Raw genomic sequence first — 50,440 nt, 5'->3', positions numbered from 1 at the left:
ACTCCACTCACTACTACACCAAACAATTTTTTCCTCACTCATAATGTTGATATATTTTTTGATAATTTCATCATTCAACAACCACGTATCAGCCTCTAAGATAATCAAGAAATCTGTCTCATCAGGTATTTTTTCTAACCCTTTTAAAATCAATTGTGCATTACCCCGTATATGTCCGAGATTCTCATCCAGCTCAACAACAACATCAGAAAGTCTATAAACTTCCTCTGGCAAATGAAAACCATCCCTTGAACCATTTGATGATACCAGAACGTATGCCCTATCACCAATTGACCATCTTTTTCGTATTATAGTCAAATTTGCTAAAAGATCATCAATTCTACTATACACCCTTAGCAAAACAGCAATTTTTTTTATATCAGTCACTGAATCCTCTTCAATCCTTTCATACCAATATCCTTTCGATAATGACAGTCCTTGAAACTTATCTTATCTACCTCTTTATATACCTTTTCGATGGCACCTTTAAGAGAATCAGACTTAGCAGTGATGCACAATACCCTCCCACCATCAGTAAAATACTTCCCATCACAAAACTTTGTTCCAGCGTGGAATACTTTTACATCATTTACAACATCCTCAAGACCTTTTATCTCATACCCTTTTTTATATTCCTTCGGGTATCCTCCAGAAACCATTACAACACCAACTGAAAATTCATCATACCATTGCAAATCATACCCTTTCAAATCTCCTGCTATAGCTACATCTATCAACTCAAAAAAGTCACTCTTCATCCTATATAACAACGGCTGAGTCTCAGGATCACCCAATCTACAGTTAAACTCCAACACCTTAGGCTTACCGTTATCAATCATCAAACCTGCATAAATAAACCCTTTATACAAAATCCCCCTTTTTTTTATCTCCTCTAAAAGGGGATACATAACCTCATTCATCACCTTTCTATGCACGTCAGCATCCACTATAGGAGCAGGGGAATATGCTCCCATACCACCGGTATTTGGTCCTTTATCATCATCATACACTGTTTTATGATCTTGACTTGAAGCAAAAGGCAAAATCGTCTCACCATCGGTAATAGCTATAAAAGAAGCTTCTTCACCTTTTAGATACTCCTCTATGACAACTTTATTACCTGCCTCACCAAAAATTTTATCCAAAAAGATCTCTTTTAGAGCATTTTCAGCGTCCTTCATATCAAAAGCCACAGTTACACCCTTACCTGCTGCAAGACCATCAGCTTTTATTACTATTGGTACACCTTTTTCTTTCAAATACTCCACAGCGCTACCATAATTATTACATTCCTTATAAAAAGCTGTTGGAATACCCGCAGAAACCATCACTTCCTTTGCAAAAGCTTTACTAGCCTCAAGCAAAGCACCATCCTTTTTTGGCCCAAATACTTTTAGACCTTTATCTTCAAAAAAATCTGATAACCCTTTTGCCAATGGTTCCTCAGGCCCAACTACAGTAAAATATATATCATTATCCATTACAAAAGCGGCTAACTTTTCAAAATCAGTAACTTTGATATCTACATTTTCACATTTATTTTCATTAGCAGTACCACCATTGCCAGGTGCGCAAAAAACCTTTGTTACTTTCGGACTTTCAGCTAATTTCCAAGCTATTGCATGCTCCCTACCACCAGAACCAACAACCAAAACTTTCATAACTTTTTCTCCTAATGTTTAAAATGCCTTATGCCTGTAAAAACCATAGCAATACCATGTTCATCACAAGCCTTTATCACTTCCTCATCTCTAATGGATCCACCTGGCTGAATGATAGCCTTTATACCCCTTTCGGCAGCTTCATCTATACTATCTCTAAATGGAAAGAAGGCATCTGAAGCCATAGCTAAGCCCTCTATAGATTTCCTTGCCTTTAGAGCTGCAATCTTACTTGAATCAACTCTACTCATCTGACCTGCACCTATACCCACAGTCTGTCTCTCATTTGCATAAACTATGGCATTTGACTTGACATGCTTTGCAACCTTCCACGCAAATTCAAGGGCTTTGTATTCGAAGTCTGTTGGCTTTCTCATAGTGGGGACATGAAGCTTTTTAATATCATCTATTTGATGTAGATCCCTATCCTGTAATAAGAACCCTCCAACGACTTTTTTAAGATCAAGCTCCGAATCCCTATAATCTGTAATCTCGCCAGTCTCTATCAGTCTTAGATTCTTCTTTTCAGCAAATACCTCTTTAGCTTCTTTTGAGAAAAATGGCGCAATAATAACCTCTAAAAACAGCTTTTTCATCTCCTCTGCAACTTTACCATCCACTTCCCTATTGAGGGCCACAATACCTCCAAAAGCACTCACAGGATCGCATTCATAAGCCAGCAGATAAGCCTCCAAAAGGTTTTCTCCAATAGCAACACCACAAGGGTTGTTATGTTTTACAATAACACAGGCAGGCTCTTTAAACTCCTTTAAAAGCTCAAAAGCAGCATTTATATCAACAATATTGTTAAAAGAAAGCTCTTTACCCTGTAACTGTTTTGAAGTGGATACGGATACCTCTTTAATTAAAGGTTGAGTATAGAAGGCAGATGCCTGATGAGGATTCTCACCATACCTCATAATCTCTTTTAATCTTCCAGTCACAACAGCATATTCTGGGAACTTCACCTTCATCAGTCCATTAAAATAATTAGCAATCATACTATCATAAAAAGCCGTAAGGGAATAAGCCTTTCTTGAGAGATTCATTCTCGTTTGATAAGATATCCCGCCTGATTTTTCTATCTCATCCATTATTATTCTGTAATCACCTGGATCAGTCACCACAGCAACAAACTTAAAATTCTTGGCTGCCGATCTTATCATAGATGGACCACCGATGTCGATATTTTCTATGGCCTCATCTATTGATACACCCTCCTTTGAAATAGTCTCCTCAAAGGGGTAAAGATTTACAACTACCATATCAATGTCTTTCAATCCATGTGCATTCATAATAGCTCTATGCTCATCATTATCCCTGATGTTTAGTATACCAGCATGGACTTTCGGATGAAGAGTTTTAACCCTACCATCCAACATCTCTGGGAAACCTGTAAATTCTGATATCTCTACAACAGACACACCATTTTCTTTTAGCGCTTTATATGTTCCACCTGTAGATAAAATTTCAACCCCTTTTGAAGACAAAAACTTGACAAACTCAACTATACCATCCTTTTTTGAAACGCTTATCAACGCTCTCTTAGGCATTATGTTCATCTTATCCTCCAGTAGCTTGTTTTCTCTTTTTATCTCTTATCAAATCCAAAAGCAATAAGCCAACACCACAGCTTATTGATACATCTGCCACATTAAAAGCTGGCCAATGATAAGATTTTATATAAAAATCTAAGAAGTCTACAACCTTACCTATCATTACTCTATCGATGAGATTGCCTATTGCACCAGCTAATATGAAAGAATAAGCATACCTACGAAGAATAAACCCCCTTTCTCTTATAATCAGGTACACCACCAAACATATAGCAATAAATGTAACAAACACAAAAAAGAGCACTCTAAATCTTTCATCCATCTTAGCCAAAAAACCAAAAGCAGCCCCTGGATTTAAAACATAGGTAAGGTTAAAAAAGCCATCTATTACTGTGATACTCTCATAAAGCTGAAACTTCTCTATTATGATCTTTTTAGTCCATTGATCCAGAACCACCAACATTATTATGAGAATATAATTGAACTTCATCTAGCACCTATACTATATGTTTTCTACACATCTTGAACAAAGCGCTGGGTGTTCTGCATGCTTACCAACGGTGGTTGAATGTACCCAACATCTTTCACATTTTGGTAAAATAGAAGCAGAAGCCTTTACTTTAATCTTACCATCTTCTGAAGTGTATATCTCCTCTGGTGATTCTTTCAGATCATATAAATAAAGTTCGGAAACAATAAACATCTTCTCCAAACCCTCATCAACTCTGCATATTTCCATATCACTAGATGTCAAATAAAGATCTATCCTCGCATCCAACGGATGACCTACCACTTTTTCAGCTCTTGCTAACTCCAGTGCTTTGTTAACCTCTTTTTTTATCTCAATGATCCTATCAAATTTTGCTAACAGATCCATATCGATATTATCCACTGGAGGATAAGTTTCTAAAAAAACGAACTCTTTTTTATCTTTAAATACCGGTAGATATTCCCATATCTCGTCAGCAGTAAAAGAAAGTATAGGTGACATAACAATCGCCATCTCTTTGATCAGGTGAAACATCGCAGTCTGAGCAGATCTCCTCTGGTAGGAGTTATACTTAAAGGAATAGGTCCTGTCTTTTATAATATCAAGATAAAAAGAAGATAGATCATTAATACAAAAATTTATAAAAGAGTGATAAAAGATATGAAATTGATAATTCTCGTTGGCCTTATAAATCCTTTCTTTGACCTGTTGCCACCTGGAAAGAATGTACCTATCAAGCTCCATAAGCCTTTCATAAGCAATGGCATCTTTATCAAATTCGAAGTCATAAAGATTACCTAAGAGATACCTTGCTGTATTTCTAATCTTTCTATAAGATTCTACCAATCTTTTTATGATATCTTCAGAAATCCTCACATCCTCAGTATAATCCTCAGCAGCCACCCAAAGCCTTAAAACCTCTGCACCGTACTTTTCAATTATCTCCTGTGGTTTTACCACGTTTCCGAGGGATTTGGACATTTTTCTGCCTTTACCATCCACAACAAAGCCATGAGTCAAGACTTCTTTGTAAGGTGCCACTCCTCTGGTCCCCACAGATTCCAAAAGGGAACTATGGAACCAACCTCTATGCTGATCGCTACCCTCAAGATACATATTGGCACCAGGTTTTAGGTCATCCCTTACTTCACATACAGCAGCATGGCTTACCCCTGAATCAAACCAAACATCTAAAATATCTGTTTCTTTTCTTATATTGCTACCCTTACATTTAGGACATTGAAACCCCTTTCCCAAAAAGAACTCAACATCGTTATCAAACCAGGCATCTGCACCCTGTTTCATAAACGCATCTAAAACTTTCTCTTGAATATCTTTATCGATAATAATCTCTTCGCATTCACCACAGATAAAAACAGCTATAGGTACACCCCAACTCCTCTGTCTTGAAATGCACCAATCGGGTCTGTTTTCTATCATAGCCGTGATCCTATTTTCACCCCATGTGGGGGTCCACCTAACCTTTTTTATCTCTTCAAGTGCCTTTTTCCTTAGCTCATTTGACTCCATAGATATAAACCATTGGGGTGTAGCTCTGTAAATCACAGGTTTTTTACATCTCCAGCAATGTGGATAAGAATGTTGAACATCACCAGCCAAAATTAGTGCACCATTTTTATCCATGTGCTCTACAATTAACTTGTTTGCTTTATTAATATTTAAACCAGCAAAAAACTCAACATCCTTTTTAAAATTTCCAAAATCATCAACAGGGTTGTAGATTTCAAGCCCGTACTTCAAGCCCACCTCGTAGTCTTCCTGCCCATGGCCAGGTGCTGTGTGAACAATACCTGTACCTTGTTCAAGCGTGACATGTTCACCTAAAACCATTAATGAAACCCTATCGTAAAACGGATGCCTGCACTTACCTTTATCAACCTCAACACCTTTAAAAGATTTCACCTCTATATATTCAAGGATCCCAAAAGGTTTAACAAGCCTTTCAATCAACTCAGTAGCCAACAAAAGCATATCACCTTTTTTTATATTCTTATTATCAGTATTCTCAACTCTGATTATACTGTAACTAAACTCAGGATGAAAAGCCACACCCATATTGGCAGGCAAAGTCCATGGAGTAGTGGTCCAAATAACAACATAAAGATCACCGTTAACACCAAAAGCTCTCTTCGTTTCTTCTAAAACAGGGAATTTTACATATATTGAATGGGATATATGGTCACCATATTCCACTTCAGCCTCTGCAAGAGCTGTTATACAATCTATGCACCAATAAACAGGCTTGGAACCTTTATAAACCCCACCATTATTGAAAAATTTGTATAATTCTTTCAATGTAATGGCTTCGTACTCATAATCCATTGTTATATATGGATTGTTCCAATCACCCAAAACACCGAGTCTTTTAAACTCTTCCCGCTGAACATCAATAAACTTTTCCGCATATTTCCTACACATCTTCCTCTTTTCTGACTTTGGGATCTCATGTTTTTTATCCCCCAACTCTTTATCCACCTGGTGTTCAATTGGCAACCCATGACAGTCCCAACCAGGCACATAAGGAGCATAGTACCCTTCTGCACTTTTAATCTTTACTATAAAATCCTTCAATATCTTATTTAAAGCATGTCCGATGTGGATATTACCATTAGCATAAGGTGGGCCATCATGAAGTACATATTTTTTCTCTGGATTTCTTGATGCTAATATTTTATTATAGAGTTTATTCTCTTGCCATTTTTGAATTCTTTTGGGCTCCTGTTCACTAAGATTAGCTTTCATGGGGTAATCTGTCTTAGGTAAATTTAAACTATTCTTATAATCCATACTAACTCCCGTATTTATTATTTGTACATATAAGAGTTACAAAAGATTTTTTTAACACCAAACAACCTTTTTATCAAGTTTTTTTTAAGCTACAAGACATCAAAGCTAAAGCTACACCCCCATATATCCCCGCATTATTTCTTAGCTCTGCAATGGATAGCTTCGTCTTTGTTTTAAACGCAGGAAAGATCATTTTAGAAAAATACCTTATAGTTTTTCTGTAATAAAGATTACTACTAAAAGAAAGACCTCCACCTATCTTAATAATTTCGGGAGCAAAGATATTGGCTATAGACACTAAACCAGACGCTAAATGATAAGCAAATATGTCCACACTTATCTTTGCTAAAACATCCTTATTGGAACACTTTTTAAAAATCTCATCCGCCTTAGAAACATAAAGACCTGAAACTTCTTTATATGTTTCAATCAAACCACCCATACCACAATACGCCTCAAAACAGCCCATCTTGCCACAACCACACTTTCTTCCATTAAAATTTATGGTGATATGTCCTATCTCCGATATTGTAGTCTTACCAGATAGGATTTTCCCATCGAAAATAACTCCACCTCCTACACCAGTACCCAATGTAACCAACACAAAATCCCTTATACTTGACTTTTCTACAAAAAAATATTCACCCAAAGCAGCTAGATTACCATCATTTTCTACTAAAACATCACACCTTAACATTTCATTAAAAGAGGTTTTTATTTTTATACCATCTAAAAACTGAATATTAGGAGCATAAATAATCTCATCCTTTATAAAATCATAAACCCCAGGTATTGCAACACTTACAACATCAAAAGCAGTATGCTTTGTACATTCCTCTATCCTAAGCACAAACTCATTAAAATCTTTTGGTGTTTTAAAAAAACTAAAGTTTTGTAACTCCACATTGTCTTTATCCAAGACCTTGAAGAAACCATACTTAACGTTAGTCCCGCCTATATCGATGGATAATACATTCATACTCTTTTCCAATTAAAATATGCTTCAAACTTTTCTCTATCACCGGGATCATAGCCTATAACTCTTCTCCAAATAGTTTCATCCTCCATGCAGAAATAAATAAATACATCTTTCCAGCTCGATCTGATTTTGGAATATATAAAACTTAACATTTTAAACCTTTTACCTTTAAAATACCTCATCTTACCATCAAGGGATTTCACAAAAGTATTAGCTAAGATCTTGGTGTGGGGAAACTTTATCCTGATAATATCTGCAAGCTCAGGAATAAACCTAAAACTTGAAATACTAATAAATTCCACATCTTTTTCAGCTATATTATCAAACAGATCCTCAATAAGATCAGCGTATAATCCTTCAAAGTTATCCCAATCTATCAAGGGATCGAAATGAAAGCCCACTTTGTAACCATATTCAGTTAAAGCTTTAGCTGCAAATATTCTTCTACTTACCGATACTGTAAAATGTTCTTCACTGGATACTATCTCCTGGGGATTTAAGCTAAATGAAACTAAAATATTTTTCGGATCATGATTGAATAAATTTTTAATATTATCAGATTTGGTTTTAAATTCAAACCGGATATTTTCACATTCGTTAATGAGTGGGATAAAAAAGTCTGTCAAATACAAAATATGATCAAGAGCAAGGCTATCTGATAACTCCCCTGTACCTAACCTAAAACGCCCTTTTTTATCCAGTTGTTTGACATTATATATTATTTCTTCAAGATCGTCATAGACTTTTATAAAATCATTATTCAGGTAAACCTGCAAGATACAATAAGAGCAGTCAAAAGGACAACCTTCAACTACATCCACTACCATATAGTTACAACATCTATATTCTTTTGTGCCGGGGCATTTGTGAACAAACCTGTTTTTCTGGGAAGTGATGTATATGTTTTTTTTACAATCCTCGATCTCATCTTCAGATGAAACGGGATAATAAGCTATCCCCTTCTTTTCAAATAACCTATGGAAGTAGCCTCCAAGACATTTTTTATTAAGAAATACCATAATCCTCCATCAGAGAAAAGAGCTTTTTGAAGTTATCAGTGTTATATGTTAGCTCATCCAATGCCTTATACAGGTCATCGATATTGCTTATGGAAAAGGAGATTATAAGCTCACTTTTTTCAAAGTTGTTACTATTTCTGACTTGAACATGTTTAAATCCCATAAGTATTTTATTAAAAGATTCCAGAAAAGTATAATATTCCTCATCCCTCTTCCTTTTAATCAGTTTAAGCTGTCCCAAATCCCCTCCAATCACACCTCCAAAATCAAAAAGATCATTTAAAAAACCCCTAAATTCTCCCAAAGATGGGAAGCGTTCAACAAAATTCACCAGATGGATCAAAGTATCGTGGCTTAAAGACCTAATCTGTTTTATATATTTTAGGGATACTTCCTTCTCGGACAGGTATTTTTTTAATTTATCAGGCAATTTATTAAAATAAAGCAGTAGTTCAAAATCAAAACTGCTTTTTATTCCATACTTCTTGAAAAGATCTATATCGGAAAACAACACACCTAACTTTTGAACAATACACGCCAGATTTGATAGGTGTATAAGGTTTAATTCACCTTTTTTATAAAAGTTTATAGAAAAGTACAGGGCGTCAATGGGCTTATAATCATCTTTTATGATAAAACTCTCACCAGCATAGTCAAAGTAATTAAGCTGGTAGCCATTCCAGACAACCGGAGAGTATATATCCGATCGATCATTCTCCAAATATAACCAACGAAAAAGTTCCCTATCAAACATTTACAACCTACTTATCAAAAAGAGCATCCACAAAAAGCTTGGCATCAAAAGGCTTCAAATCATCCATCTTTTCACCAAAACCTATGAATTTTACAGGTATCCCAGTTTCATCCACTATACCCACAATGACACCACCTTTTGCAGTTCCATCAAGCTTGGTAAGAACAATGCCTGTCACCCCTATCTCTTCTTTAAATCTTCTCGCTTGCTCTATGGCATTTTGACCACTGGTAGCATCTATTACCAACAATACCTCATGGGGAGCACTTGGAATAGTTTTTTTTATTACCTTTACAACTTTCTTTAACTCATTCATAAGATTGAATTTATTATGAAGCCTACCGGCAGTATCTGCAATAACAATTTCTACCCCTTTAGCTTTGGCAGACTCAACAGCATCAAAAATGACTGCAGCCGAGTCACTCCCCTCAGACTGCCTAATCACAGGAACACCCACACGATCTCCCCAGACCTGCAACTGCTCTATAGCTGCTGCCCTAAAAGTATCACCAGCAGCTAAAATTACCGAATATCCGTTATTTTTAAACATATTGGCTAATTTAGCAATAGTTGTCGTCTTACCAGTACCATTTACCCCTACAATCAACATGACAAAAGGCTTATCTTCTGTTGTATTTAATTCATTTTTGATACTTAAAATATTTATCAACTCATTTTTAATAGCATTTTTTAGCTCTGAGGGGTCTTTTAAAACATTCCGGGATACATCGCTTTTTACTTTTTCAATAATTTTCAAAGTTGTATTAACACCAACATCGGCAGTGATAAAAAGCTCCTCCAGTTCATCAAACAATTCGGCATCTATCTTCTTTTTACCAAAAATAATGTTTTCTAGCCCTCCCACCAGTTTTGTAGATGTTTTCGCCAAACCAGATTTCAGCCTTTCCAACAACCCCAACTCATCCTTCTGAGCTTTCTTTTCCTCATTTTTCTTAAAAACATCAAAAAAACCCATTAAAATCTCCTCTTAAGATTTATCCTCTTTGAATAGAACCTTATCAGTTGCTTTTTGTATCAAGTCTATCTTTTTGATTATTAACCACCTCTACACCTTTCTGTTTTTTTAACTGATTATATACCTTTAAAATATAAGTGCTATAATTAGTAGCTTTAGAACCCTTGTTATAACAATCAACAGCTCTCCAGTTAAAACCAAACCTATTTATGCACTTAGATAGTATCATGGCTCCAGTTTTGACATTTTCACAAGGATCCGCCAAACGATGCCATTTTTCCTCACCTAACTCATAATACCAAGCACTATTTATCTGCATAACACCATAGTCAAAGGTTCCGTTTTTGTTTTTATTAATTGCATTTGGCTTCATGTTACTTTCGACCATCGCTATAGCAATCAATAGATCCTTGCTTACTCCATACAGTTTTTCTGCTTCATCGAAACAGTATGGATAAACTAAATTGTGCATCATCAAGAGTAGAGTAAAAAATAAGACTCTCATAAGAGGTTTCTCCTTATAAAATCACTAAGATTATCCATAGCAAGCATAAAATTCCATTCCTGATTCCTTCTTTCCCCTGTAAAATTTGAAATAGCCCTAATATGATAAACATCCCTACCAAAACCCATTGCAACAAGCCCCACCGATGCCCCTTCCATTGTTTCCACATCTGCATTCGTTTTTGACTGTAACATATCAGACCAAAAATCTGTCCCACTACACACCGAGACTGTATTACCTGTTACTATCTTTAGGTCCTCCCATACCTTAAAAAACACCCTGTTCTTTTCACAAATAGCAAACCCCATTTCATCCAATCCCATCAACTTATCCCCTAAAAAAACTCCCTCATCAACGAAATAATCCTCCATGATCGTTACCACGTCCCCCACTTTTAATCCACTTTTTCTGTAAGCTCCCCCTATACCCAATAAGAAGTATTCATCAGCCCCATAACTTTCAAATACCTTGTAAGTGTTGATCAAAGAAGCTGATTTGCTCACCCCTATCACACAAGCTAAGACATCGCCTTGTTTCAGACACAATAGACCATTATTCTGGTCAAAACGTTTTTTAAAGACATAAGAAGCCTCTTTTAATGTAGGAAACATCAATATCCTTTTATACATATCCCAAATTCTTCAATATTTCACCTGTAGCTTCAGATCTATTAAGGGTATAGAAATGAAGTCCTCTTACTTTGTTTTTAAGAAGCTCCTCACACTGCCTGGTGGAATACTCTACCCCCACAGAAAACACATAATCATCATTCTTACCCTCTATCTTTTCCACCAAACTACGTGGGATACTCACACCACACATCTGTTTAAACTTCTCTATCTGCCCATACGAAGTAATCGGCATTATACCAGCTATTACCGGTTGATCAATACCATATATTTGAAGTATTTCAAGATATCTATAAAAGAAAGTATTATCAAAAAAGAGCTGGGTTATAATAAATTCTCCTCCAGCCTCTATCTTTTCTTTCAAATGCTCAATATCTTTTTCAAGGCTCTCAGCTTCTAAATGCCCCTCAGGATAACCTGCCACCCCGATACAAAAGCCATAGGGTTTGATCTCTCTTACAAGATCGGCAGCGTACTTAAAATCTGAACTAATTGTATAGGCTAAGCCATCTTTTGGTATATCACCTCTTAAAGCGAGGATGTTTTCGATCCCATTTTTTTTTAAAATATCCAAAAGATCATCTATCTCATTCCTATTTGAAGTAATACATGTAAGATGCATCATCGTCTCTATGGAGTAATCCCTTTTGATTCTCAGCGTCCAATCAAGGGTTTTATCCTTAGTGCTACCACCTGCTCCATAGGTAATAGAAACAAAATCTGGCTTAAATTTTTTCAAACTATCTATCGTTTCAAAAAGTATATGTTCGTTTTCTATTTTTTTAGGTGGAAAAAACTCAAATGATATCAGAGAATGTTTATTCTCCAGCATATTCGAAATCTTCATTAAACTACTCCCACAATATTATTGACTACTAAAATAATTTATGAAATATTACGTAGATGGTTGAAAAAATATACAAATACACATTATCGTTATTTCTGGCCCATCTACTTTTTATAAATTTTGTAACTTTTTTCACTACTTTTAACCCAAAATCCATTATAAACCCTTTTTTTATAAAATCAAGAACTATTAGTGTTTATATACTCCTACACTACATTATAACAGATACCGGGGTATTAATTCCTCTACCTTCAAAGGAAGAACTCTATAAAATAATAGAAAAACATTGTCAAAAATACAAAATAGATCCAGAATTAGTAAAAATTGTTATAGAAGTCGAATCAAAATACAAAAAATATGCTATCTCAAGGACAGGAGCAGTTGGTCTTATGCAAGTGATGCCATCTACTTTTTATGATATCGGTTTTCAAAAACCTTTTGATATAGAGCAAAATATAGAAGCAGGGATAAAATATTTATCTATGCAGATAAAGAGATTCAGGAGACTTGATCTTGCACTATCTGCTTACAATGCCGGACCAACCAAAGTATTAAAAAACATGTCAATACCTAAAATAGGTGAAACTGAAATATACGTAAAAAAAATTATGGAAAAGTATTCAAAAATTAGACAAGATGCTCTAGAATATAATTTTTATCTACTTCAAAAGGAGTAGATAAAGCATTAGGTTTTTTAATAGCATATTCCACCATCTTTTCCACATCAACACGTTCAAAAACATTAGCAACAATACCCCCAAATATCTCCTGCACAGACTCTTCAACAGTAATTCCCACCTCTTTTTCCAATAGTCGTAAAAGTTTTAACTTTTCTATATTAGAATCTTCACACATCTTAATATACTTTGTAAGCAATGATAGATTGGCAAGGCCATGCTGAACCCTGTGAACATTTGTCAAATAATAACCCAATGCATGAAGCACAGTGGTACCTGTATGTAAAATTACAACACCGGCAAGTGATGATGCAAAAAGAAGCTCCTTTATATCACAGTCCCTTCCCTCGCAAACAGACTTTAAATTTTTCAAGATTATATACATAGCTTCTTTTGCCACTATATCTGAAAACTTATTAGATCTCTTGGATACAAACCCCTCAAAGGCATGGGTAAAAGCATCGTATACAGTGTACAACATAATCTGTTTATCAAGGGTTTTTATAAATTCTGACCAAAGAATTGCTTCTTTTGGAAACGTGAATGGTTTATTAAAATTTACCTTATCTAACTTTTCAAGATCAGTTATAATACTGTAATGATTAACCTCAGAACCAGTACCACACGTAGTAGGAATTGCAATTAAAGGTAAAGGCATATTATATTTTTCAGCATTTAGAAGCTCATAAAAGGGGACATTATTTGTGGCAAAAATCGCAGCCGCTTTACCAGCATCAAGGGCACTACCACCACCAAAAGCGATAACTTTTTCCACTTTATTGTCCTTTAAGAACCTACCAGCCTTTAAAACCTCATTTATCGTGGGGTTTTCATTCACTTCATTAAAAAAATAAATATCATGTTCCCTGAATCTATCCACCAAAAAGTCACTAAAACCGGTAACAAAGATAGCCCTTTTACCAGATACAACACCAACCCTTTTACAATCCTTTAAAAAATTTGTTAATACTTCATAAGGATCCCTTTCCACATGTACTTTAACTGGGCAATGGAAGAAAAAGGCATTAAACATTTAAAAATACCCCATCTTTGTATATCAAAACTCCATCCCTATATACCTCACTCGAACGCTTCATGTCTTTAATCAGATCCCAATGAAGTCCCGACTGGTTTTTACCACCAGTTTCTGGATAGGATGAACCTATAGCAAGATGAAGGCTTTTACCTATTTTTTCATCAAAAAGTATATTCTTACTGGGAATAGTAATAGAATCGTTCAATCCAAAGGCAATTTCCCCTACATATCGTGCACCATCATCCGTTTCCAACATTTTCTGTAAAAAGCCATCGCCTTTTTCCGCCTTTGCATACACCACTTTACCCTTTTCAAATCTCAAAAGAACGTTCTGCACCTCCACACCCATAAAAGAGGTAGGGATATCAAAAAATATTTCCCCTTCGGCACTATCCTCAACAGGACTGGTAAACACCTCTCCATCTGGTAGATTATGCCTTCCACTACAATTTATCCATTTTCTACCTTCTACACTCAGTGTAAGGTCGGTTTTTGTACCCTGAATCCTTATCTGCTTTGCATCCGTTAAGATCTCTACTACTTTTTGTTGAAAAAGATTCACACTATTCCAAGCCAAGACAGGATCCACCTCATCAAGCTTAAGAGCCATTTTCAAAAAATCGGCATAATCATCCAAACTCATCTCAGCATCCTGAGCCATTGCAGAAGTAGGATAAGGTACGATTACCCACCTGAATTCCCCCTTTGCCTCCCTTTCAAACATAATATCTTTTAAAACCTTTGTAGTCTTCCTATGTAAAGCTATCTTTGCAGGATCCACACCGGTAAGCTGCTTAGTGTTTGACTCAGAATCTATATTTATAACTGCATTAACCGTTTTGGCAGTGGTCAACAATACCTCAGGCAAAGTTTCGATAACCTTTTCACTGGCATATTTATAAAATGTATATAACTGCTCATTAAAACTTATCCTAACAAGGGGATAAGCATTCTGAGTAAGAATATATTTATACAAAACTTTAATAAAAGGCTCAGCACAACTTTCACCTCTTATCTCTACCACCTCACCCTCTTTTATCTTCAAACTATAATCACAAACCAATCTCGCCAATTTCTCTTCAAATCCAAACATTGCTTACTCTCCAAAGGTTTTAAGGATCCTGCTTCTAGTGGGGTGTCTCAATTTTCTCAAAGCCTTAGCCTCTATCTGTCTAATCCTCTCCCGAGTAACATTAAATTTCTTACCAACCTCTTCCAATGTATGGTCTGATGCGCAATCTATCCCAAATCTTAATCTCAAGACAGAAGCCTCTCTCGGAGAAAGGGTATCCAAGATCTGTTTTGTATGTTCACTTAATTTAAGGTAAATAACCTCATCAAGGGGGTTTTTCGATTTTTTATCCTCTATAAAATCGCCTAAAGAGCTATCCTCATCCTCTCCAATAGGTGTTTCTAAAGATACAGGCTCTTTTGCAATCCTTAACACTTTTTTCACCTTTTCCACCGGAACATCCATCTTCATTGCTATCTCTTCTGGTGTAGGCTCCCTTCCCAACTCCACCTGGAGATTCCTTGACACCTTCATCATCTTATTTATTGTTTCTATCATATGGACTGGAATCCTAATTGTCCTTGCCTGATCTGCAATGGCTCTCGTTATAGCTTGTCTTATCCACCACGTAGCATACGTGGAGAATTTATACCCCCTCTGATATTCAAACTTTTCTACTGCCTTCATTAACCCTATATTCCCTTCTTGTATCAGATCCAAAAACTGAAGACCACGGTTTGTATATTTTTTTGCTATACTTACAACGAGCCTTAGATTTGACTGAATAAGTTTTGTTTTATATTCCTCCGTCTTGGTGAGATTATGAATCAGGGCGTTATGAAGACTATCAAGTTCAAACCTGTTATATCCCAAAAGCTTTAAATTTTTTTGTGCCTTTTGTTGAATCATTTTGAATTTTGCAATAAGGTTTTGTACCTCTTTTTGAGTAAGAGCCTTATTTTCATTCATCTCTAAATTTTTAACATCGAAATGGATGTAATCAATATTCTCGTCTTTATACCTGAAAATATCTATAATCTTTTTTAGATCTTTCTCCTGCTGGTATAGCTCATCATAAAAAGCTGATATTTCTTTTGCTATGTTACAGATAAGGTTATAGTTAACTTTTATCTTCAAAAGCTGATTGGCTACATCTTCTAAAAGATCATTAACTGTACATCTTATAGACTCCACTCTATCGTGCTTCTTTATGGTTTTCAACTTTCTACAGATCTTTACAGCCTCAGATATCTTTACACAGATATCATCCAGGATCGTCAGATACTCATCCCTAAGTTTTAAGTCCCTCTCATCTTTCAACCTTTTTAACTCATCTTCATCCATCTCATCTATATCAACCTCATCTTCTATACTCATATCTTCAAAGTCCACCAAATCCTTAAGCTTGAAATTACCGTTTTTGATATCTTCCACTATGGATAAAAACTTCTCAGCAGCATAAATAAACGAAAAAGTATTAACAATCACCCTTTTTTGACCATTTTCTATCTCTTTAGCCACTTCAGTTTCTTCATCCCTACTGAGTAAAGGGATATTCCCCATCTCCCTTAAATAGAGTTTGACGGGATCATCAAAAGACAAACCATCTTCCAGACTCTCATCAATAGACAAATCATCGGTCTCCAGTTCGTCCAGCTCTATCTCTTCATCCTCGATAATAGGGGATGTGATCACAGGTGCAGAACTATTCCTATTGTCTATTACATCTATCTTCAGTTGCTTTAATCTCACCAGAATCTCCTCCAAAATCTCTGGCGACAAGACATCTTCCGGTATTATCTCATTTATTTCATCAAAAGTAAGAAAACCTTTCTCCTTTCCTAATGCGATAAGCGGTTTTAAATCAGGCAACTTCACTTTCTTTGACATCAATTATGCCTCCACTTTATTATATTTAATCATTTCTTTGGTCAAATCATCTATTTTCTTTAAAATCTCCATAGACATTTTTACATCTGACACAATCTTTAACTGTTCTTGAAGTTGTAATTTCTCTTTGTTTATATGATTGTATATAAGTTTGTTTCTATTTAAAATAGCTATTTTGTAAGGCTCAACATAATTCCTTTGGGAAACCATATACGATACAAGTTCACCAACTTCCTCATCATTAAAAAGGGTATCTATATTACCAGAACTTCTCATAATGTCAACTATTTTCTCAAATATTAACCCTCTTTTATCCTGATAAAAAAACTCCTTGCTCAAGCCATCAATTAAATTGGAAATCAACTCCTCATCTTTTATTATAAACAGCGATGCTAAAAAATCATCTTCATATATATATCTCAAATCCTTAGGCTTTATCTTTGAATCTTTTTTAAAGATCCTTTTTGAAACCAAAAGTTCTGCATTAATATTAAAAATAGTTTTGAGCTTTTCTGTATAAGCACTTTTTAAGGAGGACTCGGGAAATTTTTCGATCTTTTTTACCAAAGACTCATAAATCTTGACCTTTCTGGAAAGAGAACCATCCATCTTAGCATACCTTTCAGATAACATGATCAACAGGTCCTTTTTATTTAAAAGTACCTCCTCAAACTGCTCCCCTCTATCCCTTAAAAATGTATCAGGATCCTCTCCTTCTGGTAAAAAAACCACCTCTGGAATAGTATTAACAGAAATAAAAGGCTCGAGAATCTTTAGAGCAGCATTTACACCCGCTTGATCTCCATCAAATATAACAATCGGATTTTCAGCATATCGCTTTACAAGTTGGGCATGTTCGTAGGTAAATGCTGTACCCATAGATGAAACAACATTCATATATCCATGCTTCCACATCCTAATGACATCAAAGTAACCTTCCACAATATACATCGTTTTTAACTTCAAACTATGTTCTCTTGCCTTATTGAGATTATAAAGCAGACTACCTTTTTTAAATATAGGTGTCTCTGGAGAATTAATATATTTTGGCATAGCCCCCATAATATCTCTACCTGAAAAAGCAACAATCTCTCCAAAAATATCTCTAATAGGGATGAGTAATCTCCCAGAAAATTTAAAAATATCCTGTCCATCCCTGTAATAAAACAACCCAGATTTTTTTATGATATCATAGGAGTATTTCTTTAATAAACCACTAAAATTGTATCCATCAGGTATAAACCCCAAAGAAAAATCTACAATATCCTTTTCGTCAAATCCCCTCTTTTTCAAATAATCAAGATACACCGTCCCAATATTATCCAATAACATCTCCTGAGAAACAACACTTATATCATAATGCAATCTCTTTAATTCTATTAAACCCTTGTCGATCTGCATCTTTTTTTCAAACTCTATACCTGCTTTTGCAGCAAGCATCTTAAGAGCATCTGTGAAACTCAGATTGTGGTATTTCATGGCAAAAGTAATAACATTGCCTGCACTCCCACACCCAAAACAATGAAAAAGCCTTTTTGATGGAGTCACATAAAAGGATGGTGTTTTTTCATAATGAAAAGGGCATAACCCTCTATAAGAGCTTCCATTCTTTTTCAAGTCCACGTATTGAGATATATAATCAGCAATATCAATTCGTTCTAAAATAATATCCTTTAGTTCACCCATATAAAAATATAATATAGACAAACAAAAAATTTTCAAATATTATTTTTGCATGCTACTAATTGATAATTTGAACATCAGTATAAATGATCATATTATACTACAAGATGTGGCCTTCGAAGTCAAAAAGGGTGAGATCTTGGGTATAGCTGGGGAATCTGGTTCAGGGAAGACAGTTCTTGCTAAATTTCTGCTTGATCTACTGCCAAGTTATTTTGATATCCATTTTAGCGACATAAAATTCTGCGGTATTAGCTATAAAAAAAGTGATCTTAAAGAACTTCGCGGAAAGCATATCTCCATGATATTTCAAAACCCATCATCCTCTATAAATCCTGTTCTAACTATTGGTGATCAACTCATCGAAACCATAAAATTGTATCACAAAAACATAGACTTTAAAAAGAAGGCCATAGAAATTCTAAAATCTGTAGAGATTGATAAGCCAGATCTGAGATTAAACAGTTATCCCCACAACTTAAGTGGTGGTATGAATCAGAGGGTCATGATTGGTATGGCTCTGGCTTCTAATCCGGAAATACTCATCGCAGATGAACCCACAACCGCTTTAGATGTCACCATCCAGCAGGAGATACTAAACCTATTGTTTAAAATAAACAAAGAAAAACAATTAACGATACTTTTCATATCCCATGACCTAAAATTGTTACAATCTATATCCGACAGGGTTTTAATCCTGTATGCAGGGGAGATGATGGAGATTTTAAATGGAGAAGATCTACTTAAAGATAACATAAAACACCCTTATACCTATTTACTAAAAAAATCTGTACCAAGCATAAAAAATGATGTGGAATACCTGGAAACAATACCCGGCAATATCCCCAAAAATAGCCATATATTTAGACATAAATGTATCTTTAGCACCAGATGCCCTTTTGTAAAAGAAAAATGCTTAAATGAAAAGCCATCTTTTAAAAACAATATAAAATGTCATTACCCTTTATGAAAGCTAAGCTAATTTTTATAACAGGAATAGACACAGGTGTAGGGAAAACCTATGCCACAGGACTCATTGCAAAAGGCCTAAAAGAAAGATACCACAAGGTAATAACAGCAAAACCTGTACAGACAGGTAGTAACGTAATTGAAGACATTATAAAACACAGGGAAATAATGGGGACAGAGCTTACATTAGAGGATTTAAATGGTATCACCTGCCCGTATCTATTTAACTATCCTGCCTCCCCACATCTATCGGCACAAATGGAAAACAAAACAATAGATAAAGAAAGGATAAAAAATAGCTTGAATAGCTTAACACCACACTATGATTTCGTAATAATAGAAGGTGCTGGTGGAGCTATGGTTCCTTTAACGTACAGTTATCTTACAATAGATCTCATAAAGGAGTTAGACACCGAAGTTGTTCTTGTAACCCATGCTAAATTAGGAAGTATAAATCATACATTGCTTACCCTTGAGGCATTATTGATTAGAAATATCAGCGTAATTGCCATGATCTATAATACTTTTTTTGACCATGACCAAAAGATATCAAGCAACTTCACTGTTACAATATCTAGTTTTTACAAGAATATACCTATATTTAAAATGTCTAACTACATAGAGGATACCTTTTTCAGTCTCTTAGAAGACATTAAACAAAATAGGTAAAACTGAACATAACCACAAAAAACTTAACTTTACTTTAATTAGTTTATAATTCATACACAAAGATTTTCATAATCGACTTTTATCAACATGTATATATTCTTTAATTCTTCGATATAAGCGCTAAGCATATCTTTGGGGTAATCCTTTCTATTGATCTTTTCAAGGATATTTTTAACCTTATTAATCTTTTCTATTATTGGAGCATAATCTGTTTTCCGCATAAAATATGAATTCCCTTTGTTATTAAGCCAGGCCATCAGATTAAAAAATATTTTATCGTATTTATTCTTATCAAAATCTTTTACTTCTATCTTCTCTACTAACTCTAAAATTTCAGAGATGGCATTTATGAGAGCAAAGATCTCAATATCTTCTTTATTTTTGAAGTAAGATTCCAGAGATTTCTTTATATTTATTGTATTAAGCTCATCATATTTTTTGATAAATTCATCTAAAGGTAAAGGCTTTGAAATAAAATACCCCTGAAATGTATTACAACCCAATTTATACAAAGCTGCAGCTGTCATCATATCCTCCACCCCTTCAGCCACTATCTCCTTATTAAATGCTCTAGCAAGAAGTATCACTACTTCAGAAATATTTAAATCTGTTGGATCCTTTAATAAATCGATAACAAAAATTCTATCTATCTTCACCGTGTCTATTGGCAGAGACTTGATATAGTCCAAAGAAGCATAACCAGTTCCGAAATCGTCCACTGAAGTACTAAAACCCATCTTTTTAAATTCACTAAGAATCGATGCTGCTTTTTCCAGATTATTTATAGATGTGGACTCAATAATCTCTATCTCTATACTTCTACAAACAGTTTGATCCCTTTTTGAAACAATATCACGAACAAACTTAAGTAGTTCTTCATTTAAGAGGGCCTTTGGAGATATATTTATACTTACCTTGATATCGACTCCCTTTGTTCTAAGCTTTTCTAATGCATTAATCGATTCCTCAAATATGTATTTGTCAAACTCGATCTCAATATCTGAATTGTAAATGTAAGGAATAAATTCCGATGGTGGAATCATGCCGTATTCAGGATGCAACCATCTAACAAGCACTTCAGCACCCACAACAGATCCAAGATCAACATTGATCTTGGGCTGAAGGTATAATATAAACTCTCTATTTTTTAAACCTCTGTCGATAGCAGCAACCTTTTCTTTTCTAATAGCAATCTGCTTACTTTGAACAATATCATAGTAGGCGATCTTGTTTCTACCTTTCAACTTTGCGTTGAACATTGCCTGCTGAGCATGTCTTATAAGCTCGTCTGGGGTTTCTTTATCCTCAGGGTAAATTGTTACACCTATGGAACTGGTAAAGTTCCAAGTTTCCCCATCCACTGTAAAAGGCCTAAATATTGCCCACTGGATCCTTTCAAGATATTCATCTAAATTCTCATTCTTTTCTAAAATAGTTGCAAAAACAAACATATCTTCATCAAAGTGGGATATAATATCTTTCGGTTTGAGTATGGGCAGTATCCTATTAGAAATCTGATTAATAATATTATTTGAAACCTCTAAGCCATACTTATCAAGAAATTTTTTAAACCCATCTATATCCAGATAACATACAGCTATATTGCTTGAACTGTTATCCCTAATAAAATCCTTTAATTTAATTAAGAAAAATTTCTTATTCGGTAGTTTTGTTACTTCATTGTAGTATGCCAGATACTCCAACTTCTCCTCATACTTTTTAATGTCTGAAATATCTATAAAACTACTTACATAATATTTAGTTACACCAAAATCGTCCTTTATCGTAAATATTGTCAAATACTCCGGATAGATATCATTATTCTTTCTCTTGTTCCATATTTCACCCTCCCATTTCCCATATTTTTGTATCGAATCCCACATATTTTTATAAAAATCATCATCGTGAAATCCAGACTTTAGTACCGAAGGTTTTCTTCCAAGTACATCCTCTTTTTCATAACCAGTAATTTTACTAAAAGCTTCATTTACATCCAAAATTACTCCATTTGTATCTGTGACCATAATACCGCTTAAACTGTTTTTAAATATCTCATAAGCCAGTTTTACACTCTCCTGTAGTTTAACATTTTCAGTAATATCAACAAAAAAGATCAAATAACCTTGAAAAATCTCATCCAGATTTAAATAATCTTTATAAAATATCAGATTTTTACCATTGTAAAAAACCTCTTTTGTGTCCACATCACCATGAATTCTAAAGAAATCCAACAGATCCTTTTCATCTTTGAAAATGGTGAATACCGCATCGTTATGAAATTTGATATTACCCTTGCTATCGATAGCAACAAGACCACCTTTTACAAACTTTACTAAAAGGGACAAGAATTTCTCAGACTTTAGTAATTTGATTTTACTCCAAATAAACAACCATAGCAACCCAAAAAGCAGTGTATTTAAAACAAGTGCAACCGCAGTATGCATCAGATACCTTTGTTTTACAGAAGCTATAAGACTTTCTTGTTTTCCACCAATTATAAAAAGATTGGCATGATTGATCTTAGCTATTCTTTTAAAAATCAAAAGATACGAATCCCCGTCATAGTTATAACTTAGATTAAAATCACCCTCTTCCCTCAATTTTTTGTTTATCTCATCTGCTTTTACTTGTCTGCTCAATATCTTTTTTACAATATTTTTTGACATATCTTCATTAAACAATATCGATTCATCTTCATGATAACAATCTATATTATCAGAAATTTTAGTCATTAAAGTTTCTTTAAATAGCTTTTTATCGTTCAAAACAACTAAGTAATTAAAAGTACCAGACTTATTTAAATAATATTGGATGGAATACAAAGAAAAACCTATCTTAATTCCTCCAACAACTTGCCCCTTAACCATTAGAGGATAATTATAGCTATAAACAATCCTTCCATCTATTATCTCATAACCGGTGACGATATCGTTTTTTGTAATTGCCTGATAAATAAAATTCTGTTCTGTAATTGGCATTTTACTTAACTCTGGATTCTTCAAGCTTAACAATCTTTCCTGCAAATTATAAACATCAAAGACCACAATACCCTTAGAAAGATAAACATTGTACACAGAATAAAACTTTTTAAGTAGCTCTCTCCGATTCTCTTTGACAATATTTTCATCTTTAATATTCAGTTTTTCTAAAATCTTTACAAACACCTCATCTATAAGTAGTTTAGACATTTCAGCCCTAATCAGAATATCATATTTATCTCGTACAATTTCATAATTTAAAGACACATGTTCAAAAGAAGCTCCTATAAGAGAATCCATCTCCCTTTTAAATGCTCTAAACATATACTGTACGATCAGAAAAGTCACTCCAAGATATACAATCAAAAACACAATTAAATAACTTTTGTCGTTTGATTGCCTTTTCATTTTTACCACAAACCTCCAAAAGGGATATACTTGGGTTTCATTTTTCTTATTATATCATAATCTTTATCACTTATTTCATTAACTCCGTATGGATTTACATTTTTAACAGCTGGTTGCTCAAATACCTCTTTCATGGATATTTTCAACTTATTATATAGTTCATCATTGATAAGCTTCCTATTAGCTACCAGTACAAAACCAGGAAGTTCTGGAGTTTCAATGACTTTTTTTAGATTGAATATCTTAGAATATTTTTCAAAAAGAATACTATTTGTGCACCCATAATCGTACTTTCCAGCTATTACAGAGTTTATGACCTTATTGTGACTACCTAAATAGTCAAACTTTGCATTAGAAAACTCTTTTTTGAACATCTTTTTATATAAATAATCGGCCGATAAATAACCACACGTTGCATAGGGGCTGACAAGGGCAAAGGTCATCCTTTTGTCAAGCCTATCCGTTTTTATGCTATTTTGTACAGTAAACAAAACACATCTGTATTTATATTTTTTTTCTGATATATTAATAACATATAAAGGCACTATTTGGGGGTTCTTCTCTTTGACCAGAACATAGGTAAAAGGACAAAGATAGCTTATACCAATCTTGTCATTTACCACATCATTTAAAAGCTCTTTATTATCCTTAAATTGCTTAAATTCGATGTTAATATTCAATCTTTTGCCAAGTTCCTCAACAAAAAGGACCCATTTTTCATATTCCATACCTGAAGACTCAAATTGAAGTGGAGAAAAAACTATAGTATCAGAGTCAGTATAACTTGAAAAAGCGAACACTAGGATGATCAAAAAAACCCATTTTTTAAACACAACAATCTCTCCAAAACAGGGAATTTTTTTTAATTTTATATAAAATAACGAAGAATTACAACTCATTTTAAAAAAAAAAGCCACCATAAAGGTGGCCCTACTTTATTTAGTCAAATCTGAGAATAATCTTACTTAATTACACACTGACCTGAGGAATAATCCACTTTTGCATCAAGGAAGTAGATGCCTTTCATATTGTATTTACAATCATCTTTAAGACCAAACCACATTTCACCAGCCCTTGCTCCAGAAGCACACATAAAGATAATATTCTTATCCTTTGGAAGCCTTGAAATAACTGAATCGCACCCTTTCTTATACAGATCATCCACAGGGATATTTATAGCACCTTTAACATGTCCATTCTGAAATTCATTTGGATTCCTAACGTCTATTATCACTATATTATCAGGTCTTGAATCTATAAGCGTTTTAAAAAACTCTTTATCTACGGTACCCTCATCTTTTCCAGCTTTTATAGCTCCTGCACCATCAGCTGGTTTGGCTTCATCTTTTTTAGCTGGCTGAGCTTCCTGACCAGGAATAACTATTGGTAATCCTTTCTCCTTCCATTCTGGTTCACCAGCTGCATATACCACAACATTTTTATATCCTTTGTTATAAAGGATTTCTGCTACAATGTGAGATTTCACACATGCATATCCACCACAGAAGACAACCATTTTGGTGTTTTTATCCTGTGGTAATAGTTTCATGTAAGGCTCCTGATTCACAGAGAATTTTGTATCTGGTATGTTTATAGCACCTGGAATTGTACCCTTTTTATAAACCAATTCTGGTCTTGCATCGATGAACAACACCCCTTCTTTATGGAGTTTTTCTGCATATGGAGTACTGATCTCCATGAACGATTTTGTGGAGTATTCAGGATCACCAGCAAGATAGATCTTTACATTAGTATACCCCTTATCCCTTAAAAACTTTGCAACATTATAGCTTTTTATACAATTAACACCACCACAATAAGTAATTATTTCGGTATCTTTTGCAACTTTAAACTGCTCCAACTGTGGAAAAAACTTATCGATATGAGTATCTGGTATATTTATCGCACTTGGAATATGAGCAGTCTGATACATCCTCTCTGGTCTTGCGTCTATAATCACCAGTTGATTGAATTTTCTAAGTTGATCACCTAGCTTTGCTTTTACATAATCATAGTTTACAATTTCAAATTTTGCTTCTTTAATAATCTGTTCCACTGTTTTACCAGCAGGGACCTCGCCACCTTTTTGTTCCTGTTTTACTTCCTGCTTTGTCTCAGATTTTGTCTCAGGTTTTGCTTCAGGTTTGGCCACCTCTTGTTTTTGAGCACCAGCACATCCAAACATCATTGCAACTGCCAGCACCATCAATAAAGTTAGCAACTTTTTAAACATCATAACAAACCTCCTTTTGTAGTTGTATACAGTATACGTTCTGAAAACGCATTTGTCAAGACTTTTTACAACAAAAACTCGTTATTTATCATAACGTTACACAAGACATATCTATATATTCAAATATTCGAATTAACCATATAGTTTTTTTGTAGTAAAAATAAAATCTTATGGTATAATGTTATTATAAGATAATACCAGGAGGTTGATTATGATAAATGTAAAAAAGATTTTGGTTCCAACAGATTTTTCTGAAGCTTCTTGTAAAGCATTAAAGAAAGCCACTGAAATAGCTGAAGCTTTTGGCTCAGAAATTATTCTGTTACACGTTAAGGTGATCGATGTGGCTATAATCGAGCAATATCTTTCAGAAGAGGTGATCAAAGAGTTACAAGAAGCCACCATGAAAGATATAGAAGAAAAATTTGCAGAACAGATACAAAAATGTTCAAAACCCAATATCAAAATCACCACATGTATAAAAGAAGGTGTAGCATACAATGAAATCTTAAAAGCAGAAATAGAGATGGATATAGATTTAGTTGTAATTGCATCCCATACAAAAACATTTTTTGAGGACGTCTTTTTCGGTAGTACTACTGAAAAAGTGGTCAGAAGATCTAAAAAATCTGTATTAGTAGTGAGGGATTAGCATACTGGATACCCCTCTGTCAATATCGAGGGGTATCTATCTTTCAAGAACAACCCTCTGTAATTTAGCTACCAACGGTGCAGCTAATCCACCGCCTGTGGCTTTTTCCCCCATCGGTTTGTAATCGTCCCTTCCTATCCAAACAACAATGACATAATCACCAAAGCCAGAAGCAAACCACACATCTCTGGAATCGTTTGTTGTCCCAGTTTTTCCAAAGGTTCCTTTCATTAAACCAGCACCTTTTGCAGTACCTATTCTCACAACTTTTTCAAGTATCTTTCTTATAATTTCCGCAGTAGAATTGGAAAAAACTCTTTCTTCACTTTCTGAAACAAATATTGAGGAATTATCATCTTTATTTTTTAGAGATTTCACAAATCCTATACGTTTCTTAACTCCATCATTAGCAATAACGCTTATATAGTTAGCCACCTCAATAACATTGTATTCACCAGAACCAAGACAGAAACCAAGAAGAGGTTTAGCAGGTAATCCAAGCTTTTCAGACATCTTTGCTACATTGTCAAGACCAGTTTTTAACGCCACCTGTAACGTCCCATTATTAAGGGAATAAATAAGTGCATTCTCTACCTTTGTCTTACCCATATAGAAATCTTCGAAATTTTTTGGTGCATAAGCATTTTTACCTTTTCCATATACTGTTGGTTTATCCTCTATAATATCCAAAGGACTAATCCCCTTTTCAAAAGCCGCTATATATACCACAGGCTTATAGACAGATCCTATCTGTCTTCTCAAATGGAGGGATCTATTCAATCGTCCATTACCATTTTTCGAACCGAAGATCGTAAGTATCTCACCGGTTTTGGCATTAACAATTATTCCAGCAGACTGTAAAGCCGAATCCTTCTTATCAAAATATGATATTAATGTATCAATAACTTTCACATATAATCTACTGTCAAAACTTGTCTCCACAATGGTTTCATGTGGTAAAACTGCAAACCCCATTTCTGTTAATTCCTTTAAAACAATCTGAGAAACATGGGGAAAATCATCAATTCTTTTTTCACTACTAAAGTTTAACCTACTCTTATCATAGATCTTATACACCGCTTGTTTATATTCTTCAAATTTCATAGATTGTTCAGCTCTATCAAAGAGATAAAAAAGGTAAAGTTTTTCGCTATGATTTAAGTTTGAGTAATCACGCCCAAAAATTTTACGGGACAACCCCTGCAACCCATAAGTCATATTGTCATATTGGAGCCTATTTAAAATCGTTTTTCCAAGCATTTTAAGGTCTGCATTTTTAAAAATATAGTTATAAAAAGCATACTCCACAAAACTGTTGTCGAAGCTCTTTGGCAAACAACCCCAAAATATCTTATTCAAACTGTCTCCATTTAACCCGAAAAGATAACTATAAAATGGATTAGTTTTTTTTGTCTGTTGGCATCTGTGCATTAAAAACTTCATAGAAATGTCATCAATATCCGCTAAGGACAAGTCACCGCTGTAAATAACTGTCTTTTCAAAGAACTTTTTTCCATACATATCTAAAAATATCATTCTTTTTTCTTCAGGGTTTGTATAGGATATATACTCACGATAAACATTACCACCTATTTTGATACTGATTCCTCTCAGAGTTAGAGAAAAAATTGTTAGCAAAATTACAATAAACAAAGATAAAAAAAGAAAAGACTTTCTCATCTAAAATTGCTTGTTAAAAAATCCCTCAGTTTAACCAATGCCTTATATCTGTGACTGATTCTGTTTTTCTCTTCAGGGGATAACTCAGCCATATGCCTGCCATCTTCCAGAACAAAAATCGGATCATAGCCAAAACCATTCTCACCTCTATACTCAAAACCTATATAACCCTTACAATCACCATAAAAGGTCTTTACAAGTCTTCCTGATTTGGCAAGAGCTATCACACACTCATATTTAGCATCCCTTTTTTCAAAGGGGATATCTTGTAACTTATTCAGTAAAAGGTTATTATTTTCATCATCTGTGGCATTTTTACCTGCAAACCTTGCCGAATAAACCCCTGGAGCACCACCAAGATAATCCACAGAAATACCAGAATCATCCGCAATAACATATTCATCAACATACTTAGATATTTCGATAGCCTTTAAAGCTGCATTTTCTTCAAAAGTGCTACCTGTCTCTTCTATATCACCTATATTCACATAGTCATAAACAGATTCTACAACAATACCCACCGGTTCTAAAATCTCCTTTATCTCTCGTAATTTATGTCTATTCTTTGTAGATAAAAGTAACTTCATACCATTTCAAGAACTTTTCTCTGTATATACACAAGCTGATTTATGCCATATAAGCCCACTTGAAGCATTTCATCTAAAACAGTTTTATTAAAAGGGGATTTTTCTGATGTCCCCTGAATTTCAATAATCTCCAAGTTACTATTTGCCACAAGATTCATGTCAACTTCTGCAACAGAATCCTCTTCATAACAGAGATCAAGCATGATCTCCCCATTGACAATCCCCAAACTAACTGCAGCTACAAGCTCTTTCATAGGATTTTCTATACCAAAATCTCTCATCATCTTCTCTGAAGCCAAATAAAGAGCAATACAACCGCCAGTAATAGAAGCAGTCCTTGTCCCTCCATCCGCCTGTATAACGTCACAGTCCACTACTATAGTTCTTTCACCAATCTTAGTAAGATCGATAGATGTTCTTAAGGATCTTCCAATAAGTCTTGAAATCTCCTGAGTTCTGCCACTTAATTTACCCTTTTGAGATTCCCTTTGATTCCTGATATGCGTTGCCCTTGGCAACATAGAATATTCAGCTGTTAACCAACCAGTATTCGTACCTTTTAAAAAAGGCGGTACACCGTCTGTAACAGAGACATTACATATCACTTTGGTTAAACCATACTCTATCAACACCGACCCTTCTGGATACCTTATATAATTTTTTACTACTCTTATCTCTCTTAACTGTTTATTATCCCTTCCATCTATTCTCATCTATTCACCCACCATAACAATATTTTCACCCTCAATCATGTATAACCCATCACTTCTTATATTAGAAAAAGGTGTCTCCCCAGAAAATACCAATCTAAACTTTTCAGATTCTGGAATATTTAATTTAACAGTCTGAAATATTTGAAGTAAGATCTTATATTCCTGAAAATCACCCAAATGTTCCTTTGGCCCCCTAAACTCTGCATAAACAGTAACAACCTTTGAACTATTATCGAAAACCACTTTTAGAAATCTTATATTATCAGGAACCTCTGTAAAGCCCTTTTTACCATCTTTTGATAACTCATTTAAAGCTTTTAAAGATAGCTCTTCATTGTTATCTATTCTTTTAAAGACAATGACATCTTCCACCTTGTTTTTAAGTGTTTCACTATCAATAACAACTTTTTTAACTTTCTTAGGGTAAAAATAATACACTAAAAAAACAACGATGATTAAAACAGGAATAAAAACAATATATCTTTTCATAGAAATACCTTAATCATATCTCTTAATGGCCTTAGTAGGACAAATCTCCTCGCACTTTCCACAGTTTGTACATTTATCTGGAATGATGTATGCTAAGTTATTCTCCACTACTATTGCATCAGATGGACAATTTTTTTGACACAGTTTACAGGCTATACAAGCTACTTTGCAAAATGCCTTGGCATCCACACCCTTATCAAAAGATCTACAGCTTACCAAAAATTTCTTATCATAAGGAACAATCTCAATAAGCTTTCTAGGGCATGCCTTTACACAAGCTGCACATGCAGTGCATTTTTCTTCATCGATGGAGGGTAAGCCTTCTTCATTCATATACATGGCATCAAATTTACAGGCAGTAACGCAACTTCCACCACCAACACAGCCATATATACAAAATTTAATCCCCCCAGCCAACATTACAATACTATGGCAATCTCCTGGACCTTCATAATCGTATCTTTCCTCGCAATTGGAATGGCCCCCATTACACCTGACTCTGGCTACCTTCTTATAGGTACTTGTAAACTCTACACCAAGTATCTCCGCTATCTTCATAGCCACATCATTGCCACCAACTGGACATCCAGAAATACCTGCTTCACCACTTATCAATGCCTCTGCGAAAGCAGCACAACCGGGATAACCACATCCACCACAATTAGCAGCAGGTAATATATCTATTAGTTTTACGACCCTTTCATCCTTTTGAACAGAAAACTTTTTCGAAGCTATCCAAAGCCCCGTCCCAGCAATAGTTCCAGCCAAACCCAAAACAATTACAGGCTCTATCATAACCACTCCTATTTTACTAGTCCACTAAATCCCATAAAAGCTAATGATAAAATACCAGCAGTGATAAGCGTAATCGGTAATCCTCTAAAATAAAATGGTATATCAGACAATTCAATCCTTTCCCTGATACCTGAAAAGATCACAAGAGCTATAGAAAACCCAACAGCAGACCCAATAGTGAAGATCAACATCTGAAGGAAACTATAATTGTTTTGGATATTCAAGATTGCTGCGCCTAAGACTGCACAATTTGTAGTAATCAAAGGTAGAAATATACCCAAGCTACTATAAAGAGCTGGAGAAGTTTTTTCTATTACCATCTCTACAAATTGTACCAATGAAGCTATCACCAATATAAATATTATCGTCTGCAAATAACCCAGATCCAGGGGATTTAACACTGCATACTGTATAATCCAAGTAACAATACCAGATACACCCATCACAAATATAACAGCAAAGGACATCCCTATGGATGTATCCAGCTTTTTTGACACCCCGATGAATGGGCATATCCCCAAAAACCTCGCTAATACAAAATTATTTACTATACTTGCAGATATAAAAAGGAGTATATATTCCATCTACTACCTCTTGCTATTCTTTCTTTTTTCAAAAAAAGTGATAAAAAACATAATAAATCCAAGCCCGATAAAAGCACCTGGAGGCATGATCATAGCTATCGCAGGTGCAAAGCTTTCCCCAAAGAGATCCACTCCAAAAATCGATCCATTGCCAAGTATCTCCCTTAATGCCCCTAAAATCGCAAGCGCCAAAGTAAATCCTATGCCTATGCCCACTCCATCAAGCATAGAGGATAAAACAGAGTTTTTCGATGCGAAACTCTCTGCTCTACCCAATATGATACAATTTACTACTATAAGGGGAATAAACAGACCTAAAACTTTATGAAGATCATGTAAATAAGCATTCATCGCCAAATCTACAATTGTAACAAAACTTGCTATTACAACTATAAAAACCGGTATTCTGATCTTTGATGGTATGAGATCCTTAATAAGAGATATAACAACATTTGAACATATTAAAACAAAAGTCGTTGCAAGTCCCATACCCAAACCGTTTTTAACAGATGTAGTTACGGCAAGAGTTGGACACATGCCCAAAACTTGTTTGAAAACACCATTATTTTTCCATATCCCTTCTTTTAGTATAGTTAGATTCATTCCTTGCCTCCTTGTAGGGGGAGAACTTTTTCATTTAAAAATTTCACTGCTATCGTAACGGCTTCACAGACAGCTCTTGGACTTATTGTAGCTCCACTAAATTGATCTATGTTACCACCATCCTTTTTCACCATAATCTTGTCATCTTTTCCTAAACCCACAAACTGTTTTTTAAAACTCTCATTTTCTATCTTATTACCAAGACCAGGAGTTTCAGCATGTTTTAAAATCTCCACACCGTACACTTTACCATTTTTATCAAAACCAACAAGGATGTCAATATCACCACTATAACCCTTTGACGACTTACTTTTTAAAGCATACCCAACAGTGGTACCTGCCAATTTTGCAAGATAGACCGTTTTTCCGTCCACATCTATTTTATCTGTATCTGGCTTGTTATCGTATTTAGGCAGCACTATATTCAATGCCTTTATCAATTCCAACCTATAAGCCTCTTCAATCTTATCCTTTGTTCCCTTATAGGTAATAGCCAATAAAAAGGCAGCTATACCTGTCACTATCGTAAGTATATAAATCATGTTCAAACTACTTTTCATCTACCACCTCCCCAAAACTTTTTGGTCTAAGGTAGTAATCAATCAAAGGAACAAAGGCATTCATTATCAAAATCGCAAAAGAAACACCCTCAGGGTAACTACCAAAAATCCTTATGACAGCAGTCAAAATACCACAACCTATACCAAAGATTACCTGCCCCTTTTTAGTCACCGGGCTTGTTACCATATCCGTAGCCATAAAAAAAACACCCAACATTAAACCACCTGTTGTAAGATGTACTAAAGGATTCAGACTTTTCTCTGGGTGTATAAGCCAATATGGAACAACGATAACTAAAAAACCCACAAGATAGAAAACAGGTATATGATAGGAGATTATTCTCTTATATAAAAGGTACAGACCACCTAATACTATAGCAAATGCAGCTACTTCCCCCAGAGACCCAGCCATATAACCACCAGCATAGTTGAATACATCATTATAGTTACCAATTATTTTACCATTAGCGATTATCTCAGCTTTTGCTTGCCCCAATGGTGTCGCTGTGGATACAGCATCAAAGAAAAAAGATTGGTGTAGGGGTACTGGTTTTATCCAGTTTGTCATCTGAGCAGGCCAAGATATGAGAAGAAAAACCCTTGCCACAAGTGCAGGATTAAAGGGATTTTGCCCCAGTCCTCCATAGATCTGTTTACCAATAACAATAGCTATAAAAGACCCCACCGCAATTAACCACCATGGAGAATCTGGAGGTAAGTTCATAGCAAGTAAAATACCTGTAACAAGTGCACTATTATCATGTAAAGTGATGGCTCTTTTTCGTAATTTCAAGAAAATATATTCAAATATCAACGTAAAAAAAATTGTAAGTAAATAAGTCTTAACGGCAAAATAACCAAAAAAATAGATGGAAACAGCGATAGCAGGTAAAAGGGCATAGACAACATGCAACATCACTTTTGAAGTGGTCATCTCATCCCTAATGTGCGGTGAAAAAGTCACTAAAAGTTTATCACTCATTTTTGAGACCTCTGTTTTAAAATATTCATTACCTGTCTCTTAGCGGTTTTGAAATACCCGACAAGGGGTCTTCTTGCTGGACAAACATAACTACAGCATCCACATTCTATACAATTTACTACATGCCAATCTATAAGCTTTTCATACATCTCATTTAGACTATATTGCTCCATAATGGCAGGAACAAGACCCATGGGACAAGCCTGAACACATCTGCCACATCTTATACAATTTGTCTTTTTCATATCTGGTAAGTCTTCTTCCCGCAACACAACCAAACCACTTGTCCCCTTCATAGTAGGTGTATCCATCGATGTAGCAGCAAAACCCATCATCGGCCCCCCCATGATGATCTTCTTAGGTTTACCTAAAAAACCTCCACAGGCATCTATAAGTTTTGAAATAGGTGTTCCTATTTTCACCAAAAGGTTTTTTGGATCTTTTACTGCGCCAGTAACGGTTACAACCCTTTCGTACAATGGTTTTCCAAATGTCCACGCTTCATAAATAGCCTTAAAAGTTCCAACGTTGTGAACTATTACACCTACATCCAAAGGTAATCTACCTTCAGGCACAACTCTACCAGTAGTAGCATAGATCAACTGCTTTTCACCCCCCTGGGGGTATTTAGTATGTAAAAGTTGAAGATCAAAGGTGTATTTTATTTTATATTTTTCAAATACCTGATAAGCATCGAGTTTGTTATCCTCTACAGCTACAATGAGATTTTCTATATTAAGTTTATCTTTAACGATCAACGCTCCTAAAAGGATCTCCTCGGCATTTTCCACCATTAATCTATGATCACATGTCAAAAAAGGCTCACATTCTGCACCATTAACAATCAAAGTATCAATTCTTTTAGGAGGACTAAGTTTTACATGAGTGGGAAATGTAGCTCCACCAAGCCCCACAATACCAGCCTCAGCAACCAAATCTTGGATCTTCTCTTTGTTTTGAATTCTCATATAGTCATCGTTTAGATCCATTATCTTCAATCTTACTGCTGGGACATAGCCAAGTATAGGATGAGATGCGAGCACCAACCCTTCCACTTCACCGTTAAAAGGGGAATGCAGATTGCTGCTTATAAAACCTGACATGTTGGCAATTTTTTGACCAACTTTAACAATATCCTTCTTTTTTACAAGTTCTTTTGAAGGAGCACCCAAGTGTTGAGTTATAGGTATTTGTAATACCTCTCCAATCTCATAGGTCAATGGTTCAATCTTTTTAGATGCTGTTTTTTCTTTGTTGTATTCAGGATGAACTCCACCAGGAAATGAAAATCTCTGCATCTTTTACCTCATTTTTTCGTATTGTCTCACAATAATCGATGTTTCTTTAAGTAAATCGTCGGCCAATTGATCATCGTAATACTCCTGGTAAACAATCTCTCTTATTCCTGCATTTATAATCATTTTAGAACATATTGAACACGGTTTAGTATTAGTATATATTGTCGAGCCATCAATACAAACACCATATTTCGCAGATTGTATGATTGCATTCTGCTCGGCATGCAACCCTCTACAAAGCTCATGTCTTTGACCGGATGGTACATTAAGTTTTGCTCTTATACATCCCACATCAGAGCAGTGACTGATACCTGTTGGAACTCCATTATACCCTGTGGCAAGTATATGATTTTCTTTAACTATTACAGCACCAACCTGGCGTCTAATACAAGTAGAGCGCTCTTTAACTACATTTATAATTTTAAAAAAGTACTCATCCCAATCTGGTCTCAATTCATTCCCACACAGAAAATTTTAATACAACTTCCCCTTATAAAGTGGAAATGCTTCACACAACTTTAACACTTGTTCTTTTACTGATTTAATATTTGCCTCATTATTAGGCTCAGACAGCACCTGGGAAATAAGATCACCTATAATATCCATCTCAGCTTCTTTCATCCCCCTTGTAGTAACAGCTGGTGTACCTATACGCACTCCACTGGTAATGAATGGTGATCTAGTCTCAAAAGGAACAGTATTTTTGTTCACAGTTATGTTAGCTTTACCCAGAGCCTCTTCGGCATCTTTACCAGTAATATCAACATTTGATAGATTTATAAGCATTAGGTGATTATCTGTTCCTCCTGATACCAATTTAAAACCATTCTTTAGCAATCTCTCAGATAATCTCTTAGCATTTTTCACAATCTGTTTTTGGTATTCTTTAAACTCCTCTGTCATAGCCTCCTTAAGGGCAACAGCCTTGGCAGCTATCACATGCATAAGAGGACCCCCTTGAATGCCGGGGAAGATCTGTGAGTTAAGAGTTTTTGCAAAGGCCTCTTTACAAAGAATCAAGCCGCCCCTCGGTCCCCTTAAAGTCTTATGGGTAGTGGTGGTTACAAAATCTGCGTACGGAACAGGGGACGGGTGGACACCAGCAGCCACAAGCCCTGCAATATGGGCCATATCCACAACAAGCACAGCCCCCACTGTATCCGCAATCTCTCTAAAAGCCTTAAAATCTATCACCCTTGGGTACGCACTGGCACCAACCATTATCATCTTAGGCTTATGCTCTTTAGCTAACCTCTCAGCCTCATTATAATCTATCGTTTCTGTGTCTTTACTTACACCATACGGTATTACATTATAAAATCTACCTGAAAAGTTTACAGGACTTCCGTGTGTGAGATGCCCCCCATGGGAAAGATTCATCCCCATTATTGTATCTCCAGGTTTTAATACTGCAAAATAAACAGCCATGTTTGCTTGACTACCAGAATGAGCCTGAACGTTTGCATGCTCCGCCCCAAAAAGCTCCTTTGCCCGCTTAATGGCCAATTCCTCTGCTATATCAACATATTCACACCCTCCATAATACCTTTTAGCGGGGTAACCTTCTGCGTATTTATTTGTCATTATCGAACCCTGGGCTTCGAGCACAGCTGGACTTACAAAATTTTCACTGGCTATCAACTCAATATGGGTCTCCTGACGTTCAATCTCTTTGATCAAAGCATCATAAACTTCTGGATCGGTCTTTTTTACAAAATCATATAAACTCATTTCTCACCTTCCATATATTTTTTCCAATATTTATAGGCATATTCATCTATTTTTGATATTCTTCTTTCATGTCTTCCACCTTCAAACCCGGTGTTTAACCATACATCTACAATCTCTTTAGCAAGCTCAACCCCTATCAGTCTCCCACCTAAAACAAGAATATTTGCATCGTTATGCAATCTACTCAATTTAGCAGTAAAGGGGTCCCAGCATAAAGCGGCCCTAATCCCCGGAAACCTGTTGGCGCTTATCGATATACCAATACCTGTACCACAAAGAATAATAGACCTTTCAACATCGTGGTTTAGTATAGATTCAATTGCTTTTAACGCAAAGTCTGGATAATCTACTGAATCACTCGAGTACGTCCCGAGATCTAATACATTATGCCCTTTAGAATGAACATAGGTAAGTATTGTATTTTTTAACTCAAAACCACCATGATCAGAAGCCAAACTAACTCTCATCTATCACCCTAAAGTAAGAACTTTACCGGACTAACAGACTAACCTTTTAGATAATTGTAATGAAAAGGTCAAGAAATTATTTTCGAAAACAGTTTTAAAATTATAAAACTAATACAAACTATTAAATCTCTGAATGTTTCAAACAGCTACTACAATTTTTACCACAGCCACCAAAAAATGTATTATATTCCAAAAACCAGTTGGATAATTCTTTTAAAACCCATTCCTTCTCATCACTGGATAACTCATTGAATAATACATCAGTTTTTTGTTCATATTCTTTTAGACTGACTCCCAGCTCTTTTACAACATCCTCCTCAGTAACCCCAAAATCTTCGATGAGAATAAGCTTTTTCTTCATTTCAAGGATTGTTTCTTTCATATACACACCTTTTTAATAGTATTTTGTACTTAAAATAACATCTTGAAAAATATTATCAAGCTATAATTTACACCTGAAGGCTCTCAAGGCAGTAGGCTAAGTTTTGCTGGGTGTTCCATTGTCCAAAAAGACGGCTCTTGCCTTCGAGACTCTTTACAAAACGTTCAAAATATTCTGGCATCTCTGTGGGAGATAAATGCTCCCACTTACTACCAGGCAAAGGCATAAAATAATGGGAATGAATTCTGACTCTGGATGACCACTTCTCAATCCATTGCATCGTTTCCATTATCGTCTCATCTGTCTCAAACGGCAGCCCAAAAATAAAATCCACATCAACAATAAATCTGTACTTCAAAAAAAGCTCAATAGCATACTCAACCCGTTCAATATCATCTGGTCTATTCATCTTTTTTAACATCTTCTTTGAAGCAGACTGAAGCCCCAAAACAACCCTTCTATTATGACAATACTCCTTGATAAGTCTTACAAAGTCATCATTAACAAAATATGGATTGATCTCTGATGGAAAAGAACCATAAAATATCCTTCCCCTACCCTTCAAAAGTTTACTAAGTCTATTTAAAAGATCTTCTATTTTAACATAATTCACAGCTCCATTGTAAAAATATGAAGCAGAATCAGGCGAAATGAATCTTATATCTGTTTTATTATGTTCCAAACCATAAGCCACATCCTCTAAAACCTTCTCCACAGACCTAAACCTTAAAGCACCTTTGTATAGCTGAGGTGTCTGACAGTAACTACAAGAAAAGGTACACCCCCTCATAAGTTCGATGGCACCAAAGAGACTTTTCTTTCTGGGATAGGCAGGGTAATCATCTAAAGAAATCCTGCTCGAACTCTTGTAAACCTTTTTTCCCTCATTCCCTGATAATAGATCCTCAACTATCTCCTTTAATATCAATTCCCCTTCACCAACACCTACTTTGTCAAAATAAGCTGAAACCTCATCTGGTCTTGCCGAAGGATGGGGACCTCCACAAACGGTCTTAAGATTACGAGAACTCTTTTTGATACTATTTACCAGTTCTAAATAAAACCTAGCATTAATACTGTTAAATGAAAAAAAGTAAAAGCCATCAGTGAGATGATCTTTTATTTCATCAACTTTTATTACCCTATAGTTCAGATCTGGGAACCATTTTTCAAAAGCTACCAATAAAGCCCTTATTGAAAATTTATTATATTTATCAAGTACAAAAAAATGTTCACACTTCAATCTTTCTCACCCTCAACACAAAATCATTCACTGCGGTAACCTGCACATTATCCCCCTTAGTCAGCATCTGATCAGATACTGCACTCCATATCTCACCATGAACTAAAACCTTACCCTTTGATCTCTCCATATCCCAATCAATAACTTCCCCCACTTGACCCAACATCCCCTCAACACCAGTTACAACCTTCTTCTTCATGTCCCTTATCAGTAACCTACCTATGAACAACACCACTACCAAAAGAGCAAAAATAAGCCCTACTATCATGGACAAAGAGACTTCAATCCCCATATTACCCCCTTTACTAAACAGGATGTACATACCAAAAGCCAGAGACACTATTCCAGCCAAAGAAAGTAAACCAAAACTTGTAATAAATATCTCAGCAATCAAAAAGGCTATACCAGCAAAAATCAAAAGTAAGCCCAAATAATTTATAGGTATAATATTTATAGCCAATAGAAAAAGTATTATTGCAGCAATACCTATTGAAGCAAATATAAAAGAACCAGGCATCTTAAATTCAAGGAAAATCGCTGCTATTGCAATAAGCAAGAGCATAACAATGACATTGGGATCACTCAGAAAAAAAGCGATCCTCTCAATAATAGTTGGCTCATTTATTTTAAAACTCGTTATCTCAGAGATACCAAATCGTTTTTTAAGCTTTTCTTTAAACTCTTGATCCGTATTAGCTATATCATCAGCAATTCTCTTTTCAAAAGCTTCCTTTGCTGTTAGGCTGAGGGAATTAAGCACCATCTCCATTGCCACCTTTTCATCCTTTCCCCTTTTCTGTGATATAGAACGGATAAAAGCAGTAGTGTCGTTCTCCACCTTTTTTCTCATATCACCTTTAATATCATCACCTGTAATATTTACCGGATGGGCAGCACCTATATGGGTGCCATCAGCCATTACAAGATAATTAGATGCAAGGGCAATGAATGCCCCAGCAGAGGTAGCTCTGGCTCCCTGGGGAGAAACATATACAACAACAGGCAATTTAGATTCTAAAAAAAGTTGAACTATCTGTCTTGTAGATTCTAAAACTCCTCCAGGTGTATCTAACTTTATTACTATCAGAGCATCCTTATCAGTAATCTTTTCAAAATTGGACTTAAGGTATTTGTAAGTATAACCAGTAATAATACCTTTAACTTCAAGAATAAAGACATCTTTTGCAAAAACTGAACTTGCAAAAAGCAGACATAGTACACCAAGTATTACCCTTTTCATACCTTAACCATCCTATAAAAATATACTCTATTATGAACAGCAAATTTTCTATAATATTTTGTTGGATAGTAATCCAAAAGATCGTTGACATAATATCCTTCAAACTCAGGTCTCAGACCCTCCACTGTTTTTAGATTCAATAGGATCTCATTGGCATAGTCATCATGGTCAGTTACTATAAAGAGCTTACCACCAGGTACAAGTTTTTCTTTTAATATTTTGAGAAACTCTGGCTTGAGTAATCTACGCTTATTGTGCTTTTTTTTAGGCCATGGATCTGGAAAATTTATATAAAAGTTCTTAACTGAACAATCCCTTAAAAGGGGTATAAAAAAACCAGCATCAAATTGTATCAACCTGACATTATCCAAACATTTTCTTTTTACCCTCGCTATAGCCTTTCTAAAAATCTTTCGAATCACTTCAAAACCGATATAAACCTCATCCCTATTCACTTCAGCCATATGGCAAATAAACTCCCCATTACCAATACCAATTTCAACATTCAGATATCTATCAGAAAAAACGTTATCCCATTTATACTGAGCAAGGGGCTTTATCTGACTTTTAATAACATCGGAAAAGATGTATAAACCCTCTTCAAAAGGTAACTCCAGATTTACTATATCTTTTTCCATAAAAAACCTTTATCAATATTGACCTCCACCAGACCTTCCTCAAGTAAATCAAACAGATACCCTTTTATGGTAGAAAAGATAAGTAGATAGATACTTTTGCTCAATTCTATATCAAGTTTTTCAACCACCTTTAAAAAGATCTCCCTTTCGCCAATGTTGTCATCAATATTATCGTAAACAATATTTTTAACTTGCTCCACATGTTTTTTATTAAGATTTACTACATGCTCCATCTGACTTTTATCAAACACACCCTTATGACAAATAACGCATTTTTCATAAGGAACACCAAGAAGCTTATCAAGGGATCTTCTAAATCTGCTCACATCATAAAGATATAAAATCTTATATTTGTCTATGATTTCTCTACTAAATACCGCATCCCCAAAATAGCAAATATCCTCCACCTTAAAACCTGTCATACCCGGTGAATGCCCAGCCAGATCAAATGTCTCTATACCGTAACTCCTCAGATCAAATTTATCAAGTCTATCAGCAAAACTTTTTTTAGCACATAAAAATTTATCTTTTGTTAAGAATAAACCATAGCCACCATTTAATAGTGCAGTTTCTAATTCAGGAAGTTCACAAAAAGATATCTCCCTGCTATCAATATATATCTTAGTATTATATTTTTTCTGAAAATAATAGTTACCACCAGTGTGATCTGCATGGGAATGGCTGTTTAAAATATATTTAACTGGCTTAGCAGCAATTTTATCTATTTTTTTAGCAACAGACTCATCAATACATGTATCAAACAAAATAACTGACTCATCATCAGTATCACAGCCCATAATCATGTTCGGGCCTAAATCTATTGTAAAAATTCTATCTGTAAGATAACTGTACATTACTTTTTAATCTCTTTTTCTATTTCTGCAATAAGTTTTTCAGGATCGATACCATGCATCAAACAACCCTTTTCAATTGTTTCGTTTTGAATCCCCATACAGCTTAAGCATCCCATATTAAACTCATCAAACACTTTTTTAGATTGGGGAAACTTTTTTATGACCTCTGCTATAATCATAGTTTTGGATATCATAAGGCACCTCCTTTATTTTAATTTTATTTTACAATTTTTAATATCTTAGTCAATCTTTTTTCTTGTGGATTAATCGAATCTATTATATGTAATACCATGAATAGTATAGTAATACCCTTCTTTAATGTATCAAATTTAGAAATATACTGGGATAACTCAAACATACCTTTAAAGATTGAATTTACTCAAAAAAATATCTCTAAACATAATCTACCACAAAACATTGCAAAGATAGTAGATGTATTAGAAAACTACTTCGATGTTGAAGATTATGATATTTTTCACATTTTATCTGGGGTAATATTTAATAATTTTGACAAAACTATATATAAAACTCTTTCCAAGATCCCCATGGGTCATACTATCACCTACTCCGAATTAGCCAAACTGTCAGGTCAACCCAAAGCTACAAGGGCTGTAGGTAACTCGATGAAAAGAAATAGATTTCCTCTCATTATCCCATGCCATAGAGTCGTTTCCAAACATGGTTTAGGAGGTTTTTCAGCAGGTATAGAGCTAAAAGTAAAACTTTTGGAAATGGAAAAACGATATAAAAAAAAAGGTGGCATTTAGCCACCCCCTCTTTAACCATTCTTCAATAACGGAAAACCCATCGCTTCCCTTGACTTTAGGTAACCCTCAGCACAGAGCTTGGCCAGATTCCTGACCCTGGCAATATAACCTGTTCTTTCGGTAACAGAAATGGCATTTCTTGCATCCAGAAGATTGAAAGTATGACTACATTTTAAACAAAAATCGTATGCTGGCAATACCAACTCCTTTTGAATAAGCCTTATGCACTCCTTTTCATACATTTCAAAAAGCTTAAAATTCATCTCAACGTCCGCCTCTTCGAAATTAAACCTTGAAAACTCCACTTCATTTCTATGATATACATCACCATAAGTCACATTTTCGTTCCATTTTAAATCAAATACAGACTCAACCCCTTGAAGGTACATTGTGATCCTTTCCAAACCATAGGTAATCTCACCAGACACAGGCTTAAGATCTATTCCACCTGCCTGCTGAAAATATGTAAATTGGGTTATCTCCATACCATCAAGCCAAACCTCCCATCCTAATCCCCAAGCTCCAAGTGTAGGAGACTCCCAATCATCCTCCACAAACCTTATATCATGCTCCAATGGATCTATTCCCAAGTATCTAAGACTATCAAGGTATAGATCCTGTATATCATCCGGTGATGGCTTTAAAATGACCTGAAACTGATAATAATGCTGTAGTCTGTTGGGGTTTTCACCGTATCTACCATCAGTAGGTCTTCTACTTGGCTCAACGTATGCCACATTCCATGGCTCTGGTCCCAAACATCTTAGGAATGTTGCCGGATTGAAGGTTCCGGCACCCACTTCTATGTCGTAGGGTTGATAAATTATGCAACCTTTTTTTGCCCAAAACTCTTGAAGCTTTAATATCACATCCTGAAAATACATCCATATACCCCTTCTAACTATTTTTTGATCTTCGCAAGTCTCTTTGCATGAGCCCTTATAGGTAAAGAATGCAATTTAATAAACCCAGTAGCATCTGTCTGGTTGTAAGCCCCAAGATCGTCATCCATAGAAACTACAAGTTTGTCATACAGTGTATATTCAGATTCTCTACCTATATTGATGATGTTACCTTTATAAAGCTCCAACCTAACTTTACCAGTTACAAACTCCTGAGTCTTATCCAAAAATGTCCTTAAACACTCCATCTCATGGGTAAACCAATACCCCGAATAAACCAAATGGGAAAATCTCGGCATAAGTGTATCTTTCAAATTTATAAGGGAACCATCCAACGTAATACCTTCCAAATCTCTATGTGCGGCCATCAATATAGTGGCTCCAGGTGTCTCATAAACACCCCTTGACTTCATCCCCACATATCTACTTTCCACCATATCCACTCTTCCTATACCATGCTTCGAACCAAGTGCATTAACTACCTTAAGTAGTTCTGCAGGAGCATAAGTTTTACCATTTACCTTAGCCGGCTCACCCTTTTCAAACTCTATCTCCACCTGTTCAGGTTCGTTGGGGGCATCCATAGGGTCAGTAGTAAGCTCAAACATATCCTTTGGAGGTCTCATTGCAGGATCCTCAAGTATACCAGCCTCAAAACTGATATGCATAAGGTTTTCATCCGAACTCCATGGCTTGTCCGCTGTAGCCTTTACAGGAATACCATGCTCTTTTGCAAAATCCATAGCCTCCTTTCTACCCTTTATGACATTAAAAAAGGCTGGATCTCTCCACGGCACTATTGCCTTTAGATCTGGCGCAAGGGCAGCCACTGAAAGCTCAAACCTTACCTGATCGTTACCCTTACCTGTAGCGCCATGGGCTATATATTTGGCTCCTGTTTTCCTTGCAATATCCACCATACCCTTTGCAATCACAGGTCTTGCAAGGGATGTTCCCATGAGATACCTACCTTCATATACCGCATTAAACTTTATAGAGGTATAAACAAAATCTTTAACAAAATAGTCCTTCAAATCGACAACATAAAACTCCTTAGCCCCAGACTTAAAAGCCTTTTCCTCTATAGCTTTAAAATCATCCCTCTGTCCCAAATCAGCAACATAAGCCACAACATCATAACCCTTTAAATCTAACCACTTTAAAATTACTGAGGTATCAAGTCCACCAGAATAAGCAAGCACTACTTTTTCTCTGCTCATAACAATCCTCCAAAATTTCCATTATTTATTAGATAAGCCATTATAGCTTTTTGGGCATGAAGCCTATTTTCCGCTTGATCAAAAACTATCGACATATCAGACTCAATCACTTCATCGGTAACCTCTTCACCCCTATGGGCAGGCAAACAGTGCATAAAAAAGGTGTTTTTACCAGTAGATTTTAAAAGTTTCATATCCACTTGATAATCTTTAAAAGCAACAAGTCTAATATCGTTTTCCTCTTCCATACCCATACTGGTCCAAACATCTGTGTATATAATATCCGCACCCTTTACTGCCTCGTAAGGGTCATAGGTATGTACTATTCTTTTACCATTTTTCTGGGCTATGTAATCTGCAGCCATTAAAATATCTTTTTTTGGTTCATAACCTTTAGGTGTAGCGATAGCAAAATCTATCCCAAATTTTGATGAACCCAGCATCAAAGAATGGGCCATATTATTTCCATCCCCCACATAGGCCAACTTAACATCGTAACAACCGAATTTCTCATAAATAGTCATAATATCTGCCATTACTTGGCATGGGTGAAAATCGTCACTCAAACCATTTATCACAGGGACAGTACTGTATTTAGCGAGTCTCTCAAGCTTACTATGTTCAAAAGTTCTAAGCATAATCATATCCACATATCTGGATAGAGTCCTGGCAGTATCCTCTATTGTCTCACCCCTTCCAAGCTGTAAGTCATTTTTGCTCAGAAAAAGAGGGTATCCACCCATATCCATAACCCCTACCTCAAAAGAAACCCTTGTTCTCGTGGAAGACTTTTCAAAAATTAGAGCAACTGTCTTCCCCTTTAACAGATCCCTGCCAAAACTGTATCTTTCTCTTTTAAATCGTAAAGCAAGATCGACAAGTTTTTTTAGCGTATCAGAATCATAATCTCTAAGTGTAAGAAAATCTTTTTTCATCAGATCTCCCGAAAAATTTTTTCTAATATTTCTATACCTTCATCTATAACATTATAATCTATGTTCAAAGCTGGGTATACTCTGACAGTATTATCCCCAGCTGGGACGGTCAGTAAGCCACGTTCATTGGCTTTTATAACGAAATCAGCCATTGAAATTCCATCATCCAATCGCAAACCCACCATCATCCCCATACCTCTGACCATTGCTTTATCTGATACAATCTTTTTTAGCTGCTCCATCAAGTATTCACCTTTTTTTCTAACAGTTGACAAAAAAACTTCGTCAGAAACTATCTCCAAGACGGTTTTTGCAATCGCACAACCTAAGTAATTTCCACCAAACGTGGAAGCATGCGTTCCGGGACTTAAGTATTCAGCCACTTGAGGTTTTGCCACCATAGCTCCAACAGGGAAACCGTTACCCAGAGCTTTGGCAAGGGTAAAGATATCAGGCTCAACCCCATAAACCTGATAACCAAAAACCTCGCCAGTTCTTCCGATACCTGTTTGTACCTCATCAAATATAAGTAAAATATCCTTTTCAGAACATATATCGCGAACAGCTTTAAGATAAGATCTATCAGCTGGGATAACCCCACCCTCGCCCTGAATCACCTCAAGCATCACAGCAACCGTTTCATCATCAATGGCATGTTTTAAAGCGCCAATATCATTAAAAGGGATATGGAAAATATGACTAAGAGTAGGTTCAAAACCTTTCTTTACCTTATCTTGGCCAGTCGCAGAAAGTGTAGCAAAAGTTCTGCCATGAAAAGAGTTTAACATTGTGATTACCTTATAACGTTTTCCACCAAATTTTTTATTCCCATAGATCCTTGCTAACTTCAATGCAGCCTCATTCGCTTCTGCACCCGAATTACAGAAAAACACTTTACCACCAAAACTGAGCTTGGAGATAACCTCTGCAACCTCTTCCTGTAAAGGGTTTTTATAAAGATTTGAAGTATGAATCAAAGTTTTTGCCTGACTATACAAAGCAGAAGCTATCTTTTCGTTGGAGTGGCCAAGATTAGTCACAGCTATACCAGAGGCAAAATCCACATATCTTTTCCCATCTTTATCATAGAGATATGACCCTTCCCCTCTTATGAATGCAATATCATATCTATTATACGTGTTCATAACAGCGTTCATCTTTTACCTCCAGAAAAGTAAAACTTAACTCATTTTCAGGCAAAAATCAATCGATTTTAAGATATTTATTTAATACACATGACTTTTTCAAAACAACTTTTTCAACATCAATATCCATTAACAAAACCGTACCACTCCCACAAGCCACCTCTGCACCATAATCATTTATAGTGAGTACCTCACCAGGATATCCATAATCACCCTGCCACTTTTCAGGTTTAGCCTTAAATACAGTGATCTTTTCATTTTCTAAATAGCAAAAAGCACCAAAAAAAGGTCTACTGTATGCCCTTATATGATTGTATATTGATAAAGCATCAGCTCTAAAATCTATAATAGCGTTTTTTCTTCTGATTCTACTTAAAGAAAAAGATAGCAACTCATTTTGAGGTTTAGAGGGTAGCTTTTTTAAATCGATGTTAGATATGACACTAACTATCTCATTACAAACTTTCATTATGTAATCTTCCGGATAATCCTCAAAAGCTATCCTGATCTCCTTTTGGTATACAATATCACCAGCATCCGTTATTTCTGAAGGTCTATAAAAAGTAACCCCACCCACAGAAACACCCCGCAAAAACTGCTCTGTTATAGCACCATAACCTCTATACATGGGTAACAAAGCAGGTTGACAAAAAAAAGCATTGTGATGGGGTGTTATATCAAAAAAATCTTTATTCCAATCCAGCAATATAAGATTCTTTTCATTACTTATTTTATACTTCTCAATAAAATCCAAATATTTCGATAGTTCTAAAAAATGGATCTCAAAGTAACTACCGTATAAATCTTCTATCTTTCTCAAGCTTTTTCTATGCACCTCATTTTTATAGGTAAATATCGGCAACGAGATACCATGATCCATAAACAACGGCAAAAGATAATCTAAAAAAAGCTGTGACGAAAATAAGATATAATTATTCACCAGCTTCCACCGCCCCCTCCACCAAAACCTCCTCCACTTCCACCCCCTGAAAAACCACTACCACCAGAAGCAGCAGATTTAGGTTTTGATGATAAAGAGTTCTTAATAGAATCAAAAGACTTTGAAACCGAACCTATAAAATCACCCATATAGCTCACTGTACCACTTGTCATAAACCACTCTGGAGGCCTCACCATTAATCCTTCAAACTTGGTAACCCAATCTTTAAATAGATTTAAAGATATTGCATAGGGCAAGGTCTTGTCAAAATATCCTTCATCTTGAGACAATAGGTACTTCAATTTTTCCACCTCAGTCCTTTTAATAAACTCACGAAAACCAACTATCTTTTTGTACTTATCAAGCCCCTTTATCGTTTTCTTTGGCATTATAATCCCATAAAATATCATAATAATGCCAGAAAGCCATAGATAAACAGCCCCATTTAACCCCCAAAAACCAACAACAAAAAAACCTACAAATAAAAAACCAAAACCAGCAAGCAAAAAAAGTAAAGAAAGCAACTTACTATCTTTAAAATATAACTCTTCATTTTCTATATCCCTATTTAGGGCATTTCTTACTTTTTGGAGTTTATCATAAAATGAATCTTTCAAAGAAGAGATCAAAACACTATCCCTTAGCCCAAACAGAGCATCAAAAAAAACCTTTTCATGGTTTTTAGCCTCTTTAGGCAGATCTTTCAATTTATGAATCATATAATCGTCTTTGTCGAACAATCCTTCCCCTTTGATCTCTTCTATACTCACAACACCTAAACTTGCCCAATAAAATATAAGTGATACAATATCCCTGTTATCAAGCATGTCATCATTTAAGACTCCCACTTCAGCAGGTGTAAGATTTCTTGGAGGAAAATACTCCACAACTTTCACAAATTTTAAATCCCTACCATGTCTTACCCATACTGAATGGGCTATAAACAAAACAAATAAAGGGACCAACACAAACATATTGTTTATCAAGAACAACTTAACTTTTAACAGAATCGAACTCTTACTAAAATAGCTATTGGGTAATCTTATCGCAAAAGTCACCCCATGCTTAGGTGGTAGTTTGGGAATATTCTCAACCATCAATCCATCAGAAAGCAAATATCCAGACATTATCCTTTCTCTACTTCCAGAGGGACCATAAAAAATAATAAAATCCTCTTGTTTTAAACTAAACCCCTCTTTCAGCTTGACTGAAAAAGACAACTCATTAATATATACTCCCCAATCATGCCCTATGACATTCCAATACAATTCCGAATGATCATCAAACCTATTGATAGCCCCAAAAACCTTGTACCTTATTGAATAATAAACTCTACCACTAACAAGCCTTTCTTTATCCCCTATCTTAATAACCACATACCCATCTTTCTTAGACACTGAAAAAGGCTTAGGATCTGTATCTATATCAAATATCTCGATCTTATAACGTTTATTACCAAAACTAAACCTTCCTGAATCCATAATAAAGCTGTCAGTCTGATAAGAATAGGGTATTTTCCTGAAAATACCATGTCTTGGTGAAATAAAATTTACCGTTAATTCTTCAATAACATCTATTGTGGAATCTTCATTAATTTTTATCTTTACCTTATAATTTTCTATATCAAAAAATTCAGCAAAAGCCAAAAAAGGGAAGAATAACAGAAAAATAACGACTTTCATCTAAAAGGATACCTCAACGTTGCCCCTTTCACGATCTTCCAAAGTGAAATATTCTCTTTTACCAAAATGGAATATCTTAGCTATTATAAGAGATGGGAAAGTCTCGCACAAGGTATTGTTCTCCTTTACAACTGCATTGTAATATCTTCTCGCAGCCTGAATATTGTTTTCTATCTCAACAAGGGCACTTTGTAGCGATAAAAAATTTTCATTAGCTTTTAAATCAGGATAACTTTCCGCCAGTGCAAAAACACTTCTCAATGCTGAAGTGAGCATATTTTCACTTTTGATCTTATCATGGATACCCTTTGATGTTTGTGCAATATTCCTCAATCTTACTACATTTTCTAACGTCATCTGTTCATGTTTTGCATAACCTTTTACAGTCTCTACAAGATTTGGAATCAGATCGTATCTTCTCTTAAGCTGGACATCTATACTACTATAAGCCTCATCTATCATATTCCTAAGGGAAACAAACCTATTGTAATAAAAAACTCCCAGCCCCACAATCACAACAATAAAAATAAGAACAACTATCCCCAATACACCCATAAGCCACTCTCCGTTGACTTGTTAACTTTTTTGTATTATTATATCTATTAAACGGTTTAATCAATACAAAATTTAGCTTATGTTTTTGTATCTTTTACCGATGAATATTTTATGATAAATAATTTAGGAGAAGTGTAGCTTATGACGGCTATTATTGGATATATAGTTGTTTTTGGCTCAGTTTTGGGAGGATTTCTTTTAGCTGGCGGTAATATTCATCTACTTATTCAACCTTCTGAGTTTATAATAATAGGTGGTGCTGCACTTGGAGCACTCATAGTCGGTTCACCTATTGCTTTAATCAAGCTTATAGTTGGAGGTGTCAAAAGCCTTTTTAGTGGGAAAACGCCAACCAAACAAGATTATGAAGAGCTCTTGAAACTCTTGTACGAACTATTTATAAAAGCACGAAAAAATGGGCTTCTATCCTTAGAAAACGATGTAGAAAACCCCAAGGAAAGCCCCATTTTCAATAACTATCCATCAGTATTAAAAAATCACCATCTACTACACTTTATAAGCGATAATTTAAAAGTCATTCTTACAGGTGTAATGCAACCCCATGAGTTGGAAAACCTCATGGATGTAGATATAGACACCGCCCACAAAGAAGAACATCTTCCTGCCCATGCAATTCAGAAAATGGCTGATGGTCTTCCAGCATTCGGTATTGTTGCTGCAGTTATGGGTGTCGTTATTACGATGGGTCTTATCAGTGAACCCCCTGAGGTCTTAGGTCACCATATTGGTGCCGCCCTTGTTGGTACATTCTTGGGGGTTTTATTATCTTACGGTATAGTTGGTCCTATCGCATCAGGTCTTGAGAATATAGTAATTTTTAACAGTTTCACCTACAGAGTGGTAAAAGAAGCCCTCGTATTCTTCGTAAATACTCCTGATCCAAAAGCAGCAATAGAACTCGCCAGAAGGGCTATACCCCCATCTACAAGACCATCATTCGAAGAACTGGAAGAAAAGTTAAAAGAGATCAAGTAATATGGCAGCTGAAAAACGCCC

The 50,440-nt window shown here is 35.3% G+C and carries 51 protein-coding genes; 6 read left to right on the top strand and 45 right to left on the bottom strand.

All coding sequences use genetic code 11. The annotated features are described in order from the left end of the window. The 12 genes from N3C60_03585 to metF all read right to left on the bottom strand — a co-directional run. On the bottom strand, positions 1 to 387 hold a 387-nt coding region (locus N3C60_03585; GenBank protein MCX8083984.1), incomplete at its 3' end, for a hypothetical protein. Next, positions 384 to 1,661 carry a phosphoribosylamine--glycine ligase gene (gene purD, locus N3C60_03580; GenBank protein MCX8083983.1) on the bottom strand — a complete coding sequence of 426 codons (1,278 nt, stop codon included), beginning with the start codon at positions 1,659 to 1,661 and terminating at the stop codon, positions 384 to 386. The genes purD and N3C60_03585, both read right to left, overlap by 4 nt. Positions 1,662 to 1,672: 11 nt before the next feature. Then, positions 1,673 to 3,223: a bifunctional phosphoribosylaminoimidazolecarboxamide formyltransferase/IMP cyclohydrolase gene (gene purH / locus N3C60_03575; GenBank protein MCX8083982.1), complete on the bottom strand. Its 1,551-nt coding sequence runs from the start codon at positions 3,221 to 3,223 to the stop codon at positions 1,673 to 1,675. A gap of 1 nt (position 3,224) precedes the next feature. Further along, positions 3,225 to 3,707 (bottom strand): signal peptidase II, encoded by a 483-nt coding sequence (gene lspA / locus N3C60_03570; protein MCX8083981.1) that lies wholly within the window; start codon positions 3,705 to 3,707, stop codon positions 3,225 to 3,227. Between the two features lie 12 nt (positions 3,708 to 3,719). Beyond that, positions 3,720 to 6,515: an isoleucine--tRNA ligase gene (gene ileS, locus N3C60_03565; protein ID MCX8083980.1), complete on the bottom strand. Its 2,796-nt coding sequence runs from the start codon at positions 6,513 to 6,515 to the stop codon at positions 3,720 to 3,722. A 73-nt stretch (positions 6,516 to 6,588) separates the two neighbouring features. Beyond that, positions 6,589 to 7,494 (bottom strand): ROK family protein, encoded by a 906-nt coding sequence (locus N3C60_03560; GenBank protein ID MCX8083979.1) that lies wholly within the window; start codon positions 7,492 to 7,494, stop codon positions 6,589 to 6,591. After that, positions 7,491 to 8,513: a DNA photolyase gene (locus tag N3C60_03555; GenBank protein ID MCX8083978.1), complete on the bottom strand. Its 1,023-nt coding sequence runs from the start codon at positions 8,511 to 8,513 to the stop codon at positions 7,491 to 7,493. The genes N3C60_03560 and N3C60_03555 overlap by 4 nt, the downstream gene beginning before the upstream one ends. Then, on the bottom strand, positions 8,500 to 9,267 hold the full coding sequence (locus N3C60_03550) for a hypothetical protein (protein MCX8083977.1): 768 nt from the start codon (positions 9,265 to 9,267) through the stop codon (positions 8,500 to 8,502). Before N3C60_03550 ends, N3C60_03555 begins: the two co-directional genes overlap by 14 nt. A 7-nt stretch (positions 9,268 to 9,274) precedes the next feature. Next, entirely contained in the window at positions 9,275 to 10,243 is a 969-nt protein-coding gene (gene ftsY, locus N3C60_03545) for a signal recognition particle-docking protein FtsY (protein MCX8083976.1), read from the bottom strand. Positions 10,244 to 10,286: 43 nt separating this feature from the next. Next, the gene (locus N3C60_03540) at positions 10,287 to 10,748 is read right to left on the bottom strand and encodes a lytic transglycosylase domain-containing protein (protein MCX8083975.1); all 462 of its coding nucleotides are present in this window, start codon (positions 10,746 to 10,748) and stop codon (positions 10,287 to 10,289) included. Beyond that, positions 10,745 to 11,377 (bottom strand): hypothetical protein, encoded by a 633-nt coding sequence (locus tag N3C60_03535; protein ID MCX8083974.1) that lies wholly within the window; start codon positions 11,375 to 11,377, stop codon positions 10,745 to 10,747. The genes N3C60_03540 and N3C60_03535 overlap by 4 nt, the downstream gene beginning before the upstream one ends. After that, positions 11,370 to 12,224: a methylenetetrahydrofolate reductase [NAD(P)H] gene (gene metF / locus N3C60_03530; GenBank protein ID MCX8083973.1), complete on the bottom strand. Its 855-nt coding sequence runs from the start codon at positions 12,222 to 12,224 to the stop codon at positions 11,370 to 11,372. Before metF ends, N3C60_03535 begins: the two co-directional genes overlap by 8 nt. Positions 12,225 to 12,280: 56 nt before the next feature. Between metF and N3C60_03525 the strand changes: the two genes are divergently transcribed. After that, a complete protein-coding gene (locus tag N3C60_03525) occupies positions 12,281 to 12,901 on the top strand; it encodes a lytic transglycosylase domain-containing protein (protein MCX8083972.1) in 621 nt (206 codons plus the stop codon). On the opposite strand, the gene N3C60_03520 is transcribed toward N3C60_03525, so the two are convergent. The 4 genes from N3C60_03520 to dnaG are packed head-to-tail and all read right to left on the bottom strand — an operon-like array spanning position 12,852 to position 18,525. Beyond that, a complete protein-coding gene (locus tag N3C60_03520) occupies positions 12,852 to 13,934 on the bottom strand; it encodes an iron-containing alcohol dehydrogenase (protein MCX8083971.1) in 1,083 nt (360 codons plus the stop codon). The genes N3C60_03525 and N3C60_03520 overlap by 50 nt on opposite strands. Continuing rightward, positions 13,927 to 15,030, bottom strand: coding sequence for an aminopeptidase (locus N3C60_03515; protein MCX8083970.1), 1,104 nt, complete (start codon positions 15,028 to 15,030; stop codon positions 13,927 to 13,929). The genes N3C60_03520 and N3C60_03515 overlap by 8 nt, the downstream gene beginning before the upstream one ends. A gap of 3 nt (positions 15,031 to 15,033) precedes the next feature. Then, positions 15,034 to 16,839, bottom strand: coding sequence for an RNA polymerase sigma factor RpoD (rpoD, locus tag N3C60_03510; GenBank protein MCX8083969.1), 1,806 nt, complete (start codon positions 16,837 to 16,839; stop codon positions 15,034 to 15,036). A 3-nt stretch (positions 16,840 to 16,842) separates the two neighbouring features. Continuing rightward, complete coding sequence (gene dnaG, locus N3C60_03505) at positions 16,843 to 18,525, bottom strand: DNA primase (GenBank protein MCX8083968.1); 1,683 nt, start codon at positions 18,523 to 18,525, stop codon at positions 16,843 to 16,845. A gap of 49 nt (positions 18,526 to 18,574) precedes the next feature. Between dnaG and N3C60_03500 the strand changes: the two genes are divergently transcribed. Both N3C60_03500 and bioD read left to right on the top strand, forming a co-directional pair. Continuing rightward, positions 18,575 to 19,492, top strand: a complete 918-nt coding sequence (locus N3C60_03500) for an ABC transporter ATP-binding protein (GenBank protein ID MCX8083967.1) — start codon at positions 18,575 to 18,577, stop codon at positions 19,490 to 19,492. Beyond that, a complete protein-coding gene (gene bioD, locus N3C60_03495) occupies positions 19,489 to 20,160 on the top strand; it encodes a dethiobiotin synthase (GenBank protein MCX8083966.1) in 672 nt (223 codons plus the stop codon). The genes N3C60_03500 and bioD overlap by 4 nt, the downstream gene beginning before the upstream one ends. A 50-nt stretch (positions 20,161 to 20,210) precedes the next feature. Here the strand turns inward: bioD and N3C60_03490 are convergent, their stop codons facing one another. From N3C60_03490 to N3C60_03480, 3 genes are all read right to left on the bottom strand, one after another. After that, positions 20,211 to 23,546 (bottom strand): EAL domain-containing protein, encoded by a 3,336-nt coding sequence (locus N3C60_03490; protein ID MCX8083965.1) that lies wholly within the window; start codon positions 23,544 to 23,546, stop codon positions 20,211 to 20,213. 2 nt (positions 23,547 to 23,548) lie between these two features. Next, entirely contained in the window at positions 23,549 to 24,379 is an 831-nt protein-coding gene (locus N3C60_03485; protein MCX8083964.1) for a PhnD/SsuA/transferrin family substrate-binding protein, read from the bottom strand. 128 nt (positions 24,380 to 24,507) lie between these two features. After that, positions 24,508 to 25,782: a rhodanese-like domain-containing protein gene (locus tag N3C60_03480; GenBank protein ID MCX8083963.1), complete on the bottom strand. Its 1,275-nt coding sequence runs from the start codon at positions 25,780 to 25,782 to the stop codon at positions 24,508 to 24,510. 208 nt (positions 25,783 to 25,990) lie between these two features. On the opposite strand from N3C60_03480, the gene N3C60_03475 reads away from it, so the two are divergent. Continuing rightward, positions 25,991 to 26,431 carry a universal stress protein gene (locus N3C60_03475; protein ID MCX8083962.1) on the top strand — a complete coding sequence of 147 codons (441 nt, stop codon included), beginning with the start codon at positions 25,991 to 25,993 and terminating at the stop codon, positions 26,429 to 26,431. Between the two features lie 36 nt (positions 26,432 to 26,467). Here N3C60_03475 and N3C60_03470 read toward each other — a convergent pair whose 3' ends face one another. The 19 genes from N3C60_03470 to N3C60_03380 form a co-directional block, all read right to left on the bottom strand. Continuing rightward, positions 26,468 to 27,967 (bottom strand): penicillin-binding transpeptidase domain-containing protein, encoded by a 1,500-nt coding sequence (locus N3C60_03470; GenBank protein ID MCX8083961.1) that lies wholly within the window; start codon positions 27,965 to 27,967, stop codon positions 26,468 to 26,470. Positions 27,968 to 28,107: 140 nt separating this feature from the next. Then, positions 28,108 to 28,698, bottom strand: coding sequence for an XTP/dITP diphosphatase (locus N3C60_03465; GenBank protein MCX8083960.1), 591 nt, complete (start codon positions 28,696 to 28,698; stop codon positions 28,108 to 28,110). Further along, on the bottom strand, positions 28,695 to 29,411 hold the full coding sequence (gene rph / locus N3C60_03460; GenBank protein ID MCX8083959.1) for a ribonuclease PH: 717 nt from the start codon (positions 29,409 to 29,411) through the stop codon (positions 28,695 to 28,697). Before rph ends, N3C60_03465 begins: the two co-directional genes overlap by 4 nt. Then, a complete protein-coding gene (locus N3C60_03455) occupies positions 29,412 to 29,900 on the bottom strand; it encodes a hypothetical protein (protein ID MCX8083958.1) in 489 nt (162 codons plus the stop codon). A 9-nt stretch (positions 29,901 to 29,909) separates the two neighbouring features. Further along, entirely contained in the window at positions 29,910 to 30,695 is a 786-nt protein-coding gene (locus tag N3C60_03450) for an RnfABCDGE type electron transport complex subunit B (GenBank protein ID MCX8083957.1), read from the bottom strand. Between the two features lie 8 nt (positions 30,696 to 30,703). Beyond that, entirely contained in the window at positions 30,704 to 31,279 is a 576-nt protein-coding gene (gene rsxA / locus N3C60_03445; protein ID MCX8083956.1) for an electron transport complex subunit RsxA, read from the bottom strand. A gap of 3 nt (positions 31,280 to 31,282) precedes the next feature. Then, positions 31,283 to 31,882, bottom strand: a complete 600-nt coding sequence (locus tag N3C60_03440; protein ID MCX8083955.1) for an electron transport complex subunit E — start codon at positions 31,880 to 31,882, stop codon at positions 31,283 to 31,285. Then, a complete protein-coding gene (locus N3C60_03435) occupies positions 31,879 to 32,442 on the bottom strand; it encodes an RnfABCDGE type electron transport complex subunit G (protein MCX8083954.1) in 564 nt (187 codons plus the stop codon). The genes N3C60_03440 and N3C60_03435 overlap by 4 nt, the downstream gene beginning before the upstream one ends. After that, positions 32,432 to 33,424 carry an RnfABCDGE type electron transport complex subunit D gene (locus tag N3C60_03430; protein MCX8083953.1) on the bottom strand — a complete coding sequence of 331 codons (993 nt, stop codon included), beginning with the start codon at positions 33,422 to 33,424 and terminating at the stop codon, positions 32,432 to 32,434. Before N3C60_03430 ends, N3C60_03435 begins: the two co-directional genes overlap by 11 nt. Beyond that, positions 33,421 to 34,722: an electron transport complex subunit RsxC gene (gene rsxC, locus N3C60_03425; protein MCX8083952.1), complete on the bottom strand. Its 1,302-nt coding sequence runs from the start codon at positions 34,720 to 34,722 to the stop codon at positions 33,421 to 33,423. Before rsxC ends, N3C60_03430 begins: the two co-directional genes overlap by 4 nt. 3 nt (positions 34,723 to 34,725) lie before the next feature. Then, positions 34,726 to 35,175 (bottom strand): cytidine/deoxycytidylate deaminase family protein, encoded by a 450-nt coding sequence (locus N3C60_03420; protein ID MCX8083951.1) that lies wholly within the window; start codon positions 35,173 to 35,175, stop codon positions 34,726 to 34,728. Between the two features lie 21 nt (positions 35,176 to 35,196). After that, positions 35,197 to 36,453 (bottom strand): serine hydroxymethyltransferase, encoded by a 1,257-nt coding sequence (locus N3C60_03415; GenBank protein ID MCX8083950.1) that lies wholly within the window; start codon positions 36,451 to 36,453, stop codon positions 35,197 to 35,199. Continuing rightward, positions 36,450 to 36,920: a ribose 5-phosphate isomerase B gene (rpiB, locus tag N3C60_03410; protein MCX8083949.1), complete on the bottom strand. Its 471-nt coding sequence runs from the start codon at positions 36,918 to 36,920 to the stop codon at positions 36,450 to 36,452. The genes N3C60_03415 and rpiB overlap by 4 nt, the downstream gene beginning before the upstream one ends. A 121-nt stretch (positions 36,921 to 37,041) precedes the next feature. Next, a complete protein-coding gene (locus tag N3C60_03405; GenBank protein ID MCX8083948.1) occupies positions 37,042 to 37,302 on the bottom strand; it encodes a hypothetical protein in 261 nt (86 codons plus the stop codon). Between the two features lie 67 nt (positions 37,303 to 37,369). After that, on the bottom strand, positions 37,370 to 38,545 hold the full coding sequence (locus tag N3C60_03400) for a TIGR04013 family B12-binding domain/radical SAM domain-containing protein (protein MCX8083947.1): 1,176 nt from the start codon (positions 38,543 to 38,545) through the stop codon (positions 37,370 to 37,372). After that, the gene (locus N3C60_03395; GenBank protein MCX8083946.1) at positions 38,535 to 39,785 is read right to left on the bottom strand and encodes a nodulation protein NfeD; all 1,251 of its coding nucleotides are present in this window, start codon (positions 39,783 to 39,785) and stop codon (positions 38,535 to 38,537) included. Before N3C60_03395 ends, N3C60_03400 begins: the two co-directional genes overlap by 11 nt. Then, complete coding sequence (gene trmB, locus N3C60_03390) at positions 39,782 to 40,423, bottom strand: tRNA (guanosine(46)-N7)-methyltransferase TrmB (GenBank protein ID MCX8083945.1); 642 nt, start codon at positions 40,421 to 40,423, stop codon at positions 39,782 to 39,784. Before trmB ends, N3C60_03395 begins: the two co-directional genes overlap by 4 nt. Continuing rightward, positions 40,408 to 41,277 (bottom strand): MBL fold metallo-hydrolase, encoded by an 870-nt coding sequence (locus tag N3C60_03385; GenBank protein MCX8083944.1) that lies wholly within the window; start codon positions 41,275 to 41,277, stop codon positions 40,408 to 40,410. Before N3C60_03385 ends, trmB begins: the two co-directional genes overlap by 16 nt. Then, positions 41,277 to 41,471, bottom strand: a complete 195-nt coding sequence (locus N3C60_03380) for a DUF1858 domain-containing protein (protein ID MCX8083943.1) — start codon at positions 41,469 to 41,471, stop codon at positions 41,277 to 41,279. Before N3C60_03380 ends, N3C60_03385 begins: the two co-directional genes overlap by 1 nt. A gap of 96 nt (positions 41,472 to 41,567) precedes the next feature. Between N3C60_03380 and N3C60_03375 the strand changes: the two genes are divergently transcribed. Further along, on the top strand, positions 41,568 to 42,044 hold the full coding sequence (locus N3C60_03375; GenBank protein MCX8083942.1) for an MGMT family protein: 477 nt from the start codon (positions 41,568 to 41,570) through the stop codon (positions 42,042 to 42,044). 11 nt (positions 42,045 to 42,055) lie between these two features. Here N3C60_03375 and glyQ read toward each other — a convergent pair whose 3' ends face one another. Genes glyQ through N3C60_03340 form a run of 7 tightly spaced genes read right to left on the bottom strand, consistent with a single transcriptional unit; the run spans position 42,056 to position 49,423 of the window. Further along, positions 42,056 to 42,928: a glycine--tRNA ligase subunit alpha gene (gene glyQ / locus N3C60_03370; protein ID MCX8083941.1), complete on the bottom strand. Its 873-nt coding sequence runs from the start codon at positions 42,926 to 42,928 to the stop codon at positions 42,056 to 42,058. A 17-nt stretch (positions 42,929 to 42,945) separates the two neighbouring features. Next, positions 42,946 to 44,166 (bottom strand): argininosuccinate synthase, encoded by a 1,221-nt coding sequence (locus N3C60_03365; GenBank protein ID MCX8083940.1) that lies wholly within the window; start codon positions 44,164 to 44,166, stop codon positions 42,946 to 42,948. After that, on the bottom strand, positions 44,163 to 45,101 hold the full coding sequence (gene argF, locus N3C60_03360) for an ornithine carbamoyltransferase (protein ID MCX8083939.1): 939 nt from the start codon (positions 45,099 to 45,101) through the stop codon (positions 44,163 to 44,165). The genes N3C60_03365 and argF overlap by 4 nt, the downstream gene beginning before the upstream one ends. After that, a complete protein-coding gene (locus N3C60_03355) occupies positions 45,101 to 46,258 on the bottom strand; it encodes an aspartate aminotransferase family protein (protein ID MCX8083938.1) in 1,158 nt (385 codons plus the stop codon). The genes argF and N3C60_03355 overlap by 1 nt, the downstream gene beginning before the upstream one ends. A 46-nt stretch (positions 46,259 to 46,304) precedes the next feature. Then, positions 46,305 to 47,186, bottom strand: a complete 882-nt coding sequence (locus N3C60_03350) for a formyltransferase family protein (GenBank protein MCX8083937.1) — start codon at positions 47,184 to 47,186, stop codon at positions 46,305 to 46,307. Beyond that, positions 47,183 to 48,868, bottom strand: a complete 1,686-nt coding sequence (locus tag N3C60_03345; GenBank protein ID MCX8083936.1) for a DUF2207 domain-containing protein — start codon at positions 48,866 to 48,868, stop codon at positions 47,183 to 47,185. Before N3C60_03345 ends, N3C60_03350 begins: the two co-directional genes overlap by 4 nt. Continuing rightward, the gene (locus N3C60_03340) at positions 48,869 to 49,423 is read right to left on the bottom strand and encodes a LemA family protein (GenBank protein MCX8083935.1); all 555 of its coding nucleotides are present in this window, start codon (positions 49,421 to 49,423) and stop codon (positions 48,869 to 48,871) included. A 141-nt stretch (positions 49,424 to 49,564) separates the two neighbouring features. Between N3C60_03340 and motA the strand changes: the two genes are divergently transcribed. Continuing rightward, entirely contained in the window at positions 49,565 to 50,419 is an 855-nt protein-coding gene (gene motA / locus N3C60_03335; protein MCX8083934.1) for a flagellar motor stator protein MotA, read from the top strand. The last annotated feature ends 21 nt before the right edge of the window (positions 50,420 to 50,440 follow it).

Origin of the sequence: Calditerrivibrio sp. (genome assembly GCA_026415135.1) — a bacterium.
Lineage (GTDB): Bacteria > Chrysiogenota > Deferribacteres > Deferribacterales > Calditerrivibrionaceae > Calditerrivibrio.
The sequence above is the reverse complement of the archived record's forward strand: the minus strand, read 5'-3'. Positions and strand labels throughout refer to the sequence as shown.

Coding starts and splice junctions, on each gene's coding strand:
- purD (MCX8083983.1), bottom strand. CDS start 1,661: ATGAAAGTTTTGGTTGTTGGTTCTGGTGGTAGGGAGCATGCAATAGCT.
- purH (MCX8083982.1), bottom strand. CDS start 3,223: ATGAACATAATGCCTAAGAGAGCGTTGATAAGCGTTTCAAAAAAGGAT.
- lspA (MCX8083981.1), bottom strand. CDS start 3,707: ATGAAGTTCAATTATATTCTCATAATAATGTTGGTGGTTCTGGATCAA.
- ileS (MCX8083980.1), bottom strand. CDS start 6,515: ATGGATTATAAGAATAGTTTAAATTTACCTAAGACAGATTACCCCATG.
- N3C60_03560 (MCX8083979.1), bottom strand. CDS start 7,494: ATGAATGTATTATCCATCGATATAGGCGGGACTAACGTTAAGTATGGT.
- N3C60_03555 (MCX8083978.1), bottom strand. CDS start 8,513: ATGGTATTTCTTAATAAAAAATGTCTTGGAGGCTACTTCCATAGGTTA.
- N3C60_03550 (MCX8083977.1), bottom strand. CDS start 9,267: ATGTTTGATAGGGAACTTTTTCGTTGGTTATATTTGGAGAATGATCGA.
- ftsY (MCX8083976.1), bottom strand. CDS start 10,243: ATGGGTTTTTTTGATGTTTTTAAGAAAAATGAGGAAAAGAAAGCTCAG.
- N3C60_03540 (MCX8083975.1), bottom strand. CDS start 10,748: ATGAGAGTCTTATTTTTTACTCTACTCTTGATGATGCACAATTTAGTT.
- N3C60_03535 (MCX8083974.1), bottom strand. CDS start 11,377: ATGTATAAAAGGATATTGATGTTTCCTACATTAAAAGAGGCTTCTTAT.
- metF (MCX8083973.1), bottom strand. CDS start 12,224: ATGAAGATTTCGAATATGCTGGAGAATAAACATTCTCTGATATCATTT.
- N3C60_03525 (MCX8083972.1), top strand. CDS start 12,281: ATGGTTGAAAAAATATACAAATACACATTATCGTTATTTCTGGCCCAT.
- N3C60_03520 (MCX8083971.1), bottom strand. CDS start 13,934: ATGTTTAATGCCTTTTTCTTCCATTGCCCAGTTAAAGTACATGTGGAA.
- N3C60_03515 (MCX8083970.1), bottom strand. CDS start 15,030: ATGTTTGGATTTGAAGAGAAATTGGCGAGATTGGTTTGTGATTATAGT.
- rpoD (MCX8083969.1), bottom strand. CDS start 16,839: ATGTCAAAGAAAGTGAAGTTGCCTGATTTAAAACCGCTTATCGCATTA.
- dnaG (MCX8083968.1), bottom strand. CDS start 18,525: ATGGGTGAACTAAAGGATATTATTTTAGAACGAATTGATATTGCTGAT.
- N3C60_03500 (MCX8083967.1), top strand. CDS start 18,575: ATGCTACTAATTGATAATTTGAACATCAGTATAAATGATCATATTATA.
- bioD (MCX8083966.1), top strand. CDS start 19,489: ATGAAAGCTAAGCTAATTTTTATAACAGGAATAGACACAGGTGTAGGG.
- N3C60_03490 (MCX8083965.1), bottom strand. CDS start 23,546: ATGAAAAGGCAATCAAACGACAAAAGTTATTTAATTGTGTTTTTGATT.
- N3C60_03480 (MCX8083963.1), bottom strand. CDS start 25,782: ATGATGTTTAAAAAGTTGCTAACTTTATTGATGGTGCTGGCAGTTGCA.
- N3C60_03475 (MCX8083962.1), top strand. CDS start 25,991: ATGATAAATGTAAAAAAGATTTTGGTTCCAACAGATTTTTCTGAAGCT.
- N3C60_03470 (MCX8083961.1), bottom strand. CDS start 27,967: ATGATATTTTTAGATATGTATGGAAAAAAGTTCTTTGAAAAGACAGTT.
- N3C60_03465 (MCX8083960.1), bottom strand. CDS start 28,698: ATGAAGTTACTTTTATCTACAAAGAATAGACATAAATTACGAGAGATA.
- rph (MCX8083959.1), bottom strand. CDS start 29,411: ATGAGAATAGATGGAAGGGATAATAAACAGTTAAGAGAGATAAGAGTA.
- N3C60_03455 (MCX8083958.1), bottom strand. CDS start 29,900: ATGAAAAGATATATTGTTTTTATTCCTGTTTTAATCATCGTTGTTTTT.
- N3C60_03450 (MCX8083957.1), bottom strand. CDS start 30,695: ATGATAGAGCCTGTAATTGTTTTGGGTTTGGCTGGAACTATTGCTGGG.
- rsxA (MCX8083956.1), bottom strand. CDS start 31,279: ATGGAATATATACTCCTTTTTATATCTGCAAGTATAGTAAATAATTTT.
- N3C60_03440 (MCX8083955.1), bottom strand. CDS start 31,882: ATGAATCTAACTATACTAAAAGAAGGGATATGGAAAAATAATGGTGTT.
- N3C60_03435 (MCX8083954.1), bottom strand. CDS start 32,442: ATGAAAAGTAGTTTGAACATGATTTATATACTTACGATAGTGACAGGT.
- N3C60_03430 (MCX8083953.1), bottom strand. CDS start 33,424: ATGAGTGATAAACTTTTAGTGACTTTTTCACCGCACATTAGGGATGAG.
- rsxC (MCX8083952.1), bottom strand. CDS start 34,722: ATGCAGAGATTTTCATTTCCTGGTGGAGTTCATCCTGAATACAACAAA.
- N3C60_03415 (MCX8083950.1), bottom strand. CDS start 36,453: ATGAGTTTATATGATTTTGTAAAAAAGACCGATCCAGAAGTTTATGAT.
- rpiB (MCX8083949.1), bottom strand. CDS start 36,920: ATGAGAGTTAGTTTGGCTTCTGATCATGGTGGTTTTGAGTTAAAAAAT.
- N3C60_03405 (MCX8083948.1), bottom strand. CDS start 37,302: ATGAAAGAAACAATCCTTGAAATGAAGAAAAAGCTTATTCTCATCGAA.
- N3C60_03395 (MCX8083946.1), bottom strand. CDS start 39,785: ATGAAAAGGGTAATACTTGGTGTACTATGTCTGCTTTTTGCAAGTTCA.
- trmB (MCX8083945.1), bottom strand. CDS start 40,423: ATGGAAAAAGATATAGTAAATCTGGAGTTACCTTTTGAAGAGGGTTTA.
- N3C60_03385 (MCX8083944.1), bottom strand. CDS start 41,277: ATGTACAGTTATCTTACAGATAGAATTTTTACAATAGATTTAGGCCCG.
- N3C60_03380 (MCX8083943.1), bottom strand. CDS start 41,471: ATGATATCCAAAACTATGATTATAGCAGAGGTCATAAAAAAGTTTCCC.
- N3C60_03375 (MCX8083942.1), top strand. CDS start 41,568: ATGAATAGTATAGTAATACCCTTCTTTAATGTATCAAATTTAGAAATA.
- glyQ (MCX8083941.1), bottom strand. CDS start 42,928: ATGTATTTTCAGGATGTGATATTAAAGCTTCAAGAGTTTTGGGCAAAA.
- N3C60_03365 (MCX8083940.1), bottom strand. CDS start 44,166: ATGAGCAGAGAAAAAGTAGTGCTTGCTTATTCTGGTGGACTTGATACC.
- argF (MCX8083939.1), bottom strand. CDS start 45,101: ATGAAAAAAGATTTTCTTACACTTAGAGATTATGATTCTGATACGCTA.
- N3C60_03355 (MCX8083938.1), bottom strand. CDS start 46,258: ATGAACGCTGTTATGAACACGTATAATAGATATGATATTGCATTCATA.
- N3C60_03345 (MCX8083936.1), bottom strand. CDS start 48,868: ATGAAAGTCGTTATTTTTCTGTTATTCTTCCCTTTTTTGGCTTTTGCT.
- N3C60_03340 (MCX8083935.1), bottom strand. CDS start 49,423: ATGGGTGTATTGGGGATAGTTGTTCTTATTTTTATTGTTGTGATTGTG.
- motA (MCX8083934.1), top strand. CDS start 49,565: ATGACGGCTATTATTGGATATATAGTTGTTTTTGGCTCAGTTTTGGGA.